This is a genomic window from Pseudomonas sp. NFACC13-1, from assembly GCF_900104425.1.
Classification (GTDB): Bacteria; Pseudomonadota; Gammaproteobacteria; order Pseudomonadales; family Pseudomonadaceae; genus Aquipseudomonas; species Aquipseudomonas fluorescens_AA.
The window spans coordinates 398,905-455,819 of the sequence record NZ_FMXV01000001.1 but is presented as its reverse complement, the minus strand read 5'-3'; the positions used below and the strand labels follow the sequence as shown (position 1 = coordinate 455,819).

Genomic DNA, 56,915 nt, shown 5'->3' with positions numbered 1-56,915 from the left:
ATCGTCCGTGACCCGAAACAGGCCGTGGCCGGTGCGCACCTGGTGAGCACCGACGTCTGGACCTCCATGGGCCAGGAGGAAGAAACCGCCAGGCGCCTGGAATTGTTCGCGCCACTGCAGGTCAACCGGGCCCTGCTCGACCTGGCGGATACCGACGTGTTGTTCATGCACTGCCTGCCGGCCCACCGTGGCGAGGAGATCAGCATGGACCTGCTGGATGACCCGCGTTCGGTAGCCTGGGACCAGGCCGAGAATCGCCTGCATGCGCAGAAGGCCTTGCTCGAGTTCCTGGTCGAGCCGGCGTATCACCACGCATGAGCCACGCCCTGCTGCTGAACTTGCACAACCTGGCCTGCGGTTATCAGGACCAGCGGGTCGTGCAGAACCTCAACCTGCACCTCAATGCCGGTGATATCGGTTGCCTGCTCGGTTCGTCCGGGTGCGGCAAGACCACGACCTTGCGCGCCATTGCCGGCTTCGAACCGGTGCACGAGGGTGAAATCCAGTTGGCCGGGGACACCATCTCCCGCGCCGGCTTCACCCTCGCCCCGGAAAAACGCCGCATCGGCATGGTGTTCCAGGACTACGCCCTGTTTCCCCACCTGAGCGTGGCCCAGAACATTGCCTTTGGCATTCGCAAGCATCCGAACAAGGACCGCGTCGTCGAAGAATTGCTGGAACTGGTCAACCTGAAACACCTGGGCAGCCGTTTTCCCCATGAACTGTCCGGCGGACAACAGCAGCGCGTGGCCCTGGCCCGTGCGCTGGCGCCGGAACCGCAGCTGCTGTTGCTCGATGAACCGTTCTCCAACCTCGATGGCGAGCTGCGCCGCAAGCTCAGCCATGAAGTGCGGGACATTCTCAAGGCCCGCGGCACTAGCGCGATCCTGGTCACCCACGACCAGGAAGAAGCCTTCGCCGTGAGTGACCATGTCGGCGTATTCAGGGAAGGTCGCCTGGAACAGTGGGACACGCCCTACAACCTGTATCACGAACCACTGACGCCATTCGTCGCCAGTTTCGTCGGCCAAGGCTACTTCATACGCGGCCAGCTCGACAGCCCGGAATCGGTGCTGACCGAGCTGGGCCTGCTGCGCGGCAACCGGGCCTACACCTGGCCCATCGGCGGCGCGGTGGACGTGCTGCTGCGGCCAGACGATATCGTCTACGCCCCGGACAGCCCGCTTACTGCCAGAATCGTTGGCAAGACCTTCCTGGGAGCTTCAACCTTGTACCGCCTGCAGTTACCCACAGGTGCGCAACTGGAATCGATCTTCCCCAGCCATGCCGACCATCAGGTCGGCGCCGCTGTCGGCATCCGCGTGGCGGCTGAACACCTGGTGCTGTTCCAGGCCTCAGGCAGCACCGCGGCGCATATCCCACCCGTGGACAGCGGAGTGCGACGCTACAGCGCGGCCCGCTAATCATTGTGGGAGTGAACACGTTCAGCATCGATGCAGGCTGAACCACCGCCATCGCGAGCAACCTCCCACATGGGAATTTGCCGCAGGCGCAAAATCGACTGGCATCCACAAATCCTGTGGGAGCGAGCTTGCTCGCGATGACATAGCCACATTCAGCATCAGTGCAGGCTGAACCACCGCTATCGCGAGCAACCTCCCACATTTGATGTCATTGGCTTGAGTGCAGCATCAACGTCCCGCTGGCCACCAACGTCGCGTTCCCGCCGATCTTCACCCGCTCACCCTCCAACCGGCAAAACAACGCCCCGCCCCTGGCCGAACACTGATAAGCCGTCAGCCCGTGCTTGCCCAGGCGCTTGGACCAATAAGGAATCAGGCTGCAATGGGTCGAGCCGGTCACCGGGTCTTCGTTGATGCCGATCGCCGGGGCAAAATAGCGCGAGACAAAATCATGCTTGCTCCCCGGCGCGGTGACGATAGCGCCGGGCCAGGGCAGTTTCGCCAGGGCCACCATGTCCGGCTTGCAATCGAGCACCGCTTGCTCCGACTCCAGCACCACGAACAACTCGTTGGAACTCAGCACATCCACCGCTTCGACGCCCAAGGCACTCTGCACGGCCAGGGACACGCCCAGCTCGGCAGGCACGACGGCCGGAAAATCCAACCACAGCCGATCACCCTCGCGCGTCACGCTCAACGAACCGGACCGGCAGATGAAATCCAGGCGCTCGACGGTTTCGTGATAGACCTCGAACAGCACATAAGCGCTGGCCAACGTGGCGTGGCCACACAGCGGGACTTCGGTGGTGGGGGTGAACCAGCGGATATGCCAACGCTGACCTTCACGCACCAGGAACGCGGTTTCAGCCAGGTTATGCTCGGCGGCGATCTTCTGCATCAGCTCGTCGGCAAGCCAGCCGTCGAGCCGATAGACCATCGCCGGATTACCGCCGAACGGCCGGTCACTGAACGCATCGACCTGATGAAACGCAAGCTGCATGGCACTTCTCCTTATTTTTCTGATGCCCAGCATGGGGTGTAGCGGTACGGATTATCCAGTGACAGATCAGCAGAATTTTTACCCTACAGGCTGCGCAGCGGCCGCCCTGCTCTATCAGGCACGCCCGATATCAGCAAACACTGCCCCGGTGTGCTCCTTCAATACCGAAGGCGCCAACTCGACTTCCAACCCACGCCGCCCCGCACTGACGAACATGCTGGCGAGTGGCTGTGCGGAATTGTCGATAAACGTGCGCAAACGCTTCTTCTGCCCCAGCGGGCTGATACCGCCGAGCAAATAACCGGTCGAACGCTGCGCGGCGGCCGGGTCGGCCATCTCCACCTTCTTCACACCGGCGGCGTGGGCCAAGCCTTTCAAATCCAGGCTCCCGGCCACGGGCACTACCGCCACCAACAGCTCACCTTTTTCACTGGCCGCCAACAACGTCTTGAACACCTGCGCCGGATCCAGCCCGAGCTTTTCCGCCGCCTCCAAGCCATAGGAGGCTGCCTTGGGATCGTGTTCATAACTGTGGATGCGATGTTCGGCGCGCACTTTCTTAAGCAGATCCAACGCAGGTGTCATGACCGCTCCTGATAAGGAAATAAAAAAAGAGTGAGCGGATTCTAAGCCATCGCCTCTGAAAAGGCTTTGCGGCTGCGCTGCCTCTATCGGTGACGCATCGCCAACGGGAGAGTCATTCACAGCACGAATAGTTTAAATGTGACCAGCGGTTCACTTTCGACCTTTGACACCAGCGTTTCTTGTCTATATTTTTTCGAAACTGAAAGCCATATTACATGTCTCAAACAGCAACCCGAGTTCAGGATGGGGATCCTGCCTCGGTGGAAATCGCGTAATCGTGCTGTACTGAACGCGCTGCAAAACAACAAAAAACCGAGGTTTGAATGACAACTGCTTTACAACAGCCGTCCCTGTCCAGCCAATGCCTGGCGGAATTCCTGGGAACTGGCCTGCTGATTTTTTTCGGCACTGGTTGCGTCGCGGCGCTCAAGGTCGCGGGTGCGAGCTTCGGTTTGTGGGAAATCAGCCTCATCTGGGGCGTCGGCGTCAGCATGGCGATCTATCTGAGCGCAGGCATTTCCGGCGCCCACCTCAACCCCGCCGTCAGCATCGCCCTGTGCATGTTCACCGACTTCGAAAAGCGCAAGCTGCCTTTCTATATGGCGTCCCAAGTGACCGGCGCTTTCTGCGGCGCTCTTCTGGTCTACACGCTGTACAGCAATCTATTCTTCGATTTCGAACAGTCCCGGCACATGGTTCGCGGCACCGAAATGAGCCTCGAACTGGCTTCGGTGTTCTCCACCTACCCGCACGCGGCACTCTCCACTGGCCAAGCCTTCCTCGTGGAAGCGATCATCACCGCCATCCTGATGGGGGTGATCATGTCCTTGACCGATGACAACAACGGTTTGCCCCGTGGCCCACTGGCGCCGTTGCTGATCGGCCTGCTGATTGCCGTGATCGGCAGCTCCATGGGGCCGCTGACAGGCTTTGCGATGAACCCGGCGCGGGACTTCGGTCCTAAACTGATGACTTTCTTCGCAGGCTGGGGTGAAATTTCCCTCACGGGTGGACGCGACATCCCGTACTTCCTGGTTCCGATTTTTGCGCCGATCGTGGGTGCGTGCCTCGGTGCCGCGGCCTATCGCGGGTTGATTGCCCGCCACCTGCCCAGCGCCATGACAGCGACAAAGGATGCAGAACCGGCCATTGACGGCAAGCCCAGAACATCTTGAAACAGTCGGCGCAGGCCCTGCCATTCGAAGCCTGCGCCGTGGCTTCTTTTTACGTCTCCCTTTATGAAAGACCCGAGGCAATCGACATGACCGATATCCAGAACAAGAACTACATCATTGCCCTCGACCAGGGTACGACCAGCTCGCGCGCGATCATCTTCGACCGTGATGCCAATGTGGTCTGCACCGCCCAACGCGAATTCGCCCAGCACTACCCGCAGGCCGGCTGGGTCGAACACGACCCGATGGAAATCTTCGCCACCCAGAGCGCGGTCATGGTCGAAGCCCTGGCCCAGGCCGGCCTGCACCATGACCAGGTGGCCGCCATCGGCATCACCAACCAGCGGGAGACCACCGTGGTCTGGGACAAGACCACCGGCCGGCCGATCTACAACGCCATCGTCTGGCAGTGCCGCCGCAGCACAGAGATCTGCCAACAGCTCAAGCGCGACGGCCACGAGCAATACATCAGCCAGACCACCGGCCTGGTCACCGACCCGTACTTCTCCGGCACCAAGCTCAAGTGGATCCTGGACAACGTCGAAGGCAGCCGCGAGCGTGCGCGTAACGGTGAGCTGCTGTTCGGCACGGTCGATAGCTGGCTGATCTGGAAATTCACCGGTGGCAAGGTCCACGTCACCGACTACACCAACGCCTCGCGCACCCTGCTCTTCAACATTCACTCGTTGGAATGGGACGCGAAGATGCTGGAGATCCTCGACATCCCCCGGGAAATGCTCCCGGAAGTGAAGTCGTCCTCGGAAATCTATGGCCGCACCAAAAGCGGTATCGCCATCGGCGGCATCGCTGGCGACCAGCAGGCAGCTCTGTTCGGGCAGATGTGCGTGGAGCCGGGGCAGGCGAAAAACACCTACGGCACCGGCTGCTTCCTGCTGATGAACACCGGGAAAAAGGCCGTGAAATCCAATCACGGCATGCTCACCACCATCGCCTGCGGCCCCCGTGGCGAAGTGGCCTACGCCCTGGAAGGCGCTGTATTCAACGGCGGCTCCACCGTCCAGTGGCTGCGCGATGAACTGAAGATCATCAACGACGCCCTGGATACCGAATACTTTGCCAACAAGGTCAAGGACAGCAACGGTGTGTACCTGGTGCCCGCCTTCACCGGCCTGGGCGCGCCGTATTGGGACCCCTATGCCCGTGGTGCGCTGTTTGGCCTGACCCGCGGCGTACGGGTCGATCACATCATTCGCGCAGCACTGGAGTCGATTGCCTACCAGACCCGCGACGTGCTCGACGCCATGCAACAGGATTCGGGTGAACGCCTCAGGGCCCTGCGCGTCGACGGCGGCGCGGTGGCGAACAACTTCCTGATGCAGTTCCAGGCCGACATCCTCGGCACCCAGGTCGAGCGGCCGAAAATGCGTGAAACCACGGCCCTGGGTGCGGCGTACCTGGCCGGCCTGGCGTGCGGCTTCTGGGGCAGCCTGGAAGAACTGCGCGGCAAAGCGGTGATCGAGCGCGAATTCGAACCGCAACTGGACGAGGCGGCGAAAGAAAAACTCTATGCCGGCTGGCAGAAAGCGGTCAGCCGCACCCGCGATTGGGAACCCCACGAAGACGCTGAATAAGCCTGATAAGGTTCTGAAACTGGTCGGGATCGGATTCCTGCGGCATCATGGGCAAATTTTGTACGGCAGCCCAAAGGAAGCCCCATGAATCTGCCTCCCCGCCAGCAGCAAATCCTCGAACTGGTCCGCGAACGCGGCTATGTCAGCATCGAGGAAATGGCGCAGTTATTCGTCGTCACCCCGCAAACCATTCGCCGCGACATCAACCAACTGGCGGAAGTGAACCTGCTGCGCCGCTACCACGGCGGCGCCGCCTACGATTCAAGCGTGGAAAACACTGCCTATGCCATGCGCGCCGACCAGATGCGCGACGAAAAGCAACGCATCGCCGAAGCCATCGCCGCCCAGATCCCCGATCACGCCTCGCTGTTCATCAACATCGGCACCACCACCGAATCCATCGCCCGGGCCCTGCTCAATCACAACCACTTGAAGGTCATCACCAACAACCTGCACGTGGCTTCGATCCTCAGCGCCAAGGACGACTTCGAAGTCCTGATCGCCGGCGGCAACGTACGGCGTGACGGCGGCGTGGTGGGCCAGGCCAGCGTCGACTTCATCAACCAGTTCAAGGTCGACTTCGCCCTGGTGGGCATCAGCGGGATCGACGAAGACGGCAGCCTGTTGGACTTCGACTACCAGGAAGTGCGGGTTTCCCAAGCCATCATCGCCAACGCCCGGCAAGTGCTGTTGGCGGCGGACTCCAGCAAGTTCGGACGCAATGCCATGGTCCGCCTGGGCCCCATCAGTCTGATCGATTGCCTGGTGACCGACCAGCAACCGGTGCCGACCCTGGCGCAGCTGTTGAGCCAGCACAAGATTCGGCTGGAGGTGGTCTGACGCCCTTCCGGTCCTCTGTGGCGAGGGGATTTATCCCCTCGCCACAGATGCCTTCCTATCTGCCTCAAGCTGTCTTCGTGTTCGAAAATTTTCCTTTCAGCTTCTTTTGATCAGTATTTTCAATCAAAAACGGCTGGCTGTTGCTGTCTTTATGGGCTAGTATTTTCGCAAATGAACATTTATGTTCGAATTCAAATATTGCGAAAAGAACCCGAGGCCAGCCGATGCCCACTTCTACCTTGCCTACGCCCCCTCTCGCCGAGATCTATGACGTCGCCGTCATTGGTGGCGGTATCAATGGCGTGGGGATTGCCGCGGACGCTGCCGGTCGCGGTCTTTCGGTGTTCCTTTGCGAAAAGGACGACCTGGCCAGCCATACCTCGTCGGCCAGCAGCAAGCTGATCCACGGTGGCCTGCGCTACCTTGAACATTATGAATTCCGCCTGGTGCGCGAAGCTCTGGCCGAACGCGAAGTGCTGCTGACCAAGGCCCCGCACATCGTCAAGCAAATGCGCTTCGTGCTGCCCCACCGCCCGCACCTGCGTCCGGCCTGGATGATTCGCGCCGGCCTGTTCCTCTACGATCACCTGGGCAAACGTGAACAGCTCGCCGGCTCCAAAAGTTTGAAGTTCGGTGCCGACAGCGCGCTGAAAAGTGAGATAACCAAGGGCTTCGAATACTCCGACTGCTGGGTCGATGACGCGCGCCTGGTGGTGCTCAACGCCATGGCCGCCCGGGAAAAAGGCGCTCACGTCCATACCCGCACCCGCTGTGTGAACGCCCGCCGCAGCAAAGGCCTGTGGCACTTGCATCTGGAACGGGCCGACGGCAGCCTGTTTTCGATCCGCGCCAAGGCGCTGGTCAATGCCGCCGGCCCATGGGTCGCCAAATTCATTCGCGATGACCTGAAGCTGGAATCGCCCTACGGCATTCGCCTGATCCAGGGCAGCCACCTGATCGTGCCGAAACTCTACGAAGGCGAGCATGCGCACATTCTGCAAAACGAAGATCAGCGCATTGTGTTCACCATTCCGTACCTGAACCAGTTCACCCTGATCGGTACGACGGATCGCGAATACAGCGGCGATCCGGCCAACGTGGCGATTACCGAAGGCGAGACCGATTACCTGCTGAAGGTGGTCAACGCCCACTTCAAGAAGCAGATCAACCGCGACGATATCCTGCACAGCTATTCCGGCGTACGTCCGCTGTGCAATGACGAATCCGACAACCCGTCGGCCGTCACCCGGGACTACACCCTGGCGCTTTCCGGTGGTGGCGAAGAAGCGCCCTTGCTGTCGGTGTTCGGTGGCAAGCTGACCACTTATCGCAAACTGGCCGAATCGGCCATGGCGCAACTGGCGCCCTACTTCACGCAGATGCGCGGAAGCTGGACCGCCGTAGAGGCCCTTCCCGGCGGCGAAAACATGACCACCCCGCAAGCGCTGTGCTCGGCGTTACGTGACAAGTTCGACTGGCTGCCGACCGACATCGCCCGCCGCTGGGCCACCACTTATGGCAGCCGTACCTGGCGCATGCTCGAAGGCGTGCATGACCTGAGCGACCTGGGCGAACACCTTGGCGCCGGCCTCTATACCCGCGAAGTCGATTATCTGTGCAGCGACGAATGGGCCGTCGATGCCCAGGACGTCTTGTGGCGCCGCAGCAAGCTGGGCTTGTTCACCACCCCGGCCGAGCAGGAGAAGCTGCGGCAGTACCTGGATAAAGTCGAGCACAACCGTCGCAAGATCGAAGCGGCCTGACCAATACCCCGCAACCCCCAAAGCCCCTGAATCCAGCGATTCAGGGGCTTTTTGCTATCTGGCGTCCACCGCTGCCCCCTGTGGGAGCGAGCTTGCTCGCGATGAGGCCAGCACATTCAGTCTCTATGGAACTGACACACCGCTATCGCGAGCAAGCTCGCTCCCACAATGGATTGGGGACAGCTCAAAGCCATTCGGTTTTCCGAACACGACCCGCCAGTCAGTTCGGCTAACCGGATAAAGCAGCCGGCATAAAACCTGACACAACACATCAATAACCATTTAAAACAACAAGTTAAACAGGCTGGCCTGGCCTGGCACGAGTCATGCTCTACACTTCTGGAGACGAATGCCTGCACGCCAACACACCAGGAGCTGCCAGGCATCTCGAAGTACTCAGGGCCGACGAACCGGCCGAAATAAAAAAAACAATGTCGAGGAAACATCGATGCGTATCGTTCCCCATCTCCTGGGCGCAGCCATTGCTGCCGCTCTGATCAGCACTCCGGTTTTCGCAGCCGAACTGACCGGCACACTGAAAAAGATCAAAGAGTCCGGCGTCATTACGCTTGGGCATCGCGACGCTTCCATTCCGTTCTCCTACATCGCGGACGCTTCCGGCAAGCCGGTCGGCTACTCCCACGACATCCAGCTGAAAGTCGTCGAAGCGATCAAGAAAGACCTGGACCTGCCCGACCTGCAGGTCAAGTACAACCTGGTCACCTCGCAAACCCGTATCCCGCTGGTGCAGAACGGCACCGTGGACCTGGAATGCGGCTCCACCACCAACAACGTCGAGCGTCAGCAGCAGGTTGACTTCTCCGTTGGCATCTTCGAAATCGGCACTCGGCTGCTGACCAAGAAAGATTCCAAGTACAAGGATTTCGACGACCTCAAGGGCAAGAACGTCGTGACCACCGCCGGCACCACATCCGAGCGCCTCCTCAAGTCCATGAACGCCGACAAGCAAATGGGCATGAACGTCATCTCCGCCAAGGACCATGGCGAGTCCTTCCAGATGCTCGAAGGCGGCCGTGCCGTCGCTTTCATGATGGACGATGCACTGCTGGCCGGCGAAGCCGCCAAGGCCAAGAAAGCCGACGACTGGGCCGTGACCGGTACACCACAGTCCTACGAAATCTACGGCTGCATGATGCGCAAGGGCGACGAGCCGTTCAAAAAGGCTGTGGATGATGCCATCAAGGCCACCTACGCTTCGGGCGAGATCAACAAGATCTACGAAAAATGGTTCATGCAGCCTATCCCGCCAAAAGGCCTGAACCTGAACTTCCCGATGAGCGACGAGCTCAAGGCACTGATCGCCAATCCGACCGATAAAGCGGCTGACGACAAGAAATCCTGATTTCTGACTAACCTTATCTCCTGAAGGGGCCCGGCCCTTTCAGGGGATGGTCACTCCCTGCTGGCAAATTTGGAAAACACTCGAACCGGCGGCTATCGAGCCGATCTTGTGTGCCTGGCTACCCAGCCAGGCGGGAACGGAGCTTCCCCAGGCGGGCACTTGTATCTCGAACGATCTGAGGGGAGACCCTAATGAATTACAACTGGGACTGGGGCGTGTTCTTCAAGTCCACCGGCGTGGGCAGCGAGATTTATCTCGACTGGTACCTGGCCGGCCTGGGCTGGACCATCGCCATCGCCGTCGTGGCCTGGATCATCGCCCTGCTGCTGGGCTCGGTACTCGGCGTGATGCGCACCGTACCGAACCGGCTGGTGTCGGGGATCGCCACCTGCTACGTGGAACTCTTCCGTAATGTGCCACTGCTGGTTCAACTGTTCATCTGGTACTTCCTCGTGCCGGACCTGCTGCCCGCCGATATGCAGGAGTGGTACAAGCAGGACCTGAACCCGACCACCTCGGCCTACCTGAGCGTCGTCGTGTGCCTGGGCCTGTTCACCGCCGCCCGGGTCTGCGAACAGGTTCGCACCGGCATCCAGGCACTGCCGCGTGGCCAGGAGTCCGCTGCCCGGGCCATGGGCTTCAAGCTGCCGCAGATCTACTGGAACGTGCTGCTGCCCCAGGCCTACCGGATCATCATTCCGCCGCTTACTTCGGAATTTCTCAACGTCTTCAAGAACTCCTCCGTGGCGTCGCTGATCGGGCTGATGGAGCTGCTCGCGCAGACCAAGCAGACCGCCGAGTTCTCCGCCAACCTGTTCGAAGCCTTCACCCTGGCGACGCTGATCTACTTCACCCTGAACATGAGCCTGATGCTGCTCATGCGCATGGTCGAGAAGAGAGTCGCGGTGCCCGGCCTGATCTCCGTGGGGGGTAAATGATGGAATTCGATTTCACTGGCGTCATACCGGCCATTCCCGGCTTGTGGAACGGCATGGTCATGACCCTCAAGCTGATGGCCATGGGCGTGGTTGGCGGGATCATCCTGGGGACGATCCTGGCGCTGATGCGCCTGTCCCATAACAAGCTGATCTCCAACATAGCCGGCGCCTACGTCAACTATTTCCGCTCAATTCCGCTGCTGCTGGTCATCACCTGGTTCTACCTGGCGGTGCCGTTCGTGCTGCGCTGGATCACCGGCGAAGACACGCCGATCGGTGCGTTCGGCTCCTGCGTCGTGGCGTTCATGATGTTCGAGGCGGCGTACTTCTGCGAAATCGTGCGGGCCGGCGTGCAGTCGATCCCCAAGGGCCAGATGGGCGCGGCACAGGCGCTGGGCATGAACTATGGCCAGACCATGCGCCTGATCATCCTGCCCCAGGCGTTTCGCAAGATGACCCCGCTGCTGCTGCAACAGAGCATCATCCTGTTTCAGGACACCTCGCTGGTCTACACGGTCGGCCTGGTGGACTTCCTCAATGCTTCGCGGGCCAATGGCGACATCATCGGCCGCTCCAATGAGTTCCTGATCGTCGCAGGTCTCGTGTACTTCACAATCAGCTTTGCCGCCTCGCTGCTGGTCAAGCGTCTGCAAAAAAGGTTCGCCGTATGATCTCTATCAAGAACATCAACAAGTGGTATGGGGACTTCCAGGTACTGACCAATTGCAGCACCGAGGTCAGCAAGGGTGAGGTCGTGGTGGTGTGCGGGCCATCGGGTTCGGGCAAATCCACGCTGATCAAATGCGTGAACGCCCTGGAGCCGTTCCAGAAAGGCGACATCGTGGTCGATGGCACCTCCATCGCCGACCCGAAGACCAACCTGCCGCAACTGCGTTCGCGGGTGGGCATGGTGTTCCAGCATTTCGAACTGTTCCCGCACCTGACCATCACCGAAAACCTGACCATCGCGCAGATCAAGGTGCTGGGCCGCAGCAAGGAAGAAGCCACCAAGAAAGGCCTGCAACTGCTCGAGCGGGTCGGCCTCTCGGCCCACGCCCACAAGCACCCGGGCCAGCTCTCCGGCGGCCAGCAGCAACGCGTGGCGATTGCCCGTGCCCTGGCGATGGACCCGGTGGTGATGCTGTTCGACGAACCGACCTCGGCCCTTGACCCGGAAATGGTCAACGAGGTGCTCGACGTGATGGTGCAACTGGCCCATGAAGGCATGACCATGATGTGCGTGACCCACGAAATGGGCTTCGCCCGCAAAGTGGCGAACCGGGTGATTTTCATGGACCAGGGCCAGATCATCGAAGACTGCAAGAAAGAAGAGTTCTTCGGCGACATCAGTGCCCGCTCCGAACGTGCGCAGCATTTCCTCGAGAAAATCCTGCAGCACTAAAAGAACATTTGCTGAAGCTGCCACGAATCCCTGTGGGAGCGAGCCTGCTCGCGATGAGGCCAGAACAATCAACCTCGATGTTGAATGTCAGTCCGCTATCGCGAGCAGGCTCGCTCCCACCAGGGAACTACGGTGGTCCTTGAGCAAGTGTTGTGGTTGACCCAAGGCTTCTGTGATGAAATGCGACCCCACCCTTTATCGCGCCGCGCCGCCATCACTCGCCGTGAAACCCCGCCTGATCCGCCATCTGTTCCTGCCGCCGCTGGTCATTGCGCTGATGATCGGCCTGGGTTACCTCGGTTTCTGGATCAGCGAGCACTATGGCGTACGTGGCCTCGCCGAGAATGGCGAGCGCCAGTTGGAGCTGCACGCCCGCGCGGTCGAGAGCGAGATCAGCAAGTACACCTACCTGCCCAGCCTGCTGGAGCTTGAATCGAGTGTCTCGCAACTGCTCGACGACCCCACGCCCGAGCATCGCAAGACCGTCAACGAATACCTCGAAGGCCTGAACCGCCGCAGCCGCAGCCGGGCCATCTACGTGATGGACACCACCGGTCGGGTGCTGGCCACCAGCAACTGGCGCGATGTCGACAGTTACCTGGGCGAAGACCTGTCCTTCCGCGCCTATTTCCAGAACGCCGTACGCGGCCAGCCAGGACGGTTCTACGGCATCGGCAGCACCAATGGCGAACCCGGCTACTACCTGGCCCATGGCCTGGAGCAACAGGGCAAGATCATTGGCGTGGCGGTGGTCAAGGTGCGCCTCGAAGCCATGGAAGAGCGCTGGCAGCGAGCGCGGCTGGAGGCGTTCGTCAGTGACGAGAACGGCATCATCATCCTGTCCAGCGACCCGGCGCGACGGCTCAAGTCGGTGCGCCCCCTGAGCGACGAGACCAAGGAGCGCCTGGCCCGCAGCCTGCAATATTATTGGTTCCCGCTCAATGAACTGGTGCCCCTGGCCCGGGAACGCCTGGCCGAAGGCATGGAGAAGCTGACCTTCCCGGCCAACACCGAACTGGTATCCGACGAACGCGCCATCAGCTACCTGTCGCAGACCCGGCCCTTGAGCGACACCCCGTGGAATTTCACCCTGCTGACGCCCCTTGAAGACCTGCGTCGCCAGGCGATCAACCAAGGCATCCTGGTGGCCGTGGCCTTCGCCCTGGTGGCGTTCCTGCTGATCGCCTGGAACGAACGACGCAAGGTCATCGCCACCCGCCTTGCCGCCCGGGAAGCCTTGCAGGAAGCCAACAACCAGCTCGAGCGTCGGATTACCGAACGCACCACCGACCTGCGCGCCAGCAACGAACGACTCAAGGGCCAGATCCGCGAGCGGCGCCAGGCCGAAGAGACCTTGCGCCGGGCCCAGGACGAACTGGTCCAGGCCGGTAAACTGGCGGCCATCGGCCAGATGTCCACCAGCATCGCCCATGAGCTCAACCAGCCGCTGGCGGCACTGCGCACCTTGTCCGGCAATACCGTGCGCTTCCTGGAGCGCGGCCAGCTGGACATCGCCAGCACCAACCTCAAGACCATCAACGAATTGATCGACCGCATGGGCCGGATCACCGCCAGCCTGCGCGCCTTCGCCCGGCGCGGCGACGACCAGGGCCGGGCGAGCCTGGGCAAGGCCGTCGAGGCCGCATTGCAATTGCTGGGCGGGCGCCTGGAAAACCTGGACATCCAGATCCACAGCGGTTTCGATGACGTCCAATTGCAAATCGACCAGACCCGCCTCGAACAGATCCTGGTGAACCTGATCGGCAACGCCCTGGACGCCATGCAAACGCAACCCGAGCCGAAACTGTGGCTCGACGGCCAGGCCGCCGATGGCAAATATCGCCTTCGGGTGCGGGACAATGGTCACGGCATCGATCCTGAAGCCCGCAAGCATTTGTTCGAACCGTTCTTCACCACCAAACCTGGCGAACAGGGCCTGGGCCTGGGCCTGACGCTCTCGGCGAGCCTGGCCGCCGCCGCGGGTGGGCACCTGGGCGTCGAGTACCCGCTCGAGCGTGGCACTACGTTTGTCCTCAATCTACCGTTGGTCAGCCTTTCACCTGCCGAGCCGCTATGAACCACGACCTGAGCGTACTGATCGTCGAAGACGACCCCCACGTCCTGCTGGGCTGCCAGCAGGCCCTGAGCCTGGAAGACATTCCCTGCATCGGCGTGGGCAGTGCCGAAGAGGCCCTGGAGCGAGTCGACGATGACTTTGCCGGCATCGTCATCAGCGATATTCGGCTGCCGGGCATCGACGGCCTGGAACTGCTGACGCGTCTCAAGGCGCGGGACCGCAGCCTGCCGGTGGTGCTGATCACCGGCCACGGTGACATTTCCATGGCCGTCGGGGCCATGCAAAAAGGCGCCTATGACTTCATGGAGAAACCCTTCTCCCCTGAGCGCCTGGTGGACGTCGCCCGTCGCGCCCTGGAACAGCGCAGCCTGGCCCGGGAAGTGTCATCGCTGCGTCGGCAACTGGCCGAGCGCGACTCCCTGGAAGGCCGGATCATTGGCCGCTCGCCGGCCATGCAGCATCTGCGCGCGCTGATCGCCAACGTCGCCGACACCTCGGCCAACGTCCTGATCGAAGGCGAAACCGGCACCGGCAAGGAACTGGTCGCCCGCTGCCTGCATGATTTCAGCCGGCGCCACGACAAGCAGTTCGTCGCGCTGAACTGCGGCGGCCTGCCGGAGAACCTGTTCGAAAGCGAGATTTTCGGCCACGAGGCCAACGCCTTCACCGGGGCCGGCAAACGCCGGATCGGCAAGATCGAGCATGCCGATGGCGGCACGCTGTTTCTCGATGAAGTGGAAAGCATGCCCCTGCCCTTGCAGATCAAGTTGCTGCGCGTGCTGCAGGAACGCACCCTCGAACGCCTGGGCTCGAACCAGAGCGTGGCGGTGGATTGCCGGGTGATCGCCGCCACCAAGTCCGACCTGGACGAAATGGGCCGGTCCGGGCAATTCCGCAGCGACCTGTATTACCGCCTCAACGTGGTGACCCTGGAACTGCCGCCCCTGCGCGAGCGGCGCGAAGACATCCTGCAATTGTTCGAGCACTTTCTCCAACAGTCGTCCCTGCGCTTCGACCGCACGGTGCCGGAGCTGGACAACCAGACCCTGTCGAACCTGATGAGCCACGACTGGCCGGGCAATGTGCGCGAACTGCGCAACGTCGCCGAGCGCTACGCCCTCGGCCTGCCGGCATTCAAGCGGTCTGGCGCCAGCAGCGGCAGCCAGGGCCTGGCCTTCGCCGAAGCGGTGGAAGCGTTCGAACGCAACCTGCTGGTGGACGCCCTGCAACGCAGCGGCGGCAACCTGACCCAGGCCAGCCAGGAGCTGGGCATGGCCAAGACCACGCTGTTCGACAAAGTCAAAAAATATGGCCTGAGCCACTAACCGAAGGGTGAACGTGTGGACCTGATTTTCAAGGCGGCGCTGGGTGCAGCCGTGGTGGTCATCCTGGCGATGCTGGCCAAGACCAAGAATTACTACATCGCCGGGCTGGTGCCGCTGTTCCCCACCTTCGCCCTGATCGCCCACTACATCGTTGGCAAAGGCCGCTCGGTGGACGATCTGAAGACCACCATCGTGTTTGGCATGTGGTCGATCATTCCGTACTTCGTCTATCTCGCAACGCTGTACGTCATGGTCGACCGCCTGCGCCTCGAAGCCTCATTGGCCGTGGCAGCCGTCGCCTGGCTGATGGCAGCGACGGTGCTGGTCACCGTCTGGGTGCGGGTGCACGGCTGATCCCTGTAGGAGCTGTCGAGCGAAGCGAGGCTGCGATCTCTTGATCGTTCGCTAGAGACTCAAGTGTCCAAGGAAAGATCGCAGCCTCGCGCTGCTCGACAGCTCCTACAAAACCTACGGCTCAATAACCGACGGTAAACCGCGTCCGCGAAAACTGCGGCGCTTCCACTTCATCGATCATCGCAATGGCGTAGTCGGCGAAGCTGATCCAGCTACGCCCATCGGCGTCGAACAGCAGATGATCCTTGCCGACACGGAACTGGCCCGTGCGCTCGGTTTCCACGAACTCCGCCGAAGGCGAGAGGAAGGTCCAGTCCAGGTCCTGTTCCTTGCGCAGCACATCCAGGAACAATGCACCGGCGCTGGCTTCGGCCAGGTATTCCTCCGGGAAGCCGTCGCTGTCGATCACCCGGCTGTTATCCGGCAGCAGCAACGAACCGGCCCCGCCGACCACCAGCAAGCGCTTGACCCCGGCAGCCTTCACCGGTGCGATGACCTTGTCGGCCGGCACGCTGGCAAAGTGCGTGGCACTGATCACCACGTCATGCCCGGCGATGGCGGCGATCAGCGCCTCGCTGTCCAATACGTCCAACTGCTTGCTGACCACCCCGGCCCTTTCGCCGATTTTCGCGGTGTTGCGGGCAATGGCCGTCACGCTGTGACCACGGCGCAGGGCCTCTTCCAACAGCTGGCTACCCGCACGCCCGGTGGCGCCGATGATTGCAATTTTGCTCATGGTGTTCTCCAGTGATTAGCGATGTTGAAATACATGCTCTTGTGGCGAGGGGATTTATCCCCGCTGGACTGCGAAGCAGTCCCCTAAATGCACCACATGCCACAGGCCTGATGTAACTTGGTCAGCCTTCTTAGGACCGCTTCGCGGCCCAGCGGGGATAAATCCCCTCGCCACAACGGTGCTCCGATCACAGATCGGGATTCACCACTTCATCTCGCCTTTGGCCACCTTGGCACTGAGCTCCAGGGAGCTGTCTTCACCCAGGTCCGGATAGCGTAGTTTCATGGCACGGATCAGCGCGGCGGAATCCTTGGCCTTGGCGGTTTCTTCGTCGAAAGCCTTGATGTAATCGGCGGTGAAACGCACCGAGGCCAGGGAACGGGCGCTTTCGCCCAGGTAATGGCCGGGGATGACAGTGGCCGGTTGCAGCTTTTCGATAGTGTCCAGCGTCGCCAGCCAATCCTTGTGAGACTGCGGCGTCTGGGTATCGGCCATCCACACATGAAGGTTCTCGGCCACCACGACACCGCCCACCACCGCCTTGATCGATGGAATCCACACGAAACTGCGATCCGGCTGCGGACCATCGAGGCCGACGACCTGCAAGCGCTGGCCTTCCAGGGTCAGGCTGTCGCCCTTGAGCACCTGGGGCACGATGGCTCTGGCCGGCGCATCGGTCTTCAGGATCGGCCCCCAGTATTTCAGTTTGCCGTCCATGGTCTGCTTGATGTGCTCGACGGTCGGCGCCGACGCCAGCACCTTGGCCTCAGGGAACGCGGCGGTGAGGGTCTCCAGACCAAAATAGTAGTCTGGGTCGCCATGGCTGATGTAGATCGTGGTCAATCGCTTGCCACTGGCGCGGATTTTTTCCACCACCTCGGCGGCCTGGGATTTGCCAAACTGGGCGTCCACCAGAATCGCCTCTTTTTCACCGCTGACCAACACCGAAGTCACCGGGAAAACCGCCGCCGCGCCAGGGTTGTAGACGTCGAGCGTCAAGCCGGCGGCCCAGCTCTGGGCAGTGAAAGCCAGGGCGGCAGTTGCCAGCAGCAGGCGCTTGAGTGGGATAAAGCCGGTCATGTGTGCTCCGTTGTCGAAAAACCCGCCAGGGGAATGAGACGGAGCTTAGTTACCTGACTCGTTACAAAAAATGCGATGCTGGAACATAGTTTGTTTCTGAAATCGGGCAAATCATGGATCGTCTACAAGCAATGCGGGTGTTCGTCACGGTGGTCGACCTGGGCAGCCAGTCGGCGGCGGCCGAGCATCTGGACCTGTCGCGGCCAGTGGTATCGCGCTACCTGGCGGAGCTGGAAGATTGGGTCGGTGCCCGGCTGATGCACCGCACCACCCGCAAGCTGAGCCTGACGGCCGCAGGTTCCGAGATCCTGCCGCGCTGCCGGCAGATGCTGGAGCTGTCCGGCGACATGCAAGCCGCCGTCGGCACCCCGGACGACGCGCCACGGGGTCTGTTGCGCATCAGCGCCAGCACCTCGTTCGGCCAGGCCCAACTGGCGAGCGCCATGGCCGACTACGTCAAGCGCTACCCAGGGGTGAGCGTCGACCTGCAGATGCTCGACCGCACCGTGAACCTGGTGGACGAGCGCATCGACCTGGCGATCCGTATGAGCAACGACCTGGACCCGAACCTGATCGCCCGCCGCCTGACGGTCTGCCGTTCGGTGATCTGCGCTTCGCCGCGGTATCTGCGTGAGCATTCGACACCGCTGCGCGTGGAAGACCTGAGCCGGCACAACTGCCTCACCCACTCCTACGTCGGCAAGAGCCTGTGGCATTTCGAGCAGGACAGCGAACAGGTCTCGGTGCCGGTACAAGGCAACATCAGCGCCAACGAAGCCAGCACATTGCTTCAAGCCACGATAGCCGGCGCAGGCGTGGCGATGCTGCCCAGCTACCAGGCCGGTGCCCACCTCAAGAACGGCGAACTGATCCGCCTGCTGCCCCATGCCGAACCGCGCCGGATGAACATGTACGCGGTGTATGCCTCACGCAAGCACATGCCCTCGGCGCTGCGCAGCCTGCTGGATTTTCTGGTGCTGAAGTTTCCCGAGACGCCGGAGTGGGATATGGGGTTGTAGAAAATACTCGCCTCACCACTGTCCCCCTGTGGGAGCGAGCTTGCTCGCGATAGCGGTGTGACAGCCAGCAAAGATGTTGACTGACATTCAGCTATCGCGAGCAAGCTCGCTCCCACAAGGGCCAAGGTAGTTTTCTCAAGTACCGTCCCAGGATTTCACCAACAGCCCGCCCCAAGGCATACTGGCCACCCTCCGCAACCCAGAACCCAAAACCGCCCCATGCGTATCCACGTCAGTTTCATCGACCGCGTCGGCATCACCCAGGAAGTCCTGGCCTTGCTCGGTGGGCGCAATCTCAATCTGGATGCGGTGGAGATGGTGCCACCCAACGTCTACATCGATGCCCCGACCCTCAGCCCGCAAGTGCTCGACGAGCTGCGCGAGGCGCTGTTCAGCGTGCGCGGCGTGCAGGCGGTCACCGTGGTGGACATCTTGCCGGGCCAGCGTCGGCACTTGCAGCTCGATGCCTTGCTCGCCGCCATGACCGACCCCGTGCTGGCCTTGGACAGCGTCGGCAAGGTGTTGCTGGCCAACCCGGCGTTGATCGCCCTGTATGGTCGTGAACCGGCCGGGGAAAGCGTGGCCGAGCTGTTCAGTGACGAGGCATTGCTCGGCGCCCTGCTGGAAAACGGTTTCCGCCTGCCGCTGCGGGAGGTCACCCTCAATGGCCAGACCTTGCTGCTGGACGCCACGCCCATCACCGACGCCGGCGCGCTGCTGACGCTCTATCAGCCCAATCGCATCGGCGAGCGTCTGTCCGCCCTGCACCACGACCACGCCGAAGGTTTCGACGCGCTGCTGGGCGAATCCCCGGCGATCCGCACCCTCAAGGCCCGGGCCCAGCGGGTCGCGGCCCTGGATGCACCGCTGCTGATCCAGGGCGAAACCGGCACTGGCAAGGAACTGGTGGCCCGGGCCTGTCACGCCATCAGCGCCCGTCACAGTGCGCCGTTCCTGGCCCTGAACTGCGCCGCGCTGCCGGAGAACCTGGCGGAAAGCGAGCTGTTCGGCTACGCCCCCGGCGCCTTCACCGGGGCGCAACGGGGCGGCAAGCCAGGACTGATGGAGTTGGCGAACCAGGGCACGGTATTCCTCGATGAAATCGGCGAGATGTCACCGTACCTGCAAGCCAAGCTCCTGCGTTTCCTGAACGATGGCAGCTTCCGCCGGGTGGGCGGCGACCGGGAAGTCAAGGTCAACGTGCGGATCCTCAGCGCCACCCACCGCAACCTGGAGAAAATGGTCAGCGAAGGCTCGTTCCGCGAGGACCTGTTCTATCGCCTGAACGTGCTCAACGTCGAAGTCCCGCCGTTGCGTGAACGCGGCCAGGACATCCTGCTGCTGGCGCGCTACTTCATGCAGCAGGCCTGCGCGCAGATCCAGCGCCCGGTCTGCCGCCTGGCTCCCGGTACGTATCCGGCGCTACTGGGCAACCGCTGGCCGGGCAACGTGCGGCAATTGCAGAATGTGATCTTCCGCGCCGCCGCCATCTGCGAAAGCAGCCTGGTGGACATCGGCGACCTGGACATCGCCGGCACCTCCGTAGCGCGCCAGAGCGATGTGGAAGTCGAAAGCCTGGAACAGGCCGTGGAAACCTTCGAGAAGCACCTGCTCGAAAGCCTCTACGTCAACTACCCCTCCACCCGCCAGCTCGCCAGCCGCTTGCAGACCTCCCATACCGCGATTGCCCATCGGTTGCGCAAATACGGGATTTCCGGGAAGCCGTAGGCCCCTTGTGGGAGCGAGCTTGCTCGCGATAGCGGTGGTTCAGTTTGCACTGAGGTGACTGGCAGTCCCCGATCGCGAGCAAGCTCGCTCCCACATGGGGCCGGCGTTGCGTTCAGAATCAAGCCAAAAACGACCTCCACCTGTACTGAAAGCGCTACAGCGGAACGATATCGATACACCTACCGCTAACCAGCACTGTACAAGGCTTTGATCCCACAACGATTTTATCCAGGCGTACGACTGTAGCGATTTCGCTACAGTCGAATTGATTCGAGTCTCGATAAAAGCATTCAACCCGTTGATTTATAAGCACTTATAAACATTGGCCGTATTCTTGCTATGGATATAACCATTCGGCCGGGCCAAGCCCCGCGCCTTTCTTCGCGTCCACCAGACGAATCTGGCCCCAGGAGTTTCCATGAGCGAGTTGCGTTTCACTGAAGATCACGAATGGCTGCGCACCGAAGCCGACGGCAGCGTCACCGTAGGCATTACCGCTTTCGCGCAGAACGCATTGGGCGACGTGGTTTTTGTGCAACTGCCTGAATTGCAGGCCTATGACAAAGGCGCCGAGGCCTCTACCGTGGAATCGGTCAAGGCCGCCAGCGGTGTGTACATGCCCCTGGACGGTGAAGTGCTCGAAGTGAACGACAAACTCGACGCCAGCCCGGAACTGGTCAACGAAGATCCGATGGGCGAAGGCTGGTTCTTCCGCTTTAAACCGACCGACGCCGACGCAGTGGCTAAGCTGTTGGATCAAGACGCCTACGATCGCCTGATCAAAGCCAACGCCGAAGCCTGAGGAGCGCACCATGACCGTTAATCTCGGCACCGCCAACGAATTCATCGCCCGCCACATCGGCCCGCGCTCCAGCGACGAGCAAGCCATGCTCGAGCGCCTGGGCTACGACTCCCTGGAAGCGTTGAGCGCCAGCGTCATCCCGGAAAGCATCAAGGGCACCAGCGTGCTGGACATGGGCGACGGCCAGAGCGAAGCCGACGCACTGGCCTCGATCAAGGCCATCGCCAGCAAGAACCAACTGTTCAAGACCTACATCGGCCAGGGCTACTACAACTGCCACACGCCGGCACCGATCCTGCGCAACCTGCTGGAAAACCCGGCCTGGTACACCGCCTACACCCCGTATCAGCCAGAAATTTCCCAGGGCCGTCTCGAAGCGCTGTTGAACTTCCAGACCCTGATCAGCGACCTCACCGGCCTGCCGATCGCCAACGCCTCGTTGCTCGACGAAGCCACCGCCGCCGCCGAAGCCATGACCTTCTGCAAGCGCCTGAGCAAGAACAAGGGCAGCAAGGCCTTCTTCGCCTCCGTGCACAGCCACCCGCAAACCCTCGACGTGCTGCGCACCCGTGCCGAGCCCCTGGGCATCGACGTGGTGGTGGGCGATGAGCGCGAACTGAGCGACGTCAGCGGCTTCTTCGGCGCGCTGCTGCAGTACCCGGCCAGCAACGGCGACCTGTTCGACTACCGCGAACTGACCGAACGCTTCCACGCCGCCAACGCCCTGGTGGCCGTGGCCGCGGACCTGCTGGCCCTGACCCTGTTGACCCCACCGGGTGAATTCGGTGCCGACGTCGCCATCGGCAGCGCCCAACGCTTCGGCGTGCCGCTGGGTTTCGGCGGCCCACACGCGGCGTACTTCTCCACCAAGGACGCGTTCAAGCGCGACATGCCGGGCCGCCTGGTCGGTGTTTCCGTGGACCGTTTCGGCAAGCCGGCCCTGCGCCTGGCGATGCAGACCCGCGAGCAACACATCCGCCGCGAGAAAGCCACGAGCAACATCTGCACCGCCCAGGTGCTGCTGGCCAACATCGCCAGCATGTACGCCGTGTACCACGGCCCCAAGGGCCTGGTGCAAATTGCCAATCGCATCCATCACCTGACCGCGATCCTCGCCAAGGGCCTGGGCGAGCTGGGCCTGAGCGTCGAGCAAGAGAGCTTCTTCGACACCCTGACCCTGCGCACCGGTGCACACACCGCCGCCCTGCACGACAAGGCCCGCGCCCAACGCATCAACCTGCGTGTGGTGGACACGGAACGCCTGGGCCTGTCCCTGGACGAGACCACCAGCCAAGCTGACGTCGAAGCACTGTGGGGCCTGTTGGCCGACGGCAAGGCCCTGCCGGACTTCGCGGCACTGGCCGCCACCGTGCAAAGCCGCATCCCGGCCGAGCTGGTGCGCCAATCGGCGATCCTCAGCCACCCGGTGTTCAACCGCTACCACTCCGAAACCGAGCTGATGCGCTACCTGCGCAAGCTCGCCGACAAGGACCTGGCCCTGGATCGCACCATGATCCCGCTGGGCTCCTGCACCATGAAACTCAACGCCGCCAGCGAAATGATCCCGGTGACCTGGGCCGAGTTCGGCGCCCTGCACCCGTTCGCCCCGGCCGAGCAAAGCGCTGGCTACCAGCAACTGACCGACGAGCTGGAGGCCATGCTCTGCGCCGCCACCGGCTATGACGCGGTGTCGCTGCAACCCAACGCCGGTTCCCAGGGCGAATACGCCGGCCTGCTGGCGATCCGCGCCTATCACCAGAGCCGTGGCGAAGACCGTCGCGACATCTGCCTGATTCCGTCCTCGGCCCACGGCACCAACCCGGCCACCGCCAACATGGCCGGCATGCGCGTGGTCGTGACCGCCTGCGATGCCCGTGGCAACGTCGACATCGAAGACCTGCGGGCCAAGGCCATCGAGCACCGCGAACACCTCGCGGCGCTGATGATCACCTACCCGTCCACCCACGGCGTATTCGAAGAAGGCATCCGCGAAATCTGCGGCATCATTCATGACAACGGCGGCCAGGTGTACATCGACGGCGCCAACATGAACGCCATGGTCGGCCTCTGCGCCCCGGGCAAGTTCGGCGGCGACGTGTCGCACCTGAACCTGCACAAGACCTTCTGCATCCCCCACGGCGGTGGCGGCCCGGGCGTCGGCCCGATTGGCGTCAAGTCGCACCTGGCGCCGTTCCTCCCAGGCCACGCCAACATGGCGCGCAAGGAAGGCGCGGTGTGCGCGGCGCCGTTCGGCAGCGCGAGCATCCTGCCGATCACCTGGATGTACATCCGCATGATGGGCGGCGCGGGCCTCAAGCGCGCCTCGCAACTGGCGATCCTCAATGCCAACTACATCGCCCGTCGCCTGGAAGAGCACTACCCGGTGCTCTACTCCGGCAGCAACGGCCTGGTGGCCCACGAGTGCATTCTCGATTTGCGTCCGCTCAAGGACAGCAGTGGCATCAGTGTCGATGACGTGGCCAAGCGCCTGATCGACTTCGGTTTCCACGCGCCGACCATGTCGTTCCCGGTGGCCGGCACGTTGATGATCGAACCGACCGAAAGCGAATCCAAGGAAGAACTGGACCGCTTCTGCGACGCCATGATCTGCATCCGCGAAGAAATTCGTGCGGTGGAAAACGGCAGCCTGGACAAAGACGACAACCCGCTGAAGAACGCCCCGCACACCGCGGCGGAGCTCGTCGGCGAGTGGACCCACCCCTACAGCCGCGAACAGGCGGTGTACCCGGTGGCGTCGTTGATCGATGGCAAGTACTGGCCGCCGGTGGGCCGGGTCGACAACGTGTTCGGCGACCGCAACCTGGTCTGCGCCTGCCCGTCGATCGAAAGCTACGCTTGACCTGTGGAGGGGCGGGCTTGCTCGCCACCTCTCAACAACACCGCGAACCTTGTGGAAGGTCACTTTCTCAAGGAAACCACATCTCCCTGTGGGAGCGAGCTTGCTCGCGATAGCGGTGTGACAGCTGACAGAAATGTTGACTGACACTCCGCTATCGCGAGCAAGCTCGCTCCCACAAAGGAGCCTGTGCCCCATTTCATAACCGTCGATCCCATAAAAAGAAACCGGAGAAACACCATGTCGTTAAGCGTGTTCGACCTGTTCAAGATCGGTATCGGTCCTTCCAGTTCCCATACCGTCGGCCCGATGCGTGCCGCTGCCCGTTTCGCCGAGGGGCTGCGCCGTGACGACCTGCTTGAAAGCATTACCAGCGTCAAGGTCGAGCTCTACGGCTCCCTGGGTGCCACCGGCAAGGGCCACGGCAGTGACAAGGCCGTGCTGCTGGGCCTGGAGGGCGAGCATCCCGACACCGTGGACACCGAAACGGTGAACGCCCGGCTCCAGGAGATCCGCAGCAACGGTCGCCTGAACCTGCTCGGCGAACATGCCATCGAATTCAACGAAAAACTGCACTTGGCGATGATCCGCAAGCCGCTGGCCTTTCACCCCAACGGCATGATCTTCCGCGCCTTCGATGCCGCCGGGCTGCAAGTGCGCAGCCGCGAGTACTACTCGGTCGGTGGCGGCTTTGTCGTGGATGAAGACGCCGCCGGCGCCGACCGCATCGTCGAAGACGCCACGCCCCTGACCTTCCCGTTCAAGAGCGCCAAGGACCTGCTGGGTCATTGCAGCACCTATGGCCTGTCCATCAGCCAGGTGATGCTGACCAACGAAAGCGCCTGGCGCCCCGAAGCCGAGACCCGCGCCGGCCTGCTGAAAATCTGGCAGGTGATGCAGGATTGCGTGGCGGCCGGCTGTCGCAACGAAGGGATTCTGCCGGGCGGGCTGAAGGTCAAGCGCCGGGCCGCAGCGTTGCATCGCCAGTTGTGCAAGAACCCCGAAGCCGCCCTGCGCGACCCGCTGTCGGTGCTGGATTGGGTCAACCTGTACGCCTTGGCCGTCAACGAAGAAAACGCCTACGGCGGGCGCGTCGTCACCGCCCCGACCAACGGGGCGGCGGGCATCGTCCCGGCTGTGCTGCATTACTACATGCGCTTCATCCCCGGGGCCAGCGAGGATGGCGTGGTGCGGTTCCTGCTGACCGCCGCCGCCATCGGCATCCTGTACAAGGAAAACGCCTCCATCTCCGGCGCCGAAGTCGGTTGCCAGGGTGAAGTCGGCGTGGCCTGTTCCATGGCCGCCGGCGCCTTGTGCGAAGTGCTCGGCGGCACCGTGCAGCAAGTGGAAAACGCCGCCGAGATCGGCATGGAACACAACCTCGGCCTGACCTGCGACCCGATCGGCGGGCTGGTGCAGGTGCCGTGCATCGAACGCAACGCCATGGGCTCGGTGAAGGCCATCAACGCGGTGCGCATGGCCATGCGCGGCGATGGGCATCACTTCGTCTCCCTCGACAAAGTCATCCGCACCATGCGCCAGACCGGCGCCGACATGAAAAGCAAATACAAGGAGACCGCCCGCGGCGGTCTGGCGGTCAACATCATCGAATGCTGACGCGCGCCATTCTCATTTTCCAGGAGCTGATATGTCCACCGAACAACTGTTGAAAACCCCGCTGCACGCCCTGCACCTCGAACTCGGCGCCCGCATGGTGCCGTTCGCCGGCTACGACATGCCGGTGCAGTACCCACTGGGCGTGATGAAGGAACACCAGCACACCCGCGATCAGGCCGGGCTGTTCGACGTGTCCCACATGGGCCAGATCCGCCTGAGCGGCGCAGGCGCCGCCAAGGCCCTGGAAACCCTGGTGCCGGTGGACATCATCGACCTGCCGATAGGCATGCAGCGCTACGCCATGTTCACCAACGACAACGGCGGCATCCTCGACGACCTGATGGTTGCCAACCTGGGCAATGACGAACTGTTCCTGGTGGTCAACGCCGCCTGCAAGGAACAGGACCTGGCCCACCTGCGTGCGCACATTGGCGATCAGTGCACGATCGAGCCGCTGTTCGAGGCCCGCGCCCTGCTCGCCCTGCAAGGCCCGGCCGCCGTCACCGTGCTCGCCCGCCTGGCGCCGGACGTGGCGAAGATGACCTTCATGCAGTTCCAGCGCGTCACGCTGCTGGGCGTGGATTGCTTTGTCAGCCGTTCGGGCTACACCGGTGAAGACGGTTTCGAAATCTCCGTACCCGCCGCCGACGCGGAAAAACTCGCCCGTGCCTTGCTGGCCGAGCCGGAAGTCGCGGCCATCGGCCTCGGCGCCCGTGACTCCCTGCGCCTGGAAGCCGGCCTGTGCCTGTATGGCCACGACATGAACACCGAGACGACGCCGATCGAAGCCAGCCTGTTGTGGGCCATTTCCAAAGTGCGCCGTGCCGATGGCGCCCGCGCCGGTGGTTTCCCCGGCGCCGAGAGCGTGTTCGCCCAACAACAGGGCGGCGTGAAGCGCAAACGCGTCGGCCTGCTGCCCCAGGAACGCACACCCGTGCGTGAAGGCGCGGAGATCGTCAACGAAGCCGGCGAGACCATCGGCTCTGTGTGCAGCGGCGGTTTCGGCCCGACCTTGGGCGCTCCGTTGGCGATGGGTTACCTGGACAGCGCCTATGTAGCGCTGGATACGCCGGTCTGGGCCATCGTGCGTGGGAAAAAGGTGCCTTTGCTTGTAAGCAAAATGCCATTCGTTCCACAGCGCTACTACCGCGGCTGATTGGTTGTTTCTATAAGTAACGCGGTTGCGTTATACGTGCACTAATGTGTCACGCAACCGCCATAAAAAGGTGCATATCTTAGACATTCAACCGACCTTATAACGGTCGTAAACAATTGAACTAGCCTATCGAATAAGCCCTGCTCCGCAAGCGGCGTAAATGCGGGCAAGCTGAGCAAATACGGGGCCTTCCGAGGGGGTTGTTTTTTTATTCGAAGTTGGCGTAGAGTTTGGTCACTGTGTTTGCATGGGTCGCTTGGAATCGTGACCTGGGCAGTAGCTTATGAAGTTCGCTACATCCCGTTCGACGTCTCTTACTTTCCTGCAACCCAGCCCAGTACTCTTTCATGCGAAAGAGGCTGTCATCAATTTTAGCGTCAAAGGAAATAAGAAAATGTCTCAACGTCAGAGCGGTACCGTCAAGTGGTTCAACGACGAAAAGGGTTTTGGTTTTATCACGCCTGAAAGCGGTCCGGACCTGTTCGTGCATTTCCGCGCCATCCAGGGCAACGGCTTCAAGAGCCTGAAAGAAGGCCAGAAAGTCACTTTCGTTGCCGTGCAAGGCCAGAAAGGCATGCAGGCTGACGAGGTTCAAGCCGAAGCCTGAGGCTTTCGCACACTAAAAAGCCCCTGATTGATATCAGGGGCTTTTTTATGGGCGTAAATCCGTAAAATGGCTTCTTTTTTCAGCCGAGGCCGTCATGCCGAAACACCTGCTCACGCCCCAGGGCGACTTCCCCCCCGCCGGCCTGGGCCGTCGCCTGGCGGCGATGTTTTATGACTTTTTGCTGTGCACAGCGCTGCTGATCGTCACCAGCGGCGCCTACAAGATGATCCAGATGGCGATCATCGGCGAAGAAAAGATGCGCGCCCTGACCGAAGCCGGTGCGCTGGACGGCGACCCATTGCTGTCCACCGTGCTGCTGTTCGTGCTGTTCGGCTTCTTCGCCAAGTTCTGGACCCACAACGGCCAGACCCTGGGCATGCAGGTGTGGTGCATCCGCGTACAGAACGCCGATGGCACGGCCATCAGCCTGTGGCAGGCGCTGCTGCGGTTCGTGGTGTCGATCGCGTCACTGCTGCTGGTGGGGTTGGGTTTCATCTGGGCGCTGTTCGACAAGCGCCAGCGCAGCTGGCATGACATCTACTCGGAAACGCAGCTGGTGCGGATTCCCAAGAAGAGCAAGTAATTCCCGACTGCAAGACAGCCTTGTGGCGAGGGAGCTTGCTCCCGCTCGGCTGGTGTAGGAGCTGCCGAAGGCTGCGATCTTTTGATCTTTCGCTTGAGACTCAAGTGTCTGGGACAAGATCGCAGCCTCGTTGCACTCGACAGCTCCTACACCGCAGTCCCGCGGGAGCAAGCTCCCTCGCCACAAAAAGCTTTAAGGCCTCAAGCCCCTAACGCTCAAAGACCATCAGCCTCCCAACGATCAGGCATTCCCCGCCAGCTTCATCCGCGCCGCCTGGGTGAAGTCCAGCATGCGCTTGAGCGGGCGAATCGCCTGGGGGATCAGCGCCGGGTCGACGAAGATCTCGTTGGCACCTTCCTGCAAGCTCTTGAGCGTGCGCTCCAGGGTGTTCATGGCCATCCATGGGCAATGTGCGCAACTGCGGCACGCCGCGCCGTTACCGGCGGTAGGGGCCTCGATGAAGACCTTGTCCGGGCACAGCTGCTGCATCTTGTAGAAAATGCCCCGGTCGGTGGCGACGATCAGCGTCTTGTTCGGCAGGGTCTGGGCCGCGGCGATCAACTGGCTGGTGGAGCCCACGGCGTCCGCCAGCTCGATCACCGATGTCGGCGACTCCGGGTGCACCAGGATCGCGGCGTCCGGGTATAGCGCCTTCATGTCCTCCAACTGCTTGGACTTGAACTCTTCGTGGACGATGCAGGCACCGTCCCAGAGCAACATGTCGGCGCCGGTCTTGCGCTGGATGTAAGTGCCCAGGTGCTTGTCCGGCCCCCAGATGATCGTCTCGCCGTTGTCCATCAGGCTCTCGACGATTTCCAGTGCGCAACTGGATGTCACCACCCAGTCGGCCCGGGCCTTGACCGCCGCCGAGGTGTTGGCATAAACCACCACGGTGCGCTCCGGATGCTGGTCGCAGAACGCCGAGAACTCATCCACCGGGCAACCCAGGTCCAGGGAGCAGGTGGCCTCCAGGGTGGGCATCAACACGCGTTTTTCGGGGTTGAGAATCTTGGCCGTCTCGCCCATGAACTTGACCCCGGCCACCACCACGGTCTTGGCCGGGTGGGCATTGCCGAAGCGGGCCATTTCCAAGGAATCGGACACGCAACCACCGGTCTCTTCGGCCAGGGCCTGGATGATCGGGTCGCAGTAGAAATGCGCGACCAGCACCGCGTCCTGAGCCTTGAGCTCGGCGGCGATGGCGGCGCGGTACCAGGCTTCTTGCTCGGCGGTCAGCGGCTTGGGCTGCTTGGCGTCGAGGTGGGCCTGGACCAGAAGGCGTTCGGAAATTTGCGTCATGTTCGCAAGACCTGCAAGCGCGTTTAGCGCGAAAGTCGAGTATACACCCGGCTCCGGACCACTCGGGTACCGCCGGGAAAGTGGGTATCAATCAGGCACGGGACAGCGTGAAGCCGGCAAGGCTACAGAATATCCCGCCGATGCAAAAGATCATTCTGACCTGTGCCCCGCCAGGCGACATCGCGCCCGGCCAAGCTGACTGAAATGTAATCACTCGCCTGATCCGCCTGTGTCATCTTTCGCTCAAATCTGCACAGGGAGACCACCTCCCATGCACGCAGCGAATCGACTGACGGACTCTCATCGCATGCAAACAAAAACTTCCCGGCGAACCTTCGTAAAGGGCCTGACTGCCGGCGGCATCCTCAGCGGCCTGGGTCTGTGGCGCGCCCCCGTCTGGGCAGTCACCGGCCCGGGCCAGCCCAACGTACTGAGCGGCACCGAGTTCGACCTGTTCATCGGCGAAAGCCCGGTCAATTTCACCGGCACCCCCCGCACCGCCCAGACCATCAATGGCGGCATCCCCGGCCCGCTGCTGCGCTGGCGTGAAGGCGACACCGTGACCCTGCGAGTGCGCAATCGCTTGCAGGACACCACCTCCATCCACTGGCACGGGATCCTGCTGCCGGCCAACATGGACGGCGTTCCGGGATTGAGTTTCAAAGGCATCGAGCCTGGCGGTCTGTACGTTTATCAATTCAAGGTCCGGCAGAACGGCACCTACTGGTACCACAGCCACTCCGGTTTCCAGGAACAGTCCGGGGTCTATGGTCCGCTGGTGATTGACGCCAGGGAGCCCGAGCCCTTCCAGTACGAACGGGACTATGTGGTGATGCTCACCGACTGGACCGATGAGGATCCCGGCGACGTCCTGCGCAAGCTCAAGAAGCAATCGGACTACTACAACTACAACAAACGCACCGTCGGCGACTTCATCGACGACGTGGGCAAGAACGGCTGGGCCAATACCGTGGCCGACCGCAAGATGTGGGCCGAGATGAAGATGAACCCCACCGACCTGGCCGACGTCAGTGGTGCCACCTACACCTACCTCATGAACGGCCAGGCGCCGGACATGAACTGGACCGGCCTGTTCAAGCCCGGCGAGCGCCTTCGCCTGCGCTTTATCAACGGCTCGTCCATGAGCTATTTCGACGTGCGAATTCCCGGCTTGAAGATGACAGTGGTGGCGTCCGACGGCCAATACGTCAAACCGGTGAGCGTCGATGAGTTCCGGATCGCCGTGGCCGAAACCTATGACGTCATCGTCGAACCCACCCAAGAGGCCTACACCCTGTTCGCCCAGTCCATGGACCGCACCGGCTATGCCCGCGGCACCCTCGCGACCAGGGCCGGATTGTCGGCACCGGTGCCGCCCCTGGACCCTCGGCCCCTGGTGACCATGGACGACATGGGCATGGGTGGCATGGACCACGGCGACATGGGGCAAATGAACGGCATGGACCACGGCTCGATGCAGGGCATGGCGGGAATGGACGACAGCTCGATGCAAGGCATGGATCACAGCCAGATGCAGGGCATGGGCGACATGGCCGGTATGGATCACAGTGCCATGCAGGGCATGGACAGCATGCTCGCGCACCCCGACACCGAGAAAGACAATCCCCTGGTGGACATGCAGGCCATGAGCGTCAAGCCCAAGCTCGATGACCCGGGCATGGGGCTGCGGGACAACGGCCGCAAAGTGCTCACCTACGCCGACCTGCGCAGCACCTTTCCCGACCCCGACGGCCGCGAGCCGGGCCGCACGATCGAGCTGCACCTGACCGGGCACATGGAGAAATTCGTCTGGTCGTTCAACGGCGTGAAGTTCGCCGACGCCGCGCCGCTGCTGCTCAAGTACGGCGAGCGACTGCGCATCGTGCTGATCAACGACACCATGATGACCCACCCCATCCACCTGCACGGCATGTGGAGCGACCTGGAGGATGAGAACGGCCAGTTCATGGTCCGCAAGCACACCATCGACGTGCCACCGGGTGCCAGGCGCAGCTACCGGGTCACCGCCGATGCCCTCGGGCGCTGGGCGTATCACTGCCATCTGCTGTTTCACATGGAGATGGGCATGTTCCGTGAAGTTCGGGTGCAGGAATGAGGAGCCGACCATGACCACTGTTTTTCACTACTCCACGGCACTCATTGCCAGCCTGGCCCTCGGCACCATCACCCCGACCTGGGCGGCCAGCAACGACATGCCCGGCATGGATCACAGCCAGATGCCGGGAATGGACCACAGCCAGATGCAAGGTATGGATTCAATGCAGGGCATGGAACCCATGCAATCGGCGCCGACCAGCAGCCGCACGCCGATCCCGGCGCTGACCGCCGCCGACCGCGCCGCCGTCTACGAGGATCATGGCGGACACGCGGTGCATGACAGCGCCATCCATTCGTTTTTCCTCATCGACCAACTGGAATGGCAGGACGCCAATGACGGCAGCGCCCTGAGCTGGGATGCATCGGGCTGGATCGGCGGCGACATCGACCGCTTGTGGCTGCGCTCCGAAGGTGAACGCCTCAACGGCAAGACCGAAGAAGCCGAATTGCAGGCCCTGTGGGGCCACGCCGTCAGCCCCTGGTGGGACCTGGTGGCCGGCGTGCGCCAGGACTTCAAGCCAGGCGATTCGCAAACCTGGGCCGCCTTCGGTGTGCAAGGCATGGCGCTCTACAACTTCGAAGCCGAGGCCACCGCGTTCATCGGCGAAGGTGGCCAGAGCGCGGCGCGCCTGGAGGGCGACTATGACATCTTGCTGACCAACCGCCTGATCCTGCAGCCCACCGCCGAAGCCAACTTCTATGGCAAGAACGATCCCGCCCGTGGCGTCGGCTCGGGGCTGTCGGACACCGAGCTCGGCCTGCGGCTGCGCTACGAAATACGCCGCGAATTCGCGCCCTACATTGGCGTCACCTGGAATCGGGTCTACGGCAACACCGCCGACTACGCCCGGGAAGATGACGAAGACCGCAGCGAAGCGCGCCTGGTGCTCGGCCTGCGCCTGTGGTTCTGACCTGTTTCACTAAAACTAAAAACCGAGCTGTAGGAGTCCTTGCATGTCATTCATCAAAACCGCCGTCGCCTTGTCCGCCGGCCTGTTGCTCAGTGGCCTGGCCCAGGCCCACCCGAAACTGCTGTCCTCCTCCCCGGCCGAAGGCGCCGAAGGAGCGGCGCCGGCGAAGATCGAGCTGCACTTTTCCGAAAACCTGATGACCCAGTTTTCCGGCGCCAAGCTGATGATGACTGCGATGCCGGGCATGGCGGCGCATTCGCCGATGCCCATGCCGGCCAAGGTGTCCGGCAGCGATGATCCGAAAACCATGGTCATCACCCCGAATGCCCCGCTTACCACCGGCACTTACCAAGTCCAGTGGCGCGCGGTGTCGTCCGACACTCACCCGATCACCGGCAACGTCACATTCAAGGTGAAGTGAGTTGATGAGCGACTCGATCAACATCGCGCTGCGCTTTGCCTTGTACCTGGATTTGATGTTGCTGTTCGGCCTGGCCGCGTTTGGCCTCTATAGCCTGCGAGGCCAAGAGCGGGTCTCGGGGGTGCAGTTGCCTTTCGCGCCGCTGCTGTTGATCACGGCGGTGCTGGGAGGCTTGCTTTCCCTGGCGGCCATGGCGTGCATGGCCTGGGCCATGAGCGGTGTTTCGGCGTGGGCCGAACTGTGGCCGCACATTGAAATGATGGTCGTGCAAACCGATGTCGGCTTGAGTTGGACGCTGCGCATGGCGGCGCTGCTGCTGGCCGGTTTCGCCGTGCCGCTCAATCACCGTTGGCCGAGCGCCAGCCTCGGCCTGGTCACACTGGCCGGGGCCGTAGCGCTGGCGACACTGGCTTGGGCAGGTCACGGCGCCATGGACGAAGGCAGCCGTCGCAACTGGCACTTCATCACCGACTTCCTGCACCTGTGGGCGGCGGGTGGCTGGGTCGGTGCCTTGGCCGCGTTTGCCCTGCTGCTTCGCCAGGCCGAACCTGCGTTGGCGGTACTGGCCCGGACATTGACCGGGTTCGAAACCGTCGGTGCGGTGATCGTGCTGGTCATCGGCGTGACGGGGGTGGTGAACTATCTGTTTATCGTCGGCCCGAGTGTCGAAGGGCTGCTGGACAGCACCTATGGTCAGTTGCTGACGCTCAAACTCATCTTGTTCGCGGCCATGCTGGTGTTCGCCGCATTGAACCGTTTTCACCTGAGCCCGCTGCTGGAACAAGCCCGACAGAGCGGCGAGCACGGGGTTGCGGTGAAGGCCCTGCGGCGCAGCATGGTGCTGGAGTTCGCCGTGGCGGTGGTCATCCTGGGGTTGGTCGCGTGGTTGGGCACGCTGAGCCCGGCGATGGAATAAGGGGTAGTGAACTACATTGTGGCGAGGGGATTTATCCCCGCTGGGTTGCAAAGCAACCCCCAAGCCTGAGCGCTCGGTGTGTCAGGCAAGTGCGTCCATACTTTTCAGGTCTGCTTCGCAGCCCAGCGGGGATAAATCCCCTCGCCACAAAAACTCTGATCCCTTCACTGATTACCATTACCTGCAGCATTTAATTTTTCAATACCCCCCGCCAGTTTTCAGTTTGCCCATAACAGGCCATCCCAGCCTAAATGATGCTTTGTTTTAACCAAGGCTCTGTTATGGAAAACGTTCGAACCTCAAGCACCCACGCCGTCTGGCTGATGGTCAGCATCGTCTTGGTGGCGCTGAACCTGCGGCCCTCGATGGCCGCGGTCGGGCCGTTGCTGTCAGCCATTCGCGGCGAGGTCCCCCTGAGCTTCAGCACGGCCTCGCTGCTGACCATGTTGCCGGTCATGGCCATGGGCCTGGCGATGTTCCTGGGCATGCGCATCGCCCTGCGCATCGGTGAGCACCGCACCATTGTCCTGTCGCTGTTGATCATCGGTATCGCCACCGCATCGCGTTTGTACCTGGACAGCGCCGCCGAGCTGATCGTCAGCGCGGTGCTGGCCGGACTCGGCATCGCGCTGATCCAGGCGGTGATGCCAGCGTTGATCAAGTCGCGCTACGCCGACAACGTCTCGCTGTTCATGGGCCTGTATGTCACGTCGATCATGGGCGGCGCGGCGCTTGCCGCGTCGTTTTCGCCGTTTGTCCTGGCGCAGACCGGCAGCTGGCGCATCGGCCTGGCGATCTGGGCGCTGTTGGCGTTGGTCGCCCTGGGTTGCTGGTACGCCCAGCGTTCAGCCGTGACCCCGTTACCCGAAGCCCCTGTCCGGCAGCGAGAATCATTCTTCAGCAATTCCCGGGCTTGGCTGCTGGCGATTTTCTTCGGCCTGGGCACCGCCTCCTACACCTGTGTACTGGCCTGGCTGGCCCCGTACTACGTGGAAAAGGGCTGGAGTGAACAACACGCAGGCCTGCTGCTGGGGTTCCTCACGGCCATGGAAGTGCTGTCCGGCCTCGTCACTCCGGCGATCGCCAACCGCAGCCAGGATAAACGCGTGGTCCTCGCCGTGTTACTGGTGCTGATCATGGGCGGCTTCTGCGGCCTGATCCTCAGCCCGGAACGCTTCAGCCTGTTGTGGCCTTGCCTGCTGGGCCTGGGCATCGGCGGCCTGTTCCCGATGAGCCTGATCGTGTCCCTAGACCACTTGGACAACCCGCGACGGGCCGGTGGCCTGACCGCGTTCGTGCAAGGCATCGGCTACCTGATCGCGGGGCTCTCGCCATTGATTGCCGGGATGATCCGCGATCAGTTGGGCAGCTTCGAATGGGCCTGGTGGTCGCTCACCGCCGTCATGGCGTTGATGCTCCTGATGGTGCTGCGCTTCAATCCCAAGCAGTACGCGCGGCATATCAGCTAGTCAACGAAGACAGGCCGCTCGCGCCCGGGGCTGCATTCGATGCAGCCTCGGTTTTGACAGTTCACCCATGACGGCAGACCGTTTTGTCCATCATGACGTTCCGATCCGCAACACAGGAATAAGACCTTGATGAAAAACGTCGGTTTTGCCGCCGCTCACTGGGGCATGCTCATTTGGGCAATGCTGATCGCCTCGTCGTTCTTTGCCGCGGCCCAGGTCAGCCAGACGATCGACCCGATCCTGCTCACGGGCCTGCGCCTGCTGTTTTCCGCGCTGATGTTCCTGCCGCCGCTGCTCCTGAAAAACACCTCGCCCATTTCCATCAGGGGCCTGCTGGCCCACGCTGTGCTCGGCCTGCTGTTGGCGACTTATTTTGGTTCGTTGTTCGAAGCGCTGCGCTACACCTCGGCGGTCAACACCGCGACGCTGTACACGCTGGTACCCTTGATGACCTTGTTTTTCGAGGTATTCCTGCTGCCCAGTCCCAGCCTCAAGACCCGTCTGCTGCCCATGTTGGTGGCGGCAGTCGGCGCCGTGTTGCTGACGCTCAAGGGCTCGGCCCCGGGGCAAATGCCGGCGCTCTATCCGGTGCTGGTGTTCGGTGCCGGTTGCCTGGCGATGGCGTTGTATTCGCCGCTGAGCCAACGCTTCAAGGCAACAGCGTTGCAGGGCCGCGATCCGGTGGCGATGACGTTCTGGAACATGCTGTTCGGTTCGCTGTTCCTGCTGGTGTTCTGCCTGGCCAGCGGCGGGTGGCGCAGCGGCCTGCAGTTGTCGACGCTGGACATCGGCTGGCTGGTGTACCTGGCCTTGTTCGGCACCCTCGCCACGTTCTGGCTGCTGCACCGGGCAATCGGGGTGATCTCACCCTCCACGGTGATTTCCTACGTTTACCTCAACACCCTGTTCGTCACCCTGCTGAATTGGTTCTGGCTCAGGCAGCAACCGATGATGATCGAGATCATCGGCGCCGCGCTGGTGGGAGGCGGCATGCTGGCACTGGTGGTCAGCAGCCGTAACGCCAGAACCGTTACGGCTTGAGCCCCCTCAGTACGTCGATACCGGGCGAGGCGAAACCGGGCTCCAGCGCTCCAGTTCCCGCTCAAGGAAAGCGGCCACCGCCAACAACCGTTCCTCTTGCCAGTGAGGCCCGACAATCTGAATGCCGATGGGCATCCCGGTGGCCGGGTCGACGCCGGCGCGGATCACCACCGCGGGTGAGCCGCTGAGACTGAACGGGAACACGAAGGCATACTGATCGCGGTCCTCCAGGGACGCACCATGGCGGAACGCGACATCCGGGAAGACCGGACAGATGAACAGATCGTGCTGCTTGAAGAACTTCGCCAACTGATAGCGGAACGTATCGATCATGATCCAGTCGCGCTTGACTTCATCCACGCTCAATTCCACGGCCTCGCTCATGTCCAGCAACTGAGCGATCGCCGGGGTAAAACTGCGCTTGTTCATGGACTCGAACAAACGCCGCCAGCCGCGTCCGGCATCGGCGCCCGTGATGAACACCCGCCACAGGACATCGCAGGCTTCGTCGAGCATCGGCGGCGCGACCTCGCTGACCTGCTTCACCACGGGGCTCAAGCACCGCTCGACCTGCTGCAACACCTGGCTCACCGCCGCGCTGACGGGGGTTCGGCTCGACGCCGAGAACAGCGCGATACGCAGGTCGGCCAGGGGCTCGCTGGCGGCGAACGGCACATCGACGGTGTCTGGATCATGGCCGTCGGCACCGCTGATCAGCGGACCGAGCAGCGCCAGGTCATCGACATAGCGCCCCATCACGCCAAAGGCCGAGGTCAGGTGAAACAGCCCGGAACGGTCATTGGGAAACTGGCCGGTCAACGGCACCCGTCCCTGGGTCAGTTTCAGGCCGCAGATGCCATTGAAGTGCGCCGGGATCCGCACACTGCCGCAGGCATCGGACGCCAGCCCCGCGGGTGAACACCCGGCGGCGATGGCGGCCGCTTCACCGCCACTGCTGCCGCCCGCCGAGCGGAGCAGATCGTGGGGGTTGAGGGTGCGCCCGTAGATCAGGTTCTCGGTCTCGAAGGCCATGCACAGTTCCGGCACATTGCTGATGCCCAGAATGATCGCGCCGGCCTGCCGAAGTCGGGCGACAGCCGTCGCGTCCTCCTGGCTGACATCCCCCATCAGCTCCCCCACGCCGCGGGACATCTTGAATCCGCGAACATGGAGGACGTCTTTGACCGTGATGGGAATGCCATGCAGCGGACCGCTGATCTGGCCGATGCGCGCCATCTCGTCCGCCTCACGGGCCTGGCGCCGCAGGTCCTCGACCGGCGCCAGTTGGATCAACGCATTGATCTGCCGGTTACGCTCAGCGATGCGCTGCAAGTAGAACTCCAGCAACGTCACGCTGGTCAGCACGCCACGGCGCAGCAGGCCGGCCATTTCCCGCAACGTCAGCGTGTCGGGGTTGAACATACTCACGACGCCTCCTTGCTGCGCAACCACTTGTTGGGCAACTGATACATATTGCGCACCACCAGGGAAAACGCTTTCACCGCCAGGGCCGGACGTTGGTCGATGGCCTCCAGGGCCTCTTCGATCATCGCCAGCACATGCCGCAACGCTTCGGGTTCGATATTCAACGGCGGATAGAAGCGCAGCACCGGGCGTTCGGCCTTCTCGTTCATCGAATGCCCGGCATGCACGCCACGCTTGCCCAACTCCATGCTCATCAAGGCTTCATAGACCGAGCCACGCAGGCGCAGGCCTGTCATCAAGCCGACGCCCGGCACGTCTTCGACAATGTGCGGATAGCGCAGGGCCAACCGTTGCAGGCCGTGGCGCAACACACCGCCGTTGATCCGGGACAGCTCCACCAGGTTGTTTTGCTCGATGTAATCGATGGCTGCGAGCGCCGACGCGCATGCGACCGGATGTCCGCCGTTGGTGCGCGTGTCCGGCTCGATATCACTGAGCGGGTACTGGGTGGCCAGGCGCTGGCTGTACATGGCACAGGCAAACGAGGTGTAGCCGCCGGTCAAGCCCTTGGAGAGGATCATGATGTCGGGTACCACGTCATCGTATTGCACGGCGAACCATTTGCCGCAGCGACCGAAACCGGTCTGGATTTCGTCGGCCACCAACAGGGTGCCAGTGGCGTCGCACAGGGCCCGGATGTTGGCCATGTAGCCCACCGGCGGCACCTGCAAATGAGCCCCGCCCAGAATCGGCTCGACGTACACCGCGCACACGCCCTCGCCCACGGCCTTCTGCAACGCGGCGAAATCACCGTAGGGCACGCAGGTCACTTCGGGAGGATCGATACCATAGCTGCCATGGTTCTGCTGCTGGCCCAGAATGCTCATCGCCGCCAGGGTCTTGCCGTGGTAGGAGCCGCTCATCACCACGATGCCACGCCGTTGAGGCTGGATCCGCAGCACATAGCGCAGGCTCTGCTCGACGGCCTCGGCGCCCGAGACCATGAATTGCACGTCGCCCCACTCCCCCGGCACCAACTGGCACAGTCGCTCGGACAAGGTGTCCTGCAGCGGATGGCGCCGGCCTTCCGGCACCCAGGCCAGTTGATTCAATTGCGCCTGCACCCGCTCACGCACCATCGGGTTGCGATGCCCGACGATAAACACCCCGTAGCTGCACGCGCAGTCGATGAAGCGCTTGCCGGTGTGGTCGGTGACGTGGATGCCATCGGTCTGCTGTTCGACAGTGGTCTTGCCAAGGCGATACAGCTTGGCCGCCGACGCACTCCAGTGGCGCTGGCAATCGTCCAGCAATTGTTCATGCGGCCTGAGTAAGGACATGGCTTAACGTCTCCTTGATGATGAGTGCGGCACGTTGGATCTGCTCGGGGCGTGCAGTGATCGGGCAGCGCAAAATCACTTCGCGGCCACGGGGCGTACTGACATAGACCCCCCGCTGATAAAGCGCCTCGCATAGAACGGCCGGTTGCAGGTCGTCGGCCAGCGGCAAGCTGACCCAGGCGCCGACGGCCACAGCCCCCAATGACGCCAGGGCTTGTGCCAGGTACTGGCCGTTTTCCTGGCAATGCCGGGGCGAGTCGTGGGCCTGCACGTAATCCAGCGCGGCCAGGGCTGCCACGCAGGCCATGGGATTACCGGCAGTGGTGCTGCCGTGTTTGGCCGGGCTGCTGCGCCCATAGACCTGCCAGGCCATCTGTTCGCTGCAGGTGTAGGTGCCGATGGGAATCGCATTGCCGCCCAGGGGCCCGCCGAGTACAACGATGTCCGGAATCGGACGATAACGCTGGAAGCCGAACAGCGAACCCAGGCTGCCAAGGCAACTGTGGGTATCGACCGCGATGACCGGGGCCGACGCCTTTGCCGCGCGAGCATGCAATTGCTCGATCAAATCGGCATCGATCAACTGCAACCGGCCGTTTGCATCCGTGCGGGTATTGCTGTGGCACACCGCGAAACAATCATTCCAGTCCACCGTGTCCAGGTCAGCCAGGTGACGGATCGCCACTCGCTTGAACCCCAGGAACGCCTGGACACCCAGGTCACCTTGCGCGGCATTGAGGCAGCGCCCGTACGTCAGCGAGCCGTAGTCGCCGCCCTGGATGAACACGATGGTGTTGCCCTTGGGCTTGAGCCCTTTGCACAACTTCAAGGCGCCCTCGAACGCTTCGTCGCCGGAGCTGCACACATAGGAGCTGGCCAGCGGGGCGGGCAGCAGCTCGGCCAGGCGTCGGCACAAGGCAATCAGCGGTTCGGACATCAGCACCCGATTGGACAGGCCCATGATCTCTGCCTGGCGGGTGACCGCCTCGATCACGGGCGGCACCTGGAAGCCAAACCCGCCGGTCAGGTCAATGATCTGCCGACCCTCGCCGTCGAGGTAGGTCTCGTACTGCCCGCCGATAATCTGTTTGTTGTTTTTCATGAATGCTCTCAGCGATAGCTCAAGGCGTTGAAAATGCGCCGACGCTCGTCGACGATGGTTTCCCGACCGTGCATGACCCGACGGTTATCGATCATCACCATGTCGTGGTCACGCCAGCCAACCGGGTAGGTGTATTGGGCGGAAACCTCAGCGATTTCAGCCAGGAACCCGGCAGGGATCGGCTGCCCGGCCACCGTGTCGATGACCGGCGCCTCGTAATTGAAGGAAGGCCCCAGAATGCTGTTGGCAAAGGCCGGACGCCGGCTGAAGGGGGACGTCAGGATCGCCGACGTGCTGAAGGCGTAATGGATCGAGTCATCGGCCGGGTTGAAGGAAATCAGGGTTTGCGGGTCGTCACCGATGATCTGCAACAGATCCTCGATCGCGACGGCCGCCGGATCCGACAACGTCGGCGAGTAATGACAGACCAGCCGGCGCCATTTCTCCCCCGCCACGGTGCGGCTGTAGCGAATCGGGTTTTCTTCAAAGAACGTGCGGCAGCCCGGTGACAGTTTCTCCAGCACCCGTTCGCCGTCACACAGGGTGGTTTGCGAGCCCTTGCGCGGCGCTTCCTGGCAATAGAACCAGGTCATGTCCGGCCAGAACGGCGAGTTGCCATTTTCGCAGTGCAGGCCAACCGCCTGGCGCCCGGCGTCCACCAATTGCGCCGCGCCACCGACCATGACCCGGGCTGGGTCCAGGCTCAACCGCGAACTGTTTTGCTTCACGTAGGCACTGAAATCCTCGGCGTTGTGAATACAGTTGCGAAACAGTACGACACCGTAATGCCCCAGCAGCTCATACAACTCAGCCTTGCCCAGGCTGGCGAAGTGGCGCGACTCAACGATGGAGACGTCCGGGTTCTCAAAGTGAAAGGCAGGTGTGCTCATTGGATGCATTCCTTTGCAGCGTGGAAAAAGTCGTAGCGATATCGGCGCGTTTCGGCCGTCCCGTAACGGTGTAGAGTTGCTCGAGCAACGGATCGTCCTGGGTCAACAACCAGAGCCGGTTCGGGCGCTCGATGTCGGAAAAGCGCCCCGCCGACCAGGCGAGCAGTTCATCGCGCGCCGGTGTCGACTCGACGCACAGCAACGCCACCAGACCGTGCTGCTCATCGAAGAACACCGCTGCGTCGCTCACGCCGGGGTATTTGCGATACTCCAGTTCAACCTGCTCGGGGCTGACGTTGCGGCCATTGGGCAGGCAGATCACATTCTTCTTGCGCCCGTGCACATAGAGGTAGCCATCGGCATCCAGCGCGCCCAGGTCACCGGTGTCCATCCAGCCGTCGTCCGACATGGAGCAGGCACTCGGGTCCGTGCCTGAGTAACCGCTGAACAGCGAGCTGCTCTTGACCTCGATGGTCTGGTCGGCGCCGATGCGCACCTGGACATGGGGCAACGGCTTGCCAACGCTGCCGAGACGCTGCTGTTCGAAGGTGTTCACACTGACCACCGACGCGTTCTCCGAAAGCCCGTAGCCCTGATACACCTCGATGCCTTGCTCAGCCAGGCCGCGCAGGGCATCGATACTCACCGCCGCGCCGCCGCAGGTGATATGCGCGCCCGATTGCAGGTAACGCGCCAACCGCTCGCCCTGCTCGCCCCCTTCGTTCAATTGCTCCAGGAAACGGTTGATCATGACCGGCGGCACCGTCAGGGCCGTTGGCTGGACTCGCAGGATCCAGTCGACCAGCCGCTGTGCCGACGCCCCTGGCTCGCCGAGCAACGGTTCGTCCGGCGGCAGGAAATGCACGGTACCGCCCGCCAGCAGTGGCAGGTATGCGGCGGTGACTTGCTCAAGCAGCAGACTCAGGGGCACCAGCGACAGGTAACGGCGATGAGCACCGACCGGCATGCTCTGGCGCAGCGAGGCGAGCACCGTGCCAACCGCCTGGCTGCTCAGGCGCACACCCTTTGGCCGACTGGTGGTGCCCGAGGTGTGAATGATCTTGCAGATCCAGTCACCCTCGCCGTCCGGCATCCGCAGCAAAGGCTGTTCGATCACCGGCTCGTTGAGGCGGCGCAGGCGACTGTCGGCAAAATTCAGCTTCCAGCGCTGCGCCAGCGTTCGCTGCCCTGCCGCATCCACCAGAAATCCATCGCAACGTGATGCCAGGTGTTCGGCCTGGGATTGGCTGAACGCCAGCGGCAGCGGCAGCGCGGTGATCCCGGCGAACAGACAGGCCAGGTCGGCGACCAGCCAATCGCTGCTGTTGCGCGTCGCGATCCCTAACACCACGCGATCGCCATAGGCCGGCTCAGGAAAACGTCGCTGCAGTTCGGCTGCCAGGTTCAGGGCTCGGTGCTCCAGCTCGCCGTAGGTCAGCGTCACCGATTCCTTGCCTGATTCCAACCAGTCCACCGCACAGACGGCCTGGCGATTGTCTTGCAACGCCTGTTGTAGCTGAGTGATAAACCCGCCGCTCATGGCTGCGCCCTCGCCATGACATCGCCGGGCAGTTGAGTGAATGAAGTATTGAGCGTCATGGCGGCGAAACGTGAACGTTGCGGGTCGACCCGGATGAAACCGGTGACGGGCAACTTGGCGTAATAGCTTCCCCAATTCTTGCCGCCGTCGTCGGCCAGGCGCGTTGGGTCTGCGGTCAGCAGGGGCTCGAAATCGATCTGGCAACTTTCCATCATTTGCCGTACGCGAGGTGTCACGGTGCACAACAGGTAATGCCCGCCCATGCACCAGGCCAACAACGGAATCATATTGACCAGAATCATTCCGGCCGTCAGGTGATGGGAGACCAGGTTGCCGATTTCGACAATGTTCGAGCGCTCGATGGTTTTCTCGAAACGCTGAGACAAAATCTCGTCGATGGGTTGCGTCAGGTATTGCTCGGAAAACAGTATCCGGTGATCGGCAAAAGTAATACCGGCGCAGGCAAGAATACGATCCGCCGGATCCTGAGTAACCGCAAAGTACTGCGGATTCGGTTCAACCGAGGCCGAATAAGAACTGCGAAATTTATCCCTTACAACTTCTGTGGCTTGCACCCATAAAGGCGTCTTAGTTTCTGCGACACGTATTTGCATATCGTCCTCCTCCGTCCATGTACAGGATTTCTACAAAAAGCGAGGCGAGCATATTGGGGAAATTTCCTACAGGCCATTTAAAAAATAAATTGCTTCCGCTAATATATAAATAAACGTTCCTGTCATAAAAGCCGGGGATGCTAGCCAACGGAATGCGCCAAAGAAGGATCTTATGCTCAATAGTAATATGCTTAGAAAGCTGGATATGCAGGACTTGATGGTGTTTGTCGCGGTGTACGAGCAGAGCAGCGTCACCGAGGTGTCCGAAGCCCTGTGTGTCAGCCAGTCAACCGTAAGCTATTGCCTGAAGAAGCTACGTACGAGCTTCGAAGATGAACTTTTTGTTAATACCCGTAGTGGCATGTTGCCGACAAGCAAAGCCACAGCCATGTACCCTCACATACTTAGTATCCTCAAGATAATAAACACATGTCACTCTGGTATTCCGGCATTCGATCCGACCCAGAAAGAGATAACCTTCAATGTCTGCGCACCGGAATACTTTGAACTCCTCATTCTGCCCAAACTGGTCAAGCGCTTTATTGGCAGCCGCTTCCCGGTCATCATTAATATCACCAAGTTCCACAGGGATATTCCGGCTGATGAGTTGATGGAGGGGCGCTTCGATCTGGTTATTTGTTTCGGCCCGAACTTCCATCGCGGCGTCAAGGGACTGCGCTCGCAAGTACTACTGGAAGATGAACTGGTTTGTGTAGTCGATAAGAACTTCACATTGCCGGAAGAGGCGTTCAGCCTGGAAACGTTCGTCGCCTGCCAGCATGTTTTTCCGACACCTTGGACATCCGACACCAACATGATCGATGGATGGCTCGCCCGGCAAGGCTATAACCGCCAGATTGTCGCTCGAGCCAACAGCTACGTAGCGGCATTGAACATGATCGCCGGCACCGACTTCATCCTGACCCTGCCTCGACGCATTCAAGCGCTGACCTGCGACGAGAACACGTTCAGCCATCGTCGCCCGCCGGCAGGTCTGCCGAACTTCACGCTGAACATGATGTGGAGCGAAAAACCGAGCCAGGACAGCGCCAACAGCTGGTTTCGCGAACAGATCATCAAGGTTTGTGCCGAGGACGGCCTGCTTTAATCCGCCGAGAACCGCTCGAATCGTCGAGCGGTTCAGGTTATGACTTTTCATCGGGCAAAAAAAAATCCGGAAATCCTCACTTTCGTGGGCCTTCCAGACTTTTAAAACAGCTAAAAATGGTGGGTCGTGTGGGATTCGAACCTACGACCAATTGGTTAAAAGCCAACTGCTCTACCAACTGAGCTAACGACCCGCTGTGTGGTGGCGCGTATAATACTGATTTCTAAGGACTATTCAACACTTAATTTGAAATAAATCAAAAATAACGGGTTGGATCGCTCACACCCGCTGCGGCGAAGCCTTCCGCACGCAGGCGGCAACTGTCGCATTTGCCGCAAGCGCGACCCTGATCGTCGGCCTGATAGCAGGAAACGGTGAGCCCGTAGTCCACGCCAAGCTTCACGCCTGCCTTGACGATGTCGGCCTTGCTGAGATTCTGCAGCGGCGCCTGGATGCGAAAACCCTGCCCTTCCACGCCGGCCTTGGTCGCCAGGTTGGCCATGCGCTCGAACGCTTCGACGAACTCCGGGCGGCAATCCGGGTAGCCGGAATAATCCACGGCATTGACGCCAATGAAAATGTCACGGGCGCCCAGCACTTCGGCCCACCCCAACGCCAGGGACAGGAACACCGTGTTACGCGCAGGCACATAGGTCACCGGAATGCCCTCGCTGGGCGCCTCGGGCACGTCGATGGAACTGTCGGTCAGGGCCGAGCCACCGATGCCGTTGAGGTTCAGGCCGATCACCTTGTGTTCCACCACGCCCAAGTCCCGGGCAACCCGTTCCGCGGCGTGCAACTCTGCGCGGTGGCGCTGGCCATAGTCGAAACTCATGGTGTAGCAGCGGTAGCCTTCGGCACGGGCCATGGCCACGACCGTGGCCGAATCCAGGCCCCCGGACAACAGGATGACCGCACGTTTTTCAGTCATGTTCGAATGTTCAGTCATCTCAGCGCCCCGGCTCGTCGTTCCAAAGATATTTATGCAGCTGCAGTTGCAGGCGCACCGGCAAGTTATCCGCCACCACCCAATCCGCCAGATCCCGCGCGCTCAAATCGTGATGACTCGGCGACAACAACACTTCGCCGGCTCGCTGTTCGAGCCCGTACTGGATCAACTTGGACACGGCCCAGTCGTAATCCTCCCGCGAACAGATCACGAACTTGACCTGATCGTTGGGCGTCAGCAGTTCGATATTCTCATAGCGGTTGCGGTGCGCTTCCTTGGAGCCTGGGGTTTTCAGGTCCACGACGCGGCTGACGCGCGGGTCGACGGCCGAGATATCCAAGGCGCCGCTGGTTTCCAGCGAAACCTCGTAACCGGCATCACACAACTGCTTGAGCAAGGGGATGGCGTTGGGTTGCGCCAAGGGCTCGCCGCCCGTGACACAGACATAACGCGGACGATAACTGGCCACTTGCTCCAGGATATCGTCGAGGGTTCGCACGGTGCCGCCACTGAAGGCGTAGGCGCTGTCACAGTATTGGCAACGCAACGGACAACCGGTGAGGCGCACGAATACCGTGGGCAGCCCAGCCGTTCGCGTTTCACCCTGCAACGAGTAAAAAACTTCGGTGATTCTCAATGTGTCTTGCATAGTCGCCACGGGCGTAACAGCTAAACAGGCTGTCCGCCTCCGTCAGGCACTTCAAGGAACCCCGCCAACGCGCAGATCCCAAAAAGCGTGTTTCATAAAAAGGGCGTGAATTCTAACGAAAAAACCCGCGACAGGCGCGGGTTTCTTCAAAACAGGTCAAACCGGCTTACATGCGTTGCAGATCACGCTGGGCCAACTGAGCCGCGGATGTACCCGGATATTGGGCCACCACCTGCTGCAGAATGCCTTTCACCTTGTCGGCGTGACCGAGACGGCGCTCCACGTCAGCCAGCTTGTACAGCGAATCCGGCACCTTGGCGTGCTTGGGATACAGTTGCGAAACCTTGGCGAACGCCTGGCCGGCACCTTGCAGGTCGCCCTTGGCCAGGTTCACTTCGCCCAGCCAGTATTGGGCATTGCCCGCGTACTGGCTGTTCGGGTATTTGCGCAGGAAAGCGGCAAAGGCCTGGCTGGCCTTGTCGAAATCCTTGGCCTTGATCAGGTCGAAGGCAGCATCGTAGTAGAGCTTTTCCTTCGCCGGATCAGCCGGCTCGCCGCCGGCGGCAGGCGCTGCTGGAGCCGCTGCCCCCGCGCCTGCGGCTGCACCGGGGGCATTCAAGTCGCCACCGGCTGGAGAATTCTCAGGAGTCGCGGCAGGTGCAACGCCGGATCCTATGCGCCGATCAAGATCCTGGTATCGCTCCAGGTTTTCCTGCTTCATGCGCGAAATATCATTTTGCAGTTCTTCGATCACACCCTGTTGGCGCGAGATCTGATCCTGCATTTGCTGCAGTTGGTTGAACAGCTGGCCCTGTGCCGAGACAGGGGCCGAAACCCCTCCCCCGGCATAGGCGCCGTTCGTACCGTAACCTGCAGGCGGATAACTGCTCCCGCTATTGTTATAGCCGGCATCGTTATCGACCACAGGAACCGCAGCCCACGCCGCAAGCGGCGCGAGGCTGAGAGCCAGAACAGTTACAGCACGACGGCACGTTCGCATGACGAATTACTTACGCAGTTCGACGCGACGGTTTTGAGCCCAGGACTGCTCGTCGTTGCCGGTGGCAACTGGACGCTCTTCGCCGTAGGAAACCAGTTCCAGCTGAGCTGGGGAAACACCTTGCAGTACCAGGTAGCGCTGAACGGCTTTCGCACGACGCTCGCCCAGTGCCATGTTGTACTCACGAGTACCACGTTCGTCGGTGTTGCCTTCCAGAACAACGCGAGCGCCGTTCGCTTTCAGGTCCTTGGCGTGAACGTCCAGAGCGCGCATGGCTTCTGGCTTCAGGTCCGAGCTGTCGTATTCGAAGTAGAAGGTGGTGATTGCGCGCAGAGCAGCTTCTTCGCTCAGGGAGCCGTCAACGGCACCAGTGTTAGCGCCGTAACCAGCGTTTGGATCAACAGCGCCTTCACCGGCATTGTCGCCGCCTTTGGACGAGCAACCTACAGCTACAGCCATGGCCAGAGCCAGCGCAGCAAATTTACCAAACTTCAGCATTTCCATCGTGAAACTCCTAATGAACCCCAGTGTGTTAAGTAAAACGTATTGCGCCGCGTCAGTTCAGGTAAGGGGACCAGGACGGTTCTCTGACTTCGCCTTGTGCGGTAGGAAGCGGGAGCCTCACGCGTCCATTAATGGACACGAGCATCAAGACTCCCCGGCCCTGCTGGCGGGTGGCGTAGATTACCATGGTGCCGTTGGGCGCAACAGTGGGTGACTCGTCCAGAGTGCTATCAGTGAGGATTTTTACACTTCCGCGCTGCAAATCCTGGGCCGCCACCTTGAAATTGGTGAAACCGTCCTGGCGATGGATCATCACCAGGGTCTTTTCGTCCGCCGACAGTTTAGGGTTGGCGTTGTAGTTACCGACGAAAGTCACGCGCTCGGCACCACCGCCACCGGCGCTGGTCTTGTAGATCTGAGGCTTGCCGCCACGGTCGGAGGTGAAGTAGATGGTCGAGCCATCCTTGCCCCAGAACGGTTCGGTGTTGATGCCCGGGCCGTTGGTGACGCGGGAGATCGAGCGCGAAGCCAGGTTCATCACATAGATGTCCGGGTTACCGTCCTTGGACAGCACGAACGCCAGGCGCGAACCGTCCGGCGACCAGGCTGGTGCGCCGTTCAGGCCTTCGAAGTTGGTGATCTGCTCACGACGACCGGTGTCGATGTGCTGCACGAAAATACGCGGACGCTTCTGCTCGAACGAGACATAGGCGATGCGCTTGCCATCGGGGGCGAAGCGCGGCGACAGGATCGGCTCGCGCGATTGCAGCAGGGTCACCGCACGCGCACCGTCATAGTCGGAACGCTGCAGGGTGTAGCGGGTGTTGTTCTCGGAGAAACGCTCGGCCGTCACGTAGAGCATGCGAGTGGAGAACGCGCCCTTGATGCCGGTGAGCTTCTCGAACGACTGGTCGGCGATGTAGTGCGACATGTCGCGCAGTTGATCGACGCCGCCCGACACGCTGCCGGTCAGCACTTGCTGCTCGGTGGCGACGTTGAACAGGGCGTACTGCACCTGCAGGCGACCGCCGGCCGGAACGATGCTGCCAACCATGATGTACTGGGCGCCCAGGGCCTTCCAGTCACGGTAGATGACTTCGCTGGCCTGGGTTGGCAGGCTGATCATGTTCTGCTTCGGAATCGGCGCGTAGTAACCCGAGTTGCGCAGGTCGTTGCCGATGATTTCCGCCATGTCGTCCGGCAGGACGTTACCGCCCTGCCAGCCGAACGGTACGACGGCGATCGGGGTGGCCCGGTCGCTGCCGCTGGTGACCAGAATGTTCTTTTCCTCTGCTACCGCTATCCCTGCCAGGCAGCAGATAACGACAAGCATTCCTCGAAGAAGGTTTCTCACAAGGCTAGATCCTCAGGTGTGAATGTCATCTTGAATGAACGATAGGGAGCAAAGTCGCTCGGTTTCATTCCTTGCATTTCCGTCAAACGCCCAATGTTCTTGACCGCTGCGACCGCCGAAGCGTCGAACGGGCCATCACCACTGGACTTGGCGACGCTGACCGAGGTAACCGTACCGTCGGGCAACATGCCGATTTGCAATACTACCGTCATGCCTTTGCGCGCCGAAGGTGGACGAGCCCAGCCTTCTGCCGCTCGGGCCCGAATCAGATCATCGTAGCTACCGGCAACTTCATCACCCTGCTCATCGGCCAAGGCCTGCTGGCGCTCCGGCGTGTCGGAAAGCAAATCTGCCAAGGCCTGGGCCTTCTTGTCTTCGGCGGACTTACGCGCTGCGTCCTGGGCCTTTTTCTTGGCGGCGTCGGCGGCGGCTTTCTTCTTCGCGTCTTCGGCGACTTTCTTTTTCGCCTCTTCAGCTTCAGCTTTTTTCTTGGCGTCTTCGGCCGCTTTCTTCTTGGCGTCCTCGACGATCTTTTTCTTCGCTTCTTCAGCGGCCGCTTTCTTGGCCTCTTCTTCAGCGGCTTTCTTGGCTTCTTCTTCGGCTTTCTTCTTGGCTATATCAGCCAATTGTTTCTCTTCTGCCTTTTTGGCCTCGGCGGTTTTCTTCGCTTCGTCGGCTTTCTTGGCTTCGTCAGCCTTTTTCGCCTCGTCCGCTTTCTTCGCCTCATCGGCCTTCTTGGCTTCCTCGGCTTTTTGAGCCGCTTCCTCTTTCTTTTGTTCCGCGGCCTTTATCGCTTCCTGCTCGACCTTCTTCTGTTCCATCTGCTCGACTTCAGTCTGGCGCGCGGCGGATTTCTTCGCCTCACCGGCAAGCTTCTGGTTCGTCTGGGTCGTAGCCTGGCTTTTCGACTTGAGCTGGTACAACGTCGCCTGCACGATCGGCTTGGCCGGCGGCAACTCCGGGGTCATGGCAAAACTGACGAACAGCATGCCGAACACCAGCACATGCAGGCCGATGGCCAGGACACTGGGCCAGAAGTAGCTTTCCGAGGCGGACGGCTCTCGCTGTTGCTGCATCAGGGGGCCTCGGTGATCAAGCCAACATTACCGACCCCGGCTTTCTGCAGGCCGCCCATGGCGCCCATCACGGCACCGTAGTCGACGGTCTTGTCGCCGCGAATGAAGACTTGCGTGCGCTTGCCGGCATCGTTGCCGACACGAATGATCTTGGTCACCGCATCGGTCATCTGCGGCAAGGTCATGGCCCGGTCCTGCTGTTTCTCGGTGTCCACTTCACTGCCAAGGTTCCAGTAGTAGGTCTTGTCAGCCTTGATCGAAATGGTCAGTACCTGGGTGTTGTTGTCCTGCGGCAAGGCTTCGCTGGAAACCTTGGGCAGATCGACCTTCACGCCCTGATTGAGCATGGGCGCGGTCACCATGAAGATGACCAGCAGCACCAACATCACGTCGATGTAGGGCACCACGTTCATCTCGGCGACCGGCTTGCGCTTTTTTCGGGCTCGAGCGATTAAAGCCATTGGGAAATACCTGCTTATTCTTCGCTGGTGTGCACTTTACGGTGCAGGATCGCCTGGAATTCATCGGCGAAGGTGTAGTAACGGCCAGTCAGCATTTCGCTGCGGGCAGCGAAGCGGTTGTAGGCGATCACGGCCGGAATGGCCGCGAACAGACCGATGGCGGTGGCGATCAGTGCCTCGGCGATGCCCGGGGCCACGGTGGCGAGGGTCGCTTGCTGGGCGGAAGCCAGGCCACGGAAGGAGTTCATGATCCCCCACACGGTACCGAACAGACCGATGTACGGGCTGACCGAACCAACGGTGGCCAGGAACGACAGGCCCTGTTCGAGCTTTTCTTCCTCGCGGGAAATGGCGACGCGCATGGCACGGGCCACACCTTCCATCACCGCCTCAGGGTCGACGCCCGGCTGCTGGCGCAGGCGAGAGAACTCCTTGAAGCCGGCACGGAAGATCTGCTCGACGCCCGAGTCCGGGTCCGGGTTGCTGCCGGCCTGGCGATAGAGCTTGGACAGGTCGATGCCGGACCAGAAGCGCTCTTCGAAGCTCTCCAGGGCACGACGACCGGCGCGCAGCATGTTGCTGCGCTGAAAGATCATGATCCATGAGGTCACCGATGCGGCTACCAGGGTCAGCATTACCAGTTGCACCACGACGCTGGCATTGCTGACCAGGCTCCACATGGAGGAATGGTCGACGACGTTAGCTTCCACGCTTTATCTCCTGCTCTGAGTGTGTACCCGCGCCGCTCACGCCGGCAAAGGCCGCACGTAGAGCTTCGGGAATGGCCCGGGGTTTCAAACTATGGGTGCGCACACAGGCCACCAAAAACTGCCCTTCGCAGAGCAGCACGTTATCCGTAGCCCGCCTGACCTGCTGCTTGAAGCGCAGGCTGACACGGTTCAATTCGATGACATCGGCACTTACCACCAGTTCGTCGTCCAGTCGCGCCGGCGCGTGGTAACGCGCTTCGCTGGAATGCACGACGAATAACAGGTCCTCCCCTGCCAGCGCGGATTGGGCAAAACCCAGTTCCCGCAGCCGTTCGGTTCGAGCCCGTTCCATAAACTTGAGGTAATTGACGTAGTAGACGATGCCGCCGGCATCGGTGTCCTCGTAATAAACGCGACAGCGATGTGCGAACGACTCCAGCCCGTTTTGCGCGCGCATACTCTAGTGCTTACTCCTCAGGTTGCCAATCGGCCAGGCAACTGTTTTTTCATTCTCGAACGCATTGACGCTCCGGGCTTCGTCTGGGACAGCACGAACCGGAAAAAAGTCGGCGTACAGAGCTCGTTCAATCGTCCACGGCATCGAGGAATTCGTCTACCACCGGCATCTCGCCCATTCGTGTCGGGATGTTTAAGCCAAAGTGCAGGTAAGCATGGCGGGTCACCACGCGCCCGCGAGGCGTGCGCATGATATAGCCCTGCTGGATCAGGTACGGTTCCAGCACATCTTCAATGGTGTGGCGCTCTTCGCTGATGGCCGCCGCCAGGCTGTCCACGCCCACCGGGCCACCGTCGAACTTCTCGATCATGGTCAACAGCAGGCGCCGGTCCTGGTGGTCGAAACCACGCTCGTCGATGTCCAGCAGGTTCAGCGCCAGGTCGGCAATCGGCTTGGTGATGTGGCCCTTGGCCCGGACTTCGGCAAAATCCCGGACCCGGCGCAGCAAGCGGTTGGCGATCCGCGGCGTCCCCCGGGCACGCCGGGCGATCTCATAAGCACCGTCCGGGTCCAGTGGCAAGCCGAGGATGCCCGCCGAGCGGCTGACAATCGTCGCCAGGTCGGCGTTGTTGTAGAACTCCAGGCGCTGGACGATACCGAAACGGTCCCGCAACGGGTTGGTCAGCATGCCGGCGCGGGTGGTGGCGCCCACCAGGGTGAAGGGCGGCAGGTCCAGCTTGATGGAGCGCGCCGCCGGCCCTTCGCCAATCATGATGTCGAGCTGGAAATCTTCCATGGCCGGGTACAGCACTTCCTCGACGATCGGCGACAACCGATGGATTTCGTCGATGAAGAGTACGTCATGGGGCTCAAGGTTGGTCAGCAACGCCGCCAGGTCGCCCGGCCGTTCAAGCACCGGCCCCGACGTGCTCTTGATCGAGACGCCCATTTCCTGGGCAATGATGTTGGCCAGGGTGGTCTTGCCCAGGCCCGGCGGGCCGAAGATCAAGGTGTGGTCCAAAGACTCGCTGCGCCCACGGGCCGCCTGGATGAACAGCTCCATCTGCTCGCGCACGGTCGGTTGGCCGATGTAGTCGGCCAGGCTGACAGGACGAATCGCGCGGTCCTGGATTTCCTCGCGGTCACGGGGTGCGCCCGTGGCGGCGATCAGACGGTCAGCTTCAATCACTTAAATCATTCCCTTCAGGGCACGGCGAATCATGTCTTCGGTGCTCAGGCCTTTTTCCTTGATGGCGGAAATCGCCTTGCTGGCCTCCTGCGGCTTGTAGCCCAGGGAGATCAACGCGGTGACCGCATCGTTTTCGGCGCTGACCGCCGGCACCGGCGCGTCCGGCTGGTTCGGCACCAGGGCGAACATCGCTGGCACCGCCTCCCAGGCCTTGAAGCGGTCCTTGAGTTCGACCAGCAGGCGCTCGGCGGTTTTCTTGCCCACCCCCGGCACCTTGGTCAGCGCCGAGGTGTCCTGGGACTGCACGCAGCGCACCAGTTCGTCGACTTCCAGGCTCGACATCAAGGCCAGGGCCAGTTTCGGGCCGACGCCATTGAGACGGATCAACTCGCGGAAGAAATCCCGCTCGCGCTTGCCGACGAAACCATAGAGTAACTGCGCATCCTCGCGCACGACCAAATGGGTGTGCAGGGTCAGCGGCTCGCCGACCGACGGCAAGCGATACAGCGTGGTCATGGGCACTTCCAGCTCATAACCCAGGCCATTTACATCCAGAATCAGGTGCGGCGGCTGTTTTTCAGCCAGGGTGCCGCGCAAGCGTCCAATCACGTTTCAGGTCCTTGGGTGTTGGCCAGCCCGCGGGCTGGCGAATAACAGCCCGGGCAGGAAGGCCGACGACACAGGCGCAAGATGCTCGGGCTCACGAAGATTGCGCTGATGCTATCAGAGACGCAGGCGCCCGCCACGACTGCGTGCAGTCCCCAGGCCATGAGGCAACAGGCTGGAACGGGTATGGGCATGGCAAATGGCGATGGCCAGGGCGTCGGAGGCGTCGATTTGCGGCTTGCTGACCAGTTTCAACAGGTGCATCACCATCATTTGCACCTGCTCCTTGTTCGCCGCCCCTGTGCCGACGACCGCCTGCTTGACCTGGGTCGCGGTGTACTCGGCGATCTCCAGGTTTTCCTCGGCACCAGCCACAATGGCCGCGCCCCGGGCCTGCCCCAGCTTCAGGGCCGAATCGGCGTTGCGCGCCATGAAGACCCGTTCGATGCCCATGGTCACCGGGCCGTAGGTCTGGATGACTTCGCGCACGCCGCGATAAACGATCTGCAAGCGCTCGTGCAACTCACCCGCACCGGTGCGGATGCAACCGGAGGCGACGTACACGCAGCCGCGCCCGGTATCGCGAACCACACCGTAGCCGGTGATGCGCGAACCAGGGTCGATACCAAGGATTAAAGTCATAACGCCTGCGGTTTGAAGAGGATTTGACCAGACCTGTGGGAGCGAGCTTGCTCGCGATGGCGTCGGGTCAGCAAGCACAGTGTTGACTGAAGTATCGCTATCGCGAGCAAGCTCGCTCCCACATTGGCATTCGTGCAGTTAAGTGGACGTCATCAGCCCAGTTGTTCAGCCACCGACTCCGGAATATCGGCGTTGGAATAAACGTTCTGCACGTCATCCAGGTCTTCCAGCATGTCGATCAGCTTGAGCACCTTCTCGGCGCCTTCCAGGTCCAGTTCGGCACTGGTGGTCGGCTGCATGACGATTTCCGCGTCGGCGGGCTTGAAGCCGGCCGCCTCCAGGGCATTGCGCACGGCATAGAAGCTGGCGAACGAGGTGAACACGTCGAACGAACCGTCTTCATGGCTGACCACGTCATCGGCGTCGGCCTCCAGGGCCGCTTCCGTCAGGGCATCTTCATCGAGGCCCGGGGCGAAACTGATTTGCCCCTTGCGCTCGAACAGATAGGCCACCGAGCCGTCGGTGCCCAGGTTGCCACCGCACTTGCTGAACGCGTGACGCACGGCGGCAGCGGTACGGTTGCGGTTGTCGGTCATGCATTCGACCATCACGGCCACACCGCCCGGGCCATACCCTTCGTAGGTCAGTTCCTCGACGTTGTCGGCCTCGGTCGCACCCGCGCCACGGGCGATGGCCCGGTCGATGATGTCGCGGCTCATGTTGGCACCCAAGGCCTTGTCCAGGGCCAGGCGCAGGCGCGGGTTGGAACCCGGATCGCCGCCGCCCTGGCGGGCCGCGACCGTCAGCTCACGGATCCACTTGGTGAAGATCTTGCCTCTCTTGGCATCCTGACGTTCTTTGCGGTGCTTGATGTTCGCCCACTTGGAATGACCTGCCATAACTCGCTCCGTTTCTCTTTGGAACATTGCCCGCCCTGCGCGTGGGCAGCGGCCGGCAATCAGAAATATCGACCCCAATGAAAAGGCGCATCCGAAGATGCGCCCTCTCAGGTGCCAGCCTTACTCAGCCTTTGGCTGTTCACGCAGACGGATGTGCAACTCGCGCAACGCCTTGGCGTCCACCACGCCCGGCGCCTGGGTCATGACATCGGCCGCGCTCTGGGTTTTCGGGAACGCGATCACTTCACGGATCGACTGGGCGCCGGTCATCAGCATCACCAGGCGGTCCAGGCCGAAGGCCAGGCCACCGTGGGGCGGCGCACCGTATTTCAGCGCGTCCAGCAGGAAGCCGAACTTCTCTTCCTGCTCGGCTTCGTCGATGCCCAGCAGGCGGAACACCGCCTGTTGCATTTCCTTGCGATGGATACGGATCGAACCGCCACCCAGCTCGGTACCGTTCAGGACCATGTCGTAGGCGCGGGACAGGGCGGTGGCCGGGTTGGCCTCCAACTCTTGCGGCGAGCACTTCGGCGCGGTGAACGGGTGGTGCAGCGCGGAGAAGCTGCCGTCGTCGTTTTCTTCGAACATCGGGAAGTCAACGACCCACATCGGTGCCCACTCGCAGGTCAGCAGATTCAGGTCGTGGCCCAGCTTGATACGCAGCGCGCCCAGGGCTTCGCTGACGATCTTGGCCTTGTCGGCACCGAAGAACACGATGTCGCCGTCAACCGCACCCACGCGATCGAGGATCACATTGAGGTTGGCTTCCGGAATGTTTTTCACGATGGGCGATTGCAGGCCGTCGACACCGGCGGCGCGCTCGTTGACCTTGATGTACGCCAGGCCCTTGGCACCGTAGATACCGACGAACTTGGTGTAGTCGTCGATCTGCTTGCGCGGCATGCTGGCGCCGCCTGGAACACGCAGGGCCGCGATACGGCATTTCGGGTCGTTGGCCGGGCCGCTGAACACCTTGAACTCGACGTCCTTGAGCTGATCGGCCACGTCCACCAGTTCCAGCGGGTTACGCAGGTCCGGCTTGTCGGAACCGTAGCGGCGCATGGCCTCTTCGAAGGTCATGTGCGGGAACTCGCCGAACTCCAGACCCAACACTTCCTTGAACAGGTTGCGGATCATGCCTTCGGTCAGGCCCATGATGTCTTTTTCGTCGAGGAAGCTGGTCTCGATGTCGATCTGAGTGAACTCAGGCTGACGGTCGGCACGCAGGTCTTCGTCGCGGAAGCACTTGGCGATCTGGTAGTAGCGATCGAACCCGGCCACCATCAGCAGTTGCTTGAACAGCTGTGGCGACTGCGGCAGGGCGAAGAAGCTGCCGGGGTGGGTACGGCTCGGCACCAGGTAGTCGCGGGCGCCTTCCGGCGTGGCACGGGTCAGGATCGGCGTCTCGACGTCGAGGAAGCCGTTTTCGTCCAGGTAACGACGGATGCTGGTGGTCATGCGCGAACGCAGGCGCAGCTTCTCGGCCATTTCCGGACGACGCAGGTCGATGAAGCGGTAGCGCAGGCGGGTTTCCTCGCCCACGTCGGAGTATTCGTTGAGTGGGAACGGCGGGGTTTCCGACTCGTTGAGCACTTCCAGCTCGTAGCCCAGCACTTCGATCATGCCCGACGCCATGTTGGCGTTGCCGGCACCGGCCGGGCGCAGGCGCACCTTGCCGGTGATCTTGACGACGTATTCGCTGCGCACGCGGTCGGCGGTGGCGAAGGTTTCAGCGCGGTCCGGATCGAACACCACCTGGGCCAGGCCTTCACGATCACGGATATCGAGGAAAATCACCCCGCCATGGTCACGGCGACGATGGACCCATCCGCAAAGAGTAACTTCCTGACCTTCCAGGCTTTCGTTCAGTTGGCCGCAATAATGGCTGCGCATCATGGTAGTGGTTTCACTTCTCGTAATTCGACATTCGGTTGGAGGCCCTGCCCGTGCAAGAACTCGCGCGTATTCAACTCAATCAGCTTTGTCGCCACCGGCCAGGTTTTTCTTGGCGCCGGTCTTGAAGTCGGTTTCATACCAGCCCGTGCCGCCGAGGCGGAAACCAGGCATGGAGAGCATCTTTTTCAGTTCCGGCGCCTGGCAGGCAGGGCAGTCGACCAGCGGTGCCGCGCTGATCTTTTGAATGGCTTCCATCTGATGACCACAGGAAGCACATTGATAGTCGTACATCGGCATGGGGTTGTC

54 protein-coding genes and 1 tRNA gene (1 of these 55 running past the window's edge) are annotated in these 56,915 nt (G+C 61.7%); 28 read left to right on the top strand and 27 right to left on the bottom strand.

Annotated features, from left to right (window positions below):
- Together argF and BLQ55_RS02090 are read left to right on the top strand one after the other, a co-directional pair.
- Positions 1-318 carry the 3' portion of an ornithine carbamoyltransferase gene (gene argF / locus BLQ55_RS02095; RefSeq protein WP_092252048.1) on the top strand. 603 nt of this gene lie to the left of the window's left edge, so only the last 318 of its 921 coding nucleotides appear in the window; its start codon lies off the left edge, out of view; the stop codon is at positions 316-318.
- Positions 315-1,424 carry an ABC transporter ATP-binding protein gene (locus BLQ55_RS02090; RefSeq protein ID WP_092201542.1) on the top strand — a complete coding sequence of 370 codons (1,110 nt, stop codon included), beginning with the start codon at positions 315-317 and terminating at the stop codon, positions 1,422-1,424. Before argF ends, BLQ55_RS02090 begins: the two co-directional genes overlap by 4 nt.
- Positions 1,425-1,632: 208 nt before the next feature.
- On the opposite strand, the gene BLQ55_RS02085 is transcribed toward BLQ55_RS02090, so the two are convergent.
- Both BLQ55_RS02085 and ybaK read right to left on the bottom strand, forming a co-directional pair.
- Complete coding sequence (locus tag BLQ55_RS02085) at positions 1,633-2,424, bottom strand: PhzF family phenazine biosynthesis protein (RefSeq protein ID WP_092201540.1); 792 nt, start codon at positions 2,422-2,424, stop codon at positions 1,633-1,635.
- A 114-nt stretch (positions 2,425-2,538) separates the two neighbouring features.
- A complete protein-coding gene (gene ybaK, locus BLQ55_RS02080; RefSeq protein WP_092201538.1) occupies positions 2,539-3,009 on the bottom strand; it encodes a Cys-tRNA(Pro) deacylase in 471 nt (156 codons plus the stop codon).
- 323 nt (positions 3,010-3,332) lie between these two features.
- On the opposite strand from ybaK, the gene BLQ55_RS02075 reads away from it, so the two are divergent.
- The 11 genes from BLQ55_RS02075 (at position 3,333) to BLQ55_RS02025 (ending at position 15,838) form a co-directional block, all read left to right on the top strand.
- A complete protein-coding gene (locus tag BLQ55_RS02075) occupies positions 3,333-4,184 on the top strand; it encodes an MIP/aquaporin family protein (protein WP_092252046.1) in 852 nt (283 codons plus the stop codon).
- Positions 4,185-4,270: 86 nt separating this feature from the next.
- Positions 4,271-5,776: a glycerol kinase GlpK gene (glpK, locus tag BLQ55_RS02070; RefSeq protein WP_060740931.1), complete on the top strand. Its 1,506-nt coding sequence runs from the start codon at positions 4,271-4,273 to the stop codon at positions 5,774-5,776.
- 84 nt (positions 5,777-5,860) lie between these two features.
- Positions 5,861-6,616, top strand: a complete 756-nt coding sequence (locus tag BLQ55_RS02065; RefSeq protein WP_092201533.1) for a DeoR/GlpR family transcriptional regulator — start codon at positions 5,861-5,863, stop codon at positions 6,614-6,616.
- A gap of 224 nt (positions 6,617-6,840) precedes the next feature.
- Entirely contained in the window at positions 6,841-8,379 is a 1,539-nt protein-coding gene (gene glpD, locus BLQ55_RS02060) for a glycerol-3-phosphate dehydrogenase (protein ID WP_092201532.1), read from the top strand.
- Positions 8,380-8,827: 448 nt separating this feature from the next.
- On the top strand, positions 8,828-9,742 hold the full coding sequence (locus tag BLQ55_RS02055; RefSeq protein WP_092201530.1) for a glutamate/aspartate ABC transporter substrate-binding protein: 915 nt from the start codon (positions 8,828-8,830) through the stop codon (positions 9,740-9,742).
- 191 nt (positions 9,743-9,933) lie between these two features.
- The gene (locus BLQ55_RS02050; RefSeq protein ID WP_092252044.1) at positions 9,934-10,680 is read left to right on the top strand and encodes an amino acid ABC transporter permease; all 747 of its coding nucleotides are present in this window, start codon (positions 9,934-9,936) and stop codon (positions 10,678-10,680) included.
- Complete coding sequence (locus BLQ55_RS02045; protein WP_060743144.1) at positions 10,680-11,351, top strand: amino acid ABC transporter permease; 672 nt, start codon at positions 10,680-10,682, stop codon at positions 11,349-11,351. Before BLQ55_RS02050 ends, BLQ55_RS02045 begins: the two co-directional genes overlap by 1 nt.
- Positions 11,348-12,082: an amino acid ABC transporter ATP-binding protein gene (locus BLQ55_RS02040; RefSeq protein ID WP_092201524.1), complete on the top strand. Its 735-nt coding sequence runs from the start codon at positions 11,348-11,350 to the stop codon at positions 12,080-12,082. Before BLQ55_RS02045 ends, BLQ55_RS02040 begins: the two co-directional genes overlap by 4 nt.
- 175 nt (positions 12,083-12,257) lie before the next feature.
- Complete coding sequence (locus BLQ55_RS02035; protein WP_092201522.1) at positions 12,258-14,159, top strand: two-component sensor histidine kinase AauS; 1,902 nt, start codon at positions 12,258-12,260, stop codon at positions 14,157-14,159.
- Complete coding sequence (locus BLQ55_RS02030) at positions 14,156-15,484, top strand: two-component response regulator AauR (protein WP_092252042.1); 1,329 nt, start codon at positions 14,156-14,158, stop codon at positions 15,482-15,484. The genes BLQ55_RS02035 and BLQ55_RS02030 overlap by 4 nt, the downstream gene beginning before the upstream one ends.
- Positions 15,485-15,508: 24 nt before the next feature.
- The gene (locus tag BLQ55_RS02025; RefSeq protein ID WP_176814173.1) at positions 15,509-15,838 is read left to right on the top strand and encodes a GlpM family protein; all 330 of its coding nucleotides are present in this window, start codon (positions 15,509-15,511) and stop codon (positions 15,836-15,838) included.
- A gap of 121 nt (positions 15,839-15,959) precedes the next feature.
- On the opposite strand, the gene BLQ55_RS02020 is transcribed toward BLQ55_RS02025, so the two are convergent.
- Together BLQ55_RS02020 and BLQ55_RS02015 are read right to left on the bottom strand one after the other, a co-directional pair.
- Positions 15,960-16,574 carry an NAD(P)-dependent oxidoreductase gene (locus BLQ55_RS02020; RefSeq protein ID WP_092201518.1) on the bottom strand — a complete coding sequence of 205 codons (615 nt, stop codon included), beginning with the start codon at positions 16,572-16,574 and terminating at the stop codon, positions 15,960-15,962.
- A 201-nt stretch (positions 16,575-16,775) separates the two neighbouring features.
- Positions 16,776-17,654 carry an MBL fold metallo-hydrolase gene (locus tag BLQ55_RS02015; RefSeq protein WP_092252038.1) on the bottom strand — a complete coding sequence of 293 codons (879 nt, stop codon included), beginning with the start codon at positions 17,652-17,654 and terminating at the stop codon, positions 16,776-16,778.
- 113 nt (positions 17,655-17,767) lie between these two features.
- On the opposite strand from BLQ55_RS02015, the gene BLQ55_RS02010 reads away from it, so the two are divergent.
- From BLQ55_RS02010 to BLQ55_RS01975, 8 genes are all read left to right on the top strand, one after another.
- Entirely contained in the window at positions 17,768-18,673 is a 906-nt protein-coding gene (locus tag BLQ55_RS02010) for a LysR family transcriptional regulator (protein WP_092252036.1), read from the top strand.
- Positions 18,674-18,892: 219 nt separating this feature from the next.
- A complete protein-coding gene (locus BLQ55_RS02005) occupies positions 18,893-20,401 on the top strand; it encodes a sigma-54-dependent transcriptional regulator (protein WP_092201512.1) in 1,509 nt (502 codons plus the stop codon).
- A gap of 418 nt (positions 20,402-20,819) precedes the next feature.
- On the top strand, positions 20,820-21,203 hold the full coding sequence (gcvH, locus tag BLQ55_RS02000; protein WP_092252034.1) for a glycine cleavage system protein GcvH: 384 nt from the start codon (positions 20,820-20,822) through the stop codon (positions 21,201-21,203).
- 10 nt (positions 21,204-21,213) lie between these two features.
- On the top strand, positions 21,214-24,063 hold the full coding sequence (gene gcvP, locus BLQ55_RS01995) for an aminomethyl-transferring glycine dehydrogenase (RefSeq protein WP_092252032.1): 2,850 nt from the start codon (positions 21,214-21,216) through the stop codon (positions 24,061-24,063).
- Positions 24,064-24,300: 237 nt separating this feature from the next.
- Complete coding sequence (locus tag BLQ55_RS01990) at positions 24,301-25,677, top strand: L-serine ammonia-lyase (protein WP_092252030.1); 1,377 nt, start codon at positions 24,301-24,303, stop codon at positions 25,675-25,677.
- Between the two features lie 31 nt (positions 25,678-25,708).
- Positions 25,709-26,833: a glycine cleavage system aminomethyltransferase GcvT gene (gcvT, locus tag BLQ55_RS01985; protein ID WP_092201504.1), complete on the top strand. Its 1,125-nt coding sequence runs from the start codon at positions 25,709-25,711 to the stop codon at positions 26,831-26,833.
- 394 nt (positions 26,834-27,227) lie between these two features.
- Entirely contained in the window at positions 27,228-27,440 is a 213-nt protein-coding gene (locus BLQ55_RS01980) for a cold-shock protein (RefSeq protein WP_003175786.1), read from the top strand.
- Positions 27,441-27,534: 94 nt separating this feature from the next.
- Complete coding sequence (locus BLQ55_RS01975; RefSeq protein WP_092252028.1) at positions 27,535-28,023, top strand: RDD family protein; 489 nt, start codon at positions 27,535-27,537, stop codon at positions 28,021-28,023.
- 240 nt (positions 28,024-28,263) lie between these two features.
- On the opposite strand, the gene nadA is transcribed toward BLQ55_RS01975, so the two are convergent.
- Entirely contained in the window at positions 28,264-29,322 is a 1,059-nt protein-coding gene (gene nadA / locus BLQ55_RS01970; RefSeq protein ID WP_003205010.1) for a quinolinate synthase NadA, read from the bottom strand.
- Positions 29,323-29,629: 307 nt separating this feature from the next.
- Here nadA and BLQ55_RS01965 point away from each other — a divergent pair, with 307 nt between their 5' ends.
- The 6 genes from BLQ55_RS01965 (at position 29,630) to BLQ55_RS01940 (ending at position 36,198) form a co-directional block, all read left to right on the top strand.
- The gene (locus BLQ55_RS01965) at positions 29,630-31,438 is read left to right on the top strand and encodes a copper resistance system multicopper oxidase (RefSeq protein ID WP_092252026.1); all 1,809 of its coding nucleotides are present in this window, start codon (positions 29,630-29,632) and stop codon (positions 31,436-31,438) included.
- 10 nt (positions 31,439-31,448) lie between these two features.
- A complete protein-coding gene (locus BLQ55_RS01960) occupies positions 31,449-32,351 on the top strand; it encodes a copper resistance protein B (RefSeq protein ID WP_092252024.1) in 903 nt (300 codons plus the stop codon).
- A gap of 43 nt (positions 32,352-32,394) precedes the next feature.
- The gene (copC, locus tag BLQ55_RS01955; protein ID WP_092166436.1) at positions 32,395-32,772 is read left to right on the top strand and encodes a copper homeostasis periplasmic binding protein CopC; all 378 of its coding nucleotides are present in this window, start codon (positions 32,395-32,397) and stop codon (positions 32,770-32,772) included.
- Positions 32,773-32,776: 4 nt separating this feature from the next.
- The gene (gene copD / locus BLQ55_RS01950) at positions 32,777-33,688 is read left to right on the top strand and encodes a copper homeostasis membrane protein CopD (protein WP_092201495.1); all 912 of its coding nucleotides are present in this window, start codon (positions 32,777-32,779) and stop codon (positions 33,686-33,688) included.
- A gap of 281 nt (positions 33,689-33,969) precedes the next feature.
- Complete coding sequence (locus tag BLQ55_RS01945; protein WP_092201493.1) at positions 33,970-35,157, top strand: cyanate transporter; 1,188 nt, start codon at positions 33,970-33,972, stop codon at positions 35,155-35,157.
- A gap of 129 nt (positions 35,158-35,286) precedes the next feature.
- Complete coding sequence (locus BLQ55_RS01940; protein ID WP_092201491.1) at positions 35,287-36,198, top strand: DMT family transporter; 912 nt, start codon at positions 35,287-35,289, stop codon at positions 36,196-36,198.
- Between the two features lie 6 nt (positions 36,199-36,204).
- Here BLQ55_RS01940 and BLQ55_RS01935 read toward each other — a convergent pair whose 3' ends face one another.
- From BLQ55_RS01935 to BLQ55_RS01910, 6 genes are read right to left on the bottom strand one after another with little or no spacing between them, the layout of a single operon-like run.
- The gene (locus BLQ55_RS01935; RefSeq protein ID WP_092252022.1) at positions 36,205-37,620 is read right to left on the bottom strand and encodes an amidase; all 1,416 of its coding nucleotides are present in this window, start codon (positions 37,618-37,620) and stop codon (positions 36,205-36,207) included.
- A 2-nt stretch (positions 37,621-37,622) separates the two neighbouring features.
- Complete coding sequence (locus tag BLQ55_RS01930) at positions 37,623-38,963, bottom strand: aspartate aminotransferase family protein (protein WP_092252020.1); 1,341 nt, start codon at positions 38,961-38,963, stop codon at positions 37,623-37,625.
- On the bottom strand, positions 38,941-40,065 hold the full coding sequence (locus BLQ55_RS01925) for an aminotransferase class III-fold pyridoxal phosphate-dependent enzyme (protein ID WP_092252018.1): 1,125 nt from the start codon (positions 40,063-40,065) through the stop codon (positions 38,941-38,943). The genes BLQ55_RS01930 and BLQ55_RS01925 overlap by 23 nt, the downstream gene beginning before the upstream one ends.
- An 8-nt stretch (positions 40,066-40,073) precedes the next feature.
- Entirely contained in the window at positions 40,074-40,955 is an 882-nt protein-coding gene (locus tag BLQ55_RS01920; RefSeq protein WP_092201484.1) for a TauD/TfdA family dioxygenase, read from the bottom strand.
- Positions 40,930-42,495 (bottom strand): AMP-binding protein, encoded by a 1,566-nt coding sequence (locus tag BLQ55_RS01915; protein ID WP_092252016.1) that lies wholly within the window; start codon positions 42,493-42,495, stop codon positions 40,930-40,932. Before BLQ55_RS01915 ends, BLQ55_RS01920 begins: the two co-directional genes overlap by 26 nt.
- The gene (locus BLQ55_RS01910; RefSeq protein ID WP_060740904.1) at positions 42,492-43,109 is read right to left on the bottom strand and encodes a thermostable hemolysin; all 618 of its coding nucleotides are present in this window, start codon (positions 43,107-43,109) and stop codon (positions 42,492-42,494) included. The genes BLQ55_RS01915 and BLQ55_RS01910 overlap by 4 nt, the downstream gene beginning before the upstream one ends.
- A gap of 172 nt (positions 43,110-43,281) precedes the next feature.
- Here BLQ55_RS01910 and BLQ55_RS01905 point away from each other — a divergent pair, with 172 nt between their 5' ends.
- Positions 43,282-44,217, top strand: coding sequence for a LysR family transcriptional regulator (locus BLQ55_RS01905; RefSeq protein WP_092201480.1), 936 nt, complete (start codon positions 43,282-43,284; stop codon positions 44,215-44,217).
- A gap of 117 nt (positions 44,218-44,334) precedes the next feature.
- Here the strand turns inward: BLQ55_RS01905 and BLQ55_RS01900 are convergent.
- From BLQ55_RS01900 to BLQ55_RS01825, 16 genes are all read right to left on the bottom strand, one after another.
- Positions 44,335-44,410 (bottom strand) — tRNA-Lys (locus BLQ55_RS01900).
- Positions 44,411-44,473: 63 nt separating this feature from the next.
- On the bottom strand, positions 44,474-45,148 hold the full coding sequence (gene queC / locus BLQ55_RS01895; protein ID WP_176814170.1) for a 7-cyano-7-deazaguanine synthase QueC: 675 nt from the start codon (positions 45,146-45,148) through the stop codon (positions 44,474-44,476).
- Positions 45,149-45,167: 19 nt separating this feature from the next.
- Positions 45,168-45,815, bottom strand: coding sequence for a 7-carboxy-7-deazaguanine synthase QueE (gene queE / locus BLQ55_RS01890; RefSeq protein ID WP_092201476.1), 648 nt, complete (start codon positions 45,813-45,815; stop codon positions 45,168-45,170).
- 166 nt (positions 45,816-45,981) lie between these two features.
- Complete coding sequence (gene ybgF / locus BLQ55_RS01885) at positions 45,982-46,815, bottom strand: tol-pal system protein YbgF (protein WP_092201474.1); 834 nt, start codon at positions 46,813-46,815, stop codon at positions 45,982-45,984.
- Positions 46,816-46,821: 6 nt separating this feature from the next.
- A complete protein-coding gene (gene pal, locus BLQ55_RS01880) occupies positions 46,822-47,319 on the bottom strand; it encodes a peptidoglycan-associated lipoprotein Pal (RefSeq protein WP_003178634.1) in 498 nt (165 codons plus the stop codon).
- 52 nt (positions 47,320-47,371) lie between these two features.
- Positions 47,372-48,673 (bottom strand): Tol-Pal system beta propeller repeat protein TolB, encoded by a 1,302-nt coding sequence (gene tolB / locus BLQ55_RS01875; RefSeq protein WP_092201472.1) that lies wholly within the window; start codon positions 48,671-48,673, stop codon positions 47,372-47,374.
- Positions 48,670-49,749, bottom strand: a complete 1,080-nt coding sequence (gene tolA, locus BLQ55_RS01870) for a cell envelope integrity protein TolA (protein WP_003205033.1) — start codon at positions 49,747-49,749, stop codon at positions 48,670-48,672. Before tolA ends, tolB begins: the two co-directional genes overlap by 4 nt.
- On the bottom strand, positions 49,749-50,201 hold the full coding sequence (tolR, locus tag BLQ55_RS01865) for a protein TolR (RefSeq protein WP_161798348.1): 453 nt from the start codon (positions 50,199-50,201) through the stop codon (positions 49,749-49,751). The genes tolA and tolR overlap by 1 nt, the downstream gene beginning before the upstream one ends.
- Before the next feature lie 23 nt (positions 50,202-50,224).
- Positions 50,225-50,920, bottom strand: a complete 696-nt coding sequence (gene tolQ, locus BLQ55_RS01860) for a protein TolQ (RefSeq protein ID WP_014339916.1) — start codon at positions 50,918-50,920, stop codon at positions 50,225-50,227.
- Entirely contained in the window at positions 50,910-51,377 is a 468-nt protein-coding gene (gene ybgC / locus BLQ55_RS01855; RefSeq protein ID WP_003205037.1) for a tol-pal system-associated acyl-CoA thioesterase, read from the bottom strand. The genes tolQ and ybgC overlap by 11 nt, the downstream gene beginning before the upstream one ends.
- A gap of 127 nt (positions 51,378-51,504) precedes the next feature.
- On the bottom strand, positions 51,505-52,566 hold the full coding sequence (gene ruvB, locus BLQ55_RS01850; protein WP_003178599.1) for a Holliday junction branch migration DNA helicase RuvB: 1,062 nt from the start codon (positions 52,564-52,566) through the stop codon (positions 51,505-51,507).
- Complete coding sequence (gene ruvA, locus BLQ55_RS01845) at positions 52,567-53,175, bottom strand: Holliday junction branch migration protein RuvA (RefSeq protein WP_053124616.1); 609 nt, start codon at positions 53,173-53,175, stop codon at positions 52,567-52,569.
- A gap of 114 nt (positions 53,176-53,289) precedes the next feature.
- The gene (gene ruvC / locus BLQ55_RS01840; RefSeq protein ID WP_014339919.1) at positions 53,290-53,814 is read right to left on the bottom strand and encodes a crossover junction endodeoxyribonuclease RuvC; all 525 of its coding nucleotides are present in this window, start codon (positions 53,812-53,814) and stop codon (positions 53,290-53,292) included.
- A 152-nt stretch (positions 53,815-53,966) separates the two neighbouring features.
- Complete coding sequence (locus BLQ55_RS01835; RefSeq protein WP_018614256.1) at positions 53,967-54,713, bottom strand: YebC/PmpR family DNA-binding transcriptional regulator; 747 nt, start codon at positions 54,711-54,713, stop codon at positions 53,967-53,969.
- 120 nt (positions 54,714-54,833) lie between these two features.
- Complete coding sequence (gene aspS / locus BLQ55_RS01830; RefSeq protein WP_092166408.1) at positions 54,834-56,609, bottom strand: aspartate--tRNA ligase; 1,776 nt, start codon at positions 56,607-56,609, stop codon at positions 54,834-54,836.
- 75 nt (positions 56,610-56,684) lie between these two features.
- Complete coding sequence (locus BLQ55_RS01825) at positions 56,685-56,906, bottom strand: FmdB family zinc ribbon protein (RefSeq protein ID WP_003178589.1); 222 nt, start codon at positions 56,904-56,906, stop codon at positions 56,685-56,687.
- Positions 56,907-56,915: the final 9 nt, after the last annotated feature.

What these genes read in the sequence shown, in the direction of transcription:
- gcvH (WP_092252034.1), top strand. Translation starts at nt 20,820, where the DNA reads ATGAGCGAGTTGCGTTTCACTGAAGATCACGAATGGCTGCGCACCGAA.
- nadA (WP_003205010.1), bottom strand. Translation starts at nt 29,322, where the DNA reads ATGACGCAAATTTCCGAACGCCTTCTGGTCCAGGCCCACCTCGACGCC.
- ruvC (WP_014339919.1), bottom strand. Translation starts at nt 53,814, where the DNA reads ATGACTTTAATCCTTGGTATCGACCCTGGTTCGCGCATCACCGGCTAC.
- ybgC (WP_003205037.1), bottom strand. Translation starts at nt 51,377, where the DNA reads ATGCGCGCGCAAAACGGGCTGGAGTCGTTCGCACATCGCTGTCGCGTT.
- gcvT (WP_092201504.1), top strand. Translation starts at nt 25,709, where the DNA reads ATGTCCACCGAACAACTGTTGAAAACCCCGCTGCACGCCCTGCACCTC.
- queE (WP_092201476.1), bottom strand. Translation starts at nt 45,815, where the DNA reads ATGCAAGACACATTGAGAATCACCGAAGTTTTTTACTCGTTGCAGGGT.
- BLQ55_RS01835 (WP_018614256.1), bottom strand. Translation starts at nt 54,713, where the DNA reads ATGGCAGGTCATTCCAAGTGGGCGAACATCAAGCACCGCAAAGAACGT.
- BLQ55_RS01935 (WP_092252022.1), bottom strand. Translation starts at nt 37,620, where the DNA reads ATGTTCAACCCCGACACGCTGACGTTGCGGGAAATGGCCGGCCTGCTG.
- tolA (WP_003205033.1), bottom strand. Translation starts at nt 49,749, where the DNA reads ATGCAGCAACAGCGAGAGCCGTCCGCCTCGGAAAGCTACTTCTGGCCC.
- BLQ55_RS02075 (WP_092252046.1), top strand. Translation starts at nt 3,333, where the DNA reads ATGACAACTGCTTTACAACAGCCGTCCCTGTCCAGCCAATGCCTGGCG.
- BLQ55_RS01980 (WP_003175786.1), top strand. Translation starts at nt 27,228, where the DNA reads ATGTCTCAACGTCAGAGCGGTACCGTCAAGTGGTTCAACGACGAAAAG.
- copD (WP_092201495.1), top strand. Translation starts at nt 32,777, where the DNA reads ATGAGCGACTCGATCAACATCGCGCTGCGCTTTGCCTTGTACCTGGAT.
- BLQ55_RS01930 (WP_092252020.1), bottom strand. Translation starts at nt 38,963, where the DNA reads ATGTCCTTACTCAGGCCGCATGAACAATTGCTGGACGATTGCCAGCGC.
- pal (WP_003178634.1), bottom strand. Translation starts at nt 47,319, where the DNA reads ATGGAAATGCTGAAGTTTGGTAAATTTGCTGCGCTGGCTCTGGCCATG.
- BLQ55_RS01945 (WP_092201493.1), top strand. Translation starts at nt 33,970, where the DNA reads ATGGAAAACGTTCGAACCTCAAGCACCCACGCCGTCTGGCTGATGGTC.
- BLQ55_RS02020 (WP_092201518.1), bottom strand. Translation starts at nt 16,574, where the DNA reads ATGAGCAAAATTGCAATCATCGGCGCCACCGGGCGTGCGGGTAGCCAG.
- BLQ55_RS02015 (WP_092252038.1), bottom strand. Translation starts at nt 17,654, where the DNA reads ATGACCGGCTTTATCCCACTCAAGCGCCTGCTGCTGGCAACTGCCGCC.
- BLQ55_RS02085 (WP_092201540.1), bottom strand. Translation starts at nt 2,424, where the DNA reads ATGCAGCTTGCGTTTCATCAGGTCGATGCGTTCAGTGACCGGCCGTTC.
- BLQ55_RS01975 (WP_092252028.1), top strand. Translation starts at nt 27,535, where the DNA reads ATGCCGAAACACCTGCTCACGCCCCAGGGCGACTTCCCCCCCGCCGGC.
- BLQ55_RS02065 (WP_092201533.1), top strand. Translation starts at nt 5,861, where the DNA reads ATGAATCTGCCTCCCCGCCAGCAGCAAATCCTCGAACTGGTCCGCGAA.
- BLQ55_RS02010 (WP_092252036.1), top strand. Translation starts at nt 17,768, where the DNA reads ATGGATCGTCTACAAGCAATGCGGGTGTTCGTCACGGTGGTCGACCTG.
- BLQ55_RS02090 (WP_092201542.1), top strand. Translation starts at nt 315, where the DNA reads ATGAGCCACGCCCTGCTGCTGAACTTGCACAACCTGGCCTGCGGTTAT.
- BLQ55_RS02035 (WP_092201522.1), top strand. Translation starts at nt 12,258, where the DNA reads ATGAAATGCGACCCCACCCTTTATCGCGCCGCGCCGCCATCACTCGCC.
- BLQ55_RS01920 (WP_092201484.1), bottom strand. Translation starts at nt 40,955, where the DNA reads ATGAGCACACCTGCCTTTCACTTTGAGAACCCGGACGTCTCCATCGTT.
- copC (WP_092166436.1), top strand. Translation starts at nt 32,395, where the DNA reads ATGTCATTCATCAAAACCGCCGTCGCCTTGTCCGCCGGCCTGTTGCTC.
- BLQ55_RS02040 (WP_092201524.1), top strand. Translation starts at nt 11,348, where the DNA reads ATGATCTCTATCAAGAACATCAACAAGTGGTATGGGGACTTCCAGGTA.
- BLQ55_RS01825 (WP_003178589.1), bottom strand. Translation starts at nt 56,906, where the DNA reads ATGCCGATGTACGACTATCAATGTGCTTCCTGTGGTCATCAGATGGAA.
- BLQ55_RS01925 (WP_092252018.1), bottom strand. Translation starts at nt 40,065, where the DNA reads ATGAAAAACAACAAACAGATTATCGGCGGGCAGTACGAGACCTACCTC.
- BLQ55_RS01960 (WP_092252024.1), top strand. Translation starts at nt 31,449, where the DNA reads ATGACCACTGTTTTTCACTACTCCACGGCACTCATTGCCAGCCTGGCC.
- BLQ55_RS02045 (WP_060743144.1), top strand. Translation starts at nt 10,680, where the DNA reads ATGGAATTCGATTTCACTGGCGTCATACCGGCCATTCCCGGCTTGTGG.
- gcvP (WP_092252032.1), top strand. Translation starts at nt 21,214, where the DNA reads ATGACCGTTAATCTCGGCACCGCCAACGAATTCATCGCCCGCCACATC.
- BLQ55_RS02030 (WP_092252042.1), top strand. Translation starts at nt 14,156, where the DNA reads ATGAACCACGACCTGAGCGTACTGATCGTCGAAGACGACCCCCACGTC.
- BLQ55_RS02055 (WP_092201530.1), top strand. Translation starts at nt 8,828, where the DNA reads ATGCGTATCGTTCCCCATCTCCTGGGCGCAGCCATTGCTGCCGCTCTG.
- aspS (WP_092166408.1), bottom strand. Translation starts at nt 56,609, where the DNA reads ATGATGCGCAGCCATTATTGCGGCCAACTGAACGAAAGCCTGGAAGGT.
- BLQ55_RS01965 (WP_092252026.1), top strand. Translation starts at nt 29,630, where the DNA reads ATGCAAACAAAAACTTCCCGGCGAACCTTCGTAAAGGGCCTGACTGCC.
- queC (WP_176814170.1), bottom strand. Translation starts at nt 45,148, where the DNA reads ATGACTGAAAAACGTGCGGTCATCCTGTTGTCCGGGGGCCTGGATTCG.
- BLQ55_RS02050 (WP_092252044.1), top strand. Translation starts at nt 9,934, where the DNA reads ATGAATTACAACTGGGACTGGGGCGTGTTCTTCAAGTCCACCGGCGTG.
- BLQ55_RS01990 (WP_092252030.1), top strand. Translation starts at nt 24,301, where the DNA reads ATGTCGTTAAGCGTGTTCGACCTGTTCAAGATCGGTATCGGTCCTTCC.
- BLQ55_RS01910 (WP_060740904.1), bottom strand. Translation starts at nt 43,109, where the DNA reads ATGCAAATACGTGTCGCAGAAACTAAGACGCCTTTATGGGTGCAAGCC.
- glpD (WP_092201532.1), top strand. Translation starts at nt 6,841, where the DNA reads ATGCCCACTTCTACCTTGCCTACGCCCCCTCTCGCCGAGATCTATGAC.
- BLQ55_RS01940 (WP_092201491.1), top strand. Translation starts at nt 35,287, where the DNA reads ATGAAAAACGTCGGTTTTGCCGCCGCTCACTGGGGCATGCTCATTTGG.
- BLQ55_RS02005 (WP_092201512.1), top strand. Translation starts at nt 18,893, where the DNA reads ATGCGTATCCACGTCAGTTTCATCGACCGCGTCGGCATCACCCAGGAA.
- glpK (WP_060740931.1), top strand. Translation starts at nt 4,271, where the DNA reads ATGACCGATATCCAGAACAAGAACTACATCATTGCCCTCGACCAGGGT.
- ybgF (WP_092201474.1), bottom strand. Translation starts at nt 46,815, where the DNA reads ATGCGAACGTGCCGTCGTGCTGTAACTGTTCTGGCTCTCAGCCTCGCG.
- BLQ55_RS01915 (WP_092252016.1), bottom strand. Translation starts at nt 42,495, where the DNA reads ATGAGCGGCGGGTTTATCACTCAGCTACAACAGGCGTTGCAAGACAAT.
- ybaK (WP_092201538.1), bottom strand. Translation starts at nt 3,009, where the DNA reads ATGACACCTGCGTTGGATCTGCTTAAGAAAGTGCGCGCCGAACATCGC.
- BLQ55_RS01905 (WP_092201480.1), top strand. Translation starts at nt 43,282, where the DNA reads ATGCTCAATAGTAATATGCTTAGAAAGCTGGATATGCAGGACTTGATG.